This is a genomic window from Lysinibacillus sp. OL1, from assembly GCF_004332175.1.
In the GTDB taxonomy this organism is placed as follows: domain Bacteria; phylum Bacillota; class Bacilli; order Bacillales_A; family Planococcaceae; genus Lysinibacillus; species Lysinibacillus capsici.
Genome location: NZ_SJDS01000006.1, coordinates 230,687 through 273,708 on the forward strand (window position 1 = coordinate 230,687; position 43,022 = coordinate 273,708).

The following is a 43,022-nucleotide window of genomic DNA, read 5'->3' on the forward strand; positions in this document are numbered from 1 at the left end:
TATACAGAATACGATATTTATACACATGCTCGCTTTAAAGAAGAATATTGTATTGAACCTTCACAGTTTGCACAGGTGAAAGCCTTTATGGGTGATTCAAGTGATGGCTATCCAGGTGTGAAAGGGATTGGCCCTAAACAAGCGTTAGCGCTTATTCAAACATATGGCTCAATAGACAAAATACTGGCATCGATTGGTGAATTGAAGCCAGGCCAAAGAACAAAAATCCAAGATAATTTAGAAATGTTGCAGCTATCACATGAGCTTGCAACAATTCAAACCAATGTACCAATTGATGCTGATTTTACGAGTCTTGTGGTACCAACGTATGAACCACATATTTTTAAAGCAATAGAAGAGCATGGCTACACGCTAATTGCCAAGCATGCCCGTTCTTTATATTCGCTTATTTAATCAATCATCGCAGAGTATAGTCATATGCTCTGCTTTTTTTATTGTAAGGAAAAGAATAAAGATCAAATAGAAGGCTAATTGATCTTTGCTCTAGTAAGGAACCATTTTCACGAAGGATAATACCTTTTCGTTGTCTTTATAGAGAGCCTGACGAATTTGACTATCACGTTGTGGGCCACCATTATCATGAAATATTAGCCATAGCTCATCATTTTTTATCTCATACCCAATAAGCGGTACCCAATGATAAGCAAAGGTAGATTTTTTATCTCGCCACTGAAGGCTTAAATAACGATCAAAACGCATAGCAACTGGTCGACCTGCGTCAATTTCCTGTAGAGCTTCCTTTAATGAACAAGTTCGAATATCCCACGTTGGAAGCAATTGACGAAGATTGTGAATCAGTCTCCATTTGAATAAGCCAATTTTTGTACCACCAAGCAGTTTATATAGCTCATTAATGGAAGGAGTTGACTCATTTAAAAATTTTAAGATGACATGAATCGTAGTAGGTCCACAGGCAGAATTGCGATAGCTTGGTGCAATGGAAATCTCATATTGTGAAGCCCCTCGTAGTGCCAATTGTTGACGCATAATAAACTCCTTTCAAAAAGAGCTGCATTTCAAGAAGAAATGCAGCTCTCTCGCCATTATTGTTGAGCAGATAAAAATTCTGTTACTTGTTGAGGTGTTTTTGCATTTGCACTATGTAAGTGTGCAAGTTTTTCACCATTTTGGAAAATCAATAGACTTGGAATTCCCATAACATCGTACTTATCAGCGATTTCTGGAAGCTCGTCTCGGTTTAGCTCATACCAATCATATTGGTTGTACTCTTCAATGATTGGATCGATAAACATATTCATACGTGTGCAATCAGGGCACCAGCCAGCATAAAATTTCACTAAAACTTTTTGGTCGCCAGCGATTAATTCGTTAAATTGTTCTGCAGTAGTAATAGTTTTCATTAAGTATTCACTCTCCTTGCTTTCCATTCTACACATTTTTCTCGCAATCTGAAAGTTTTCTGTTTGGCCGTTTCAATCGCTACCTCTTGTCCTCTTTTAGCTCGTTAAAAACAAAAAAAGATGTATACTGCAAAAATAATTCTTGAAAAAAGATTGCTAAATTAGACAAAATAATCTACACTAAAAACAGAAAAGTAGTTTTATCTTCATTCATTGAGAAGTGTCATTTTGGAGCGAAGATAAACCTTAGTCGTGCTTGGTTGAGTGGAGGGAATTTCATTCAACAAAAGGACAAAAAATTCACTAAGGAACACTTGATATTTTTTTGGCCAAAAAATGAATGGCTATTCATTCAATGGGAGAATAAGGGGGAATTGCTTGTGACTTACAACATTAAAAAAGCAGCTGTTCTAGGTTCTGGGGTGATGGGCTCTGGAATTGCAGCACATTTAGCAAATATCGGTATACCAACATTACTATTGGATATAGCACCGAAGGAACTGACGCAAGAGGAAGAAGCAAAAGGCCTTTCTTTAGAGCATCCAGCTGTTAGAAATCGTATTGTAAACGGAGCTTTGCAAAAGTTATTAAAGCAAAAGCCAGCACCACTTACTTCTAAGAAAAATTTATCACTACTATCAGTTGGCAACTTTGAGGATGATTTAGGGAAACTAAAAGATGTAGATTGGATTATTGAGGTTGTTGTAGAAAATTTACCAATTAAACAAAGTCTTTATGAAAAAATTGATGCGGTTCGTTCACCAGGAACAATCATTAGTTCAAATACATCTGGTATTAGCATTAATGCGATGGCAGAGGGACGTTCAGATGATTTTCAAAAGCATTTTCTTGGCACACATTTTTTCAACCCACCTCGCTATTTAAAGTTATTAGAAGTGATTCCTGCCAATACAACTGCACCTGAAGTAGTTAGCTTCATGAAAATGTTTGGGGAAGATGTGCTTGGTAAAGGAGTTGTACTTGCAAAAGATACACCAAACTTTATTGCCAACCGCATCGGAACATATGGTTTACTTATCACTTTACAGGAAATGTTAAAAGGTGGTTACTCTGTTGGTGAGGTAGACTCTGTAACAGGTCCGCTTATCGGCCGTCCAAAGTCTGCAACTTTCCGTACGCTAGATGTAGTTGGTTTAGATACATTCATTCATGTAGCGAAAAATGTTTACGATCAAACAACAGGTGAGGAGCAGCAAGTATTTGCAGTACCTGAATTTTTACAAAAAATGGTCACAAACGGTTGGTTAGGAGCAAAATCGGGTCAAGGTTTCTTCTTAAAACAAGGAAAAGAGATACATGAGATTGATCCAGCAACCTTAACGTATAGTCCAGCCAAAAAATTAAAAACACCTTCTATCGAAATGGCAAAACAAACTCGTGGATTGGCCAATAAAGTGAAGGCGTTAACCTATGCAAAGGATCGTACAGGCGAGCTATTATGGGGGATTTTTGCACCAACGCTCCTTTATTCTGCACAGCTACATGGGGAGATTGCAGATGATATCGTAGCCATTGATAACGCGATGAAATGGGGATTCGGCTGGCAACAAGGGCCATTTGAGATTTGGGATGCTATAGGCGTAAAAGATTCTGTGGCGAAAATGGAGGCTGAGGGCCGAGAGGTACCTGCTTTTGTCAAAGAGATGTTAGCAAATGGCGTGGAGACATTCTATACAGAATTAGACGGAGATTTAGCTTACTATAATGGATCACAATATGTGAAAGTGCCAGTCAATGAAAAAGAGATTAATTTAAAAAGTTATAAGAAAAAGCATGGTGTGATTAAATCAAACACAGGTGCTAGTTTAATAGATTTAGGGGATGGAATTGCATTACTGGAGTTCCATTCGCAATCCAATGCAATCGGCTTGGATATTATTCAAATGATTAACTTTGCGGTAGATGAAGTAGAGGCTAACTATAAGGGCTTAGTCATCGGTAATCAGGGGAAAAACTTCTGTGTTGGGGCAAATCTAGGAATGATTTTGGTAGAAGCACAGGATGATAATATATTTGAGCTAGATTTCGTCATTAAAGCATTCCAAGATGCTATGCAGAAAATTAAATATTCACGTAAGCCTGTTGTAGCAGCACCGTTTGCCATGACATTAGGCGGGGGAGCAGAGGTTTGCTTACCAGCTGCACATATTCAAGCAACAATGGAAACATATATGGGCTTAGTGGAAGTAGGGGTTGGATTAATCCCAGGTGGTGGCGGAAATAAAGCGCTCTATCAGAAATTCCTAAAGGGCTTACCAAATGGCGTAGAGGTAGACTATCAACATATTGCTAATAAAGTATTTGAAACAATTGCGATGGCGAAGGTTTCAACATCTGGTGAGGAAGCACGTGAAAATAATTTCCTAAACTTTGCGGATGGTATTTCAGTTAATCCAGATCATCAATTGTATGATGCGAAGCAGGCGGCATTAGCACTTTATGAAGCGGGCTATCAACCACCTGTACCAACAAAAGTGCCAGTGGTCGGTGCATCAGGCTATGGTACATTACTCATCGGTGCGCAAGGAATGTTTGAGTCAGGCTTTATTAGCGAACATGATTTAAAAATTGCTAAAAAATTAGCTTATGTTATTGCAGGTGGAAAGGTTCCGTACGGCACATTAGTCGATGAGCAATATTTATTGAACTTAGAGCGTGAGGCATTCCTTAGCCTTGTTGCTGATCCGCTATCACAGCAGAGAATGCAACACATGCTGTTAAAAGGTAAACCACTTCGTAACTAATTGACGAAATAGATCAATCTTGCACATGAAACAAAGGGGGATTAATACGATGCGTGAAGCCGTTATTGTAGCAGGAGCACGAACTCCAATTGGAAAAGCAAAAAAAGGTTCTTTAGCAACAGTAAGACCAGATGATTTTGGTGCTGTTGTAGTCAAGGAAACATTGAAAAGAGCAGGCTATGAAGGGCCAATTGATGATTTAATTTTAGGCTGTGCAATGCCAGAAGCAGAGCAAGGAATGAATGTAGCACGTAGTATTGGGGCACTTGCTGGATTACCAGATACAACGCCTGCTTTGACAATCAATAGATTTTGCTCATCAGGTTTACAGGCAATTGCTTATGCAGCAGAGCGAATTATGCTAGGACACTCAAAGGCTATTCTTGCTGGTGGTGTAGAATCCATGAGTATGGTGCCGATGGTAGGGAATACACCACGTTTAAATCCGACTTTAGCAGAAACGGCTCCACAGTATTATATGGGCATGGGGCATACAGCTGAGGAAGTAGCTCGTCAATATAATGTTAGTCGTGAAGACCAAGATGCTTTTGCTGTTCGCTCGCATGAGCTTGCTGAAAAGGCAATTAAAGAAGGTAAATTCAATGATGAAATTGTACCAATTGAAGTGGAACAGCATTACGTAGACGATAACAATAAAGCACAAGTGAAAAAATTCACATTCAGTATGGATGAAGGTGTACGTCCAGGTACATCAGTTGAAGGTTTAGCCAAACTACGTCCAGCTTTCCACGTAAAAGGCAGTGTAACGGCGGGCAATGCCTCTCAAACTTCTGATGGTGCAGCAGCTGTACTAGTAATGGATCGTGAAGAGGCTGACAAGCAAGGACTGACACCAATGGCAAAATTCCTAGGCTTTGCAGTTGGCGGTGTACCTCCTGAAGTAATGGGTATCGGGCCTATCGTGGCAGTGCCAAAAGCGTTGGAAATTGCAGGTTTATCCATCGAAGATATTGATTTATGGGAAATCAATGAAGCATTTGCTTCACAGTCATTACAGGTGGTACGTCATTTAGGCATCGACCAAGAGAAAGTCAATGTGAATGGTGGAGCGATTGCATTAGGTCATCCTCTAGGCGCAACGGGAGCTATTTTAACATTAAAGCTAATTCATGAATTGAAGCGTCAAGGGAAGAAATATGGTGTAGTGACAATGTGTATTGGTGGCGGCATGGGTGCTGCTGGCGTATTTGAAATTCTATAATTTTTGCTAGATCAGCTTGAGGTGTACTGTTTACGGTTGCCTCCGAACATTGTATACGTCAAGCTTTTCTATACATGATCATTAGGGGAATCAACTAACAAAAAGATATATTGGGAGGAATTAATCATGACTGAAAAAACAACTGATTTCATTAAAGGCGGCGGATTTCTTATTGAAGATGTGGAATTAGATCGTGTATTTACACCGGAAGATTTCACTGACGAGCATAAAATGATTGCTAAAACAACAGAGGAATACGTTACAAATGAAGTTTTACCAGTAGTGGAAAATTTAGAGCACCATGAATTTGAGCATTCAGTGCGTCTCCTAAAAAGTGCAGGCGAATTAGGCTTACTTGGAGCAGATGTGCCTGAAGAATACGAAGGGCTAGGATTAGACAAAGTTTCTTCAGCTTTAATCGCTGAAAAAATGTCTGTTGCAGGTGGTTTCTCTATCACACATGGTGCTCACGTTGGTATTGGGTCATTACCAATTGTTCTATTCGGTAATGAAGATCAAAAGAGAAAATATTTACCTAAGCTTGCTTCAGGTGAATTAATCGCTGCCTATGCATTAACAGAGCCAGGTTCAGGTTCAGATGCTCTAGGTGCAAAAACGACTGCAAAATTAAATGAAGCTGGAACACATTATATTTTAAATGGTGAAAAACAGTGGATTACGAATGCAGGCTTTGCTGATGTATTTGTGGTCTACGCAAAAATTGATGGCGATAAATTCTCCGCCTTTATCGTAGAACGTGCCTACAATGGTGTTTCAGTTGGTCCTGAAGAAAAGAAAATGGGGATTAAATCATCATCAACGCGTACATTAGTATTGGAAGATGCGGAAGTACCTGTAGAAAATCTATTAGGTGAAATTGGTCGTGGTCATATTATTGCGTTCAATATTTTAAACATTGGTCGTTATAAACTAGGCGTGGGCACAATTGGCGGATCGAAACGTGCATTGGAGTTAGCTATTCAGTATACAAACCAACGTCAGCAATTTAAGACAAAGCTTTCTGATTTCAATCTGACAAAAGAGAAATTATCAACGATGGCTTCTCAATTGTATGCTTCAGAATCATTAAACTATCGTACTGTGGGTCTATTTGAGGATCGTTTAAGCCAATTAAGCCTAGAAGAGCAAAAGCAAGGTAAAGTAATTGCAGGAGCGATTGCTGAATATGCCATTGAATGCTCTATTGCTAAAGTATTCGGTTCAGAAACTTTAGACTATATTGCTGATGAAGCTGTCCAACTTCATGGCGGTTATGGCTTTATGGCTGAATATGAGGTAGAGCGTATTTACCGTGATTCTCGAATTAATCGAATTTTTGAAGGTACAAACGAAATTAACCGCATGATTGTACCTGGCACATTTATGAAAAAGGCGCTAAAAGGTGAGCTACCATTATTACAAGTTGCCCAAAATTTACAGCAAGAGCTGCTTATGCTAATGCCAGAAGATATCGGTACAGAGCCGTTAGCACAAGAAAAATATTTAGTGAAAAATGCCAAGAAGATTGCTGTATTAGCTGCAGGATTAGCAGCACAACGCTTTGGTGCAAAGCTTGATCAAGAGCAAGAAGTATTGGTAAACATTGCGAATATAGCTAACCAATTATTTGCAATGGAATCAGCTGTCTTACGTACAGAAAAAGCAATTGCTCGTGACGGTGCTGAAAAAGCACATCAAAAATTGCTATACACACAAATTTTCTGCCAAGAAGCATTCTCAGAAATCGAAAAAGAAGCAAAAGACACAATTCTTGCTTCAGCGGATGGCGATGCAGCCCGTATGACATTATCTGCACTGCGTAAGCTAACACGTAATAATCCATACAATTTAATTGCGAAGAAGCGTGAGGCTTCCGTTAAATTAATTGATGCTGAAAAATATATTGTATAATAGTGCAAATTTAACCTAGCTATCTGCAAAAGATAGCTAGGTTTTTTTATATGAGATGGATAATCGTAAAAGGAGCGGATAAATTTGCACAACTGGTGGATAAACTTACAAAAAAGAGTGAAGTTCACCATTGAAAACAACTATGATGGTATACTACAGAAAAAGACAGAAGAGGAGCATTGTAATGACGATTCAATTTTTCCATTATCCGAAATGTACAACATGTAAAAAGGCACAGAAGTGGTTAAATGAGCATGAGGTTGCCTATGAAGAGGTACATATCGCAGAGCAACCTCCCACTAAAGAAGAATTAACAGCTATTTGGCAAGCTAGTGGACAGCCTTTGAAGAAATTTTTTAATACCTCAGGCATGAAATATCGTGAGCTTGGCTTAAAGGACAAGTTAGCGGAAATGACGGAGGATGAGCAGCTTGAGCTACTTGCTTCAGATGGCATGTTAATGAAACGTCCCATCGTGACAGATGGAAAAAAAGTTACTTTAGGTTTTAAAGAAGTAGATTTTGAGCAAGCTTGGAAATAACCGTATTAAACCTTGTATTTATAGGAGAAGTATGGCACACTGAAAGTGAATATATTACATATTTATGGAGGGGTTTTTTGCATGAGCACACCTAAAGACTTACGATACTCTGAAGAACATGAATGGGTAAAAGTAGAAGATGGAAAAGTACGTATTGGTATTACTCACTTCGCACAATCTGAATTAGGAGATATCGTATTCGTTGAGCTTCCACAAGTTGGCGACGAAATCAAAACAGATGATCCATTCGGTAGCGTAGAATCAGTAAAAACTGTTTCTGAATTATATGCACCAATCTCAGGTACTGTAGTGGAAGTAAATGCAGATTTAGAAGATAGCCCAGAATTCGTTAATGAATCACCATATGAAAAAGCATGGATGATCGTTGTTGAGCCTGCTGACGCATCAGAAGTTGAGAAACTAATGACAGCAGAGCAATACGAAGAAATGATCGCTGAATAAGACAAGCTATAATCGAAAAACGTCGGAAACTACCGGCGTTTTTTGTTATATAATGACTTATAAGTGGGGATCTCTAAATGGAGGTGGCGTAATGTTCGAGGGAAAATGCTTGATAGTAGAAGGACGCTCAGATAAGCTACAAATTGAGCCTATTTTGAATGAGAATGTTACAATACTATGTACGAATGGTACAATTGGTGTGCATCAATTAGAAGAACTACTGGATCCCTATGAGGGCTGTGAGCTATTTACTTTTTTTGATGCAGATACTTCTGGCGATAAGCTACGTGCATTAATGGACAGACATTATCCAGAAGCTGAGCATCTGCGCACAATGCCAACATATAAGGAAGTAGAAACGACACCAAGAAAAGTGCTAGCGATGATTTTACTGCGAGCACATTTTTCAATCCATAATGAATATATTTTGTAAGGTTGCGTGAGTAAATGGAAGAATGGTCAACAGAGCAGTGGGAAGCGGCTAAACAGTCAGGAGAGAAAACTGCATTTTATTTATATACACCGATGTGTGGAACATGTGCAGTGGCATCTAAAATGATGTCCATTATTGAACAATTACTGCCACAGCTACAAATTGGTAAAGCAAATATCAACTTTTTGGAACACATTGCTTATGAGCATCAAATTGAAAGTGTTCCATGTCTACTCATCAGTGATGGCGGAAAAGTGACAGAAAAGATTTATGCTTTTCAATCCGTACCATTTTTATATGAATTGTTAAAAAAATCAATTGACTGAACTTTACTAGCGTGGTAAAGTATCAAATATATTACTAAAACATTAAATATATCGAACTCTTATGAAGAGTGGCGGAGGGAAGTGCCCTATGAAGCCCGGCAACCATCACAATGTGAAAAGGTGCCAAATCACCCAAAGATTTTTCTTTGAAAGATGAGAGAACGGTTTAACGTATTATACGTGACCCCTTCTACTTGTCTGTGAGTGAAGGGGTTTTCTATATGAGAAAAGGAGTATTCGCTATGATCCAGCTTCAAAATATTACAAAGAAATACAAAACAGCAAATGGCGAATTAACGGCAGTCAAAGACGTCAACCTTACTATTAATAAAGGTGAAATTTTTGGCATTATTGGCTATAGTGGTGCTGGTAAAAGTACCATGATTCGTTTATTAAACGGTTTAGAGAAACCGACAGCAGGAACAGTAACGGTGAACAATCAAGAATTTTCATCGATAAAAGGGCAAAAGCTTAGAGCGGCTAGACAAAAGGTAAGTATGATTTTCCAGCATTTCAATTTACTTTGGTCTAGAACAGTTGCCGAAAATATTGCATTCCCTTTAGAAATCGCAGGCTTCCCAAAGGCTCAACGTGAAGCACGTGTGAAGGAATTAATTGCCCTTGTAGGCTTAGAAGGGCGCGATAAGGCATATCCATCCCAGCTTTCTGGTGGACAAAAGCAGCGTGTAGGAATTGCACGTGCATTAGCGAATAATCCAGAGGTTTTACTATGTGATGAGGCGACATCGGCACTCGATCCTGAAACAACGGATGCTATTCTTGATTTACTCGTTGATATAAATGAACGCTTAGGCTTAACTATCGTCCTGATTACCCACGAAATGCATGTCATTCGCAAAATTTGTCATCGTGTAGCAGTGATGGAGGCAGGCGAAATTGTGGAACGTGGTGAGGTATTGCAAGTCTTCCAAGCCCCACAGGCGGCTATTACTAAGAAGTTTGTATCTCAAATTACAGACACTAAGGAAACACAGGATACGGTAGCACAAATTAAAACAAACTATCCAACTGGACAACTTGTCAAACTTATTTTTGTTGGTGAAAAAACAGAACAGCCAGTCATCTCACATCTTGTGAAACAATTTGATGTAGAAGTAAGTATTGTTCACGGAAATATTTCACAAACAAAAAATGGTGCATATGGTACATTGATTGTGCAAATTGATGGCTCTCAGAAAAACGTCACTGAAGCCCTTCGTTATTTAAATACAGTGGAAGTACAGACGGAGGTGATTGAAAATGCTAACTAATCTCTTTCCGAATGTAGACTGGGAAAATATGTGGCAAGCTACGTATGAAACTTTATACATGACAGCTATATCAACGGTTGTGACATTTATTCTTGGGTTAGTCATTGGTATTGTTCTATTTTTAACTAGTCCCAATCAGTTATGGGCAAATAAAATCGTTAACTTTTTAACGGGATCACTCGTTAATATTTTCCGTTCCATTCCATTTATCGTATTAATTATTTTATTAATTCCATTTACGAAGTTGTTACTAGGTACAATTCGTGGTGCCAATGCGGCGTTACCTGCTTTAATTATCGGTGCAGCACCGTTTTATGCTCGTATGGTATTAATTGCGTTACGTGAAATTGATAAAGGTGTCATTGAAGCGGCTCGTTCAATGGGAGCGAAAACTTCTACAATTATTTGGAAAGTATTGGTTCCTGAATCATTACCAGCTTTGATTTCTGGTATCACCGTAACGGCTGTTGCTCTTGTAGGTTATACAGCGATGGCAGGAATTATTGGTGCAGGTGGTCTTGGTAACTTAGCTTTCTTAGACGGCTTCCAGCGAAATCGCCAAGATGTGACATTAATGGCAACTATTTTGATCTTAGTAGTCGTATTTATTATTCAATGGATTGGTGATTTAATTACTGAGAAAATTGATAAACGCTAGCACGAAATTGAGGTTATTCCGGTTTTTACCGCTAACATATTTAAAACAAATAAAAGGGAGTGTCATAAATGAAAAAGTTATTAGCAGGATTATTTTTATCAATACTTGTACTAGCATTAGCAGCTTGCGGTACAGATAAAAAAGAAGATGAAAAATCAGCATCTGGCGATCAAACAGATAGTAAAGAAAACGTAACATTAAAAGTAGGTGCTTCTAATACACCACACGCAGTTATTTTAGACAAAGCAAAACCGATCTTAGCTAAAGAAGGTATTGATCTTGAAATTGAAACATATACAGATTATGTTTTACCAAACCAAGATTTAGAGTCAAAAGATATTGATGCAAACTATTTCCAGCATATTCCTTACTTAGAGCTACAAATTAAAGACAATGGCTATGATTTCGTTAATGCAGGTGGCGTTCACATTGAACCAATCGGTATTTACTCTAAAAAATATAAAACGTTAGAAGACCTGCCTGAAGGCGCAACAATTTTACTTTCTAACTCAGTATCTGACCATGGTCGTATGCTGTCATTGTTAGAGGCTAAAGGCTTAATTAAATTAAAAGAAGGCATTGATAAAACAGCAGCAGAATTAAAGGACATTGAAGAAAATCCTAAAAACTTTAAATTTGATGCAAATACTGCACCAGAAATGCTTGTACAAATGTACGAAAATGATGAAGGCGATGCAGTACTTATCAATTCTAACTTTGCCATCGATAACGGTTTAAACCCAATTGAAGATGCTATTTCTCTTGAAGATAAAGAATCTCCATATGTTAACATCATCGCTGTACGTGCAGGTGATGAAACAAAACCTGAAATTAAAAAATTATTAGAAGTATTAACATCTAAAGAAATCCAAGACTTCATTTTAGAAGAGTGGAAAGGTGCAGTAGTACCGGTAAAATAAGAATTAGAAATTTTATAAAAGGGTACATAAGTTTAACGACTTAGGTACTCTTTTTTATTTGTAGTTAAATTGATGAGAAACTATGTATTTTTTATGACGTCTATTTATGTTCAGATATTGTTTAGTCACATTTATTACTATAGTAATGTTGTTAATTTGCGAAATAAATGATAGAAAGTAATAATAAGAAAAAACTAGATGGAGTGATTCTAATGAATGATATAAAATTCACCCATGACATCATGCAAGAACATGAAGTAGAGCGCTACTTTAAAATATGGCGAGAAAGTGTGATTAGATCACGCCTTACTATAACAGCAGTCTTTTTAAAAACAGCTAATGCTACACAACTAAATGAAAATGTGAATGATCAAGTTACCTCGTTTTTACAATCAAAAATACGCAAGACAGACTTGCTTTTTCAATTATCCGATGGGGATCATTGGGGCATCTTCTTTTTACAAAGTAGTGATGTAGAAGCTAGGGCGTTTTTAAAACGAATATTTGCCATCTTAAAAGCAGAACGGAAGTTCCAACAGATTGCATTAAAGGCCTCTATAACAGAAATAAGAAATAATAACGTTATTTTTGAAGAGCTGTTAAATAAAAATAAACAGATGTTATCAGGGGATGAGCAATTAACATGGAGTATAGCAGAGGTAAAGGATTACTGTGAGCAACCAACTGAATTAGTGAAAGTTAGTATTATTGAGCAAAACGCCATTTTTAGACAAGTATTAGAGTCAACGCTTAACCAAATAAATATCCCTTATTTTTCTTTAGAGGTAAAGGTTTATGAGGATGGCTATAGCTTTTTGCAATCGGATGATTATAAATCGGGGCATATGCATCTAATTCTTATGAATGATATTTTACCGCTAAAAAATGGCTTAGAAATATTGCATATCTTACGACATATGCCAAATGAAAAGAAATTTATTATTTATATGATGTCAGAACGCAATTCTGAAGGGGCAGCGCTTAATGCTTATGAGGGCGGTGTGGATGAATATATTGTCAAACCATTTAATTTACGTTTGCTAGAAGCCAAAATTAAAAGAACGTTTGCGAGGTTTTGGTTATGATTAAGCTGACTATTTCGACGCTTTTAGCAATAGTTTCCTTCTTATTAGTTGTGCTCTTTATCTTTTTAATGTATTTACTTGTTCAGCGACAGCGTGAAAGCTATTTTGAAAAAGTTTGTGACCGTTATTTACAAAATTATTCTCAACTTTGGTATGATTACTTATTCAATAACGCATTTTTTAGTATCGTATTAGTACCTCGAGGAAGCCCCCAAGTAGAAGCTATTGAAAAAATTTTTTCATCCTATTTAAAGAATATAAGGAATGAACAGGTGGAATTAAAAATTAAACAATTCTCCAATCAATATTTAAAAGCATTCTACGAAAAAGATTTATCCAGTAGACGATGGAGTATTCGAATGAATGCCCTCTATCGAATTGCAGACTTACAAATAGATGAATTGCTAACGAAGTGCCAAGAATTCGAAAAAAATAACATTACAGATGAAGAACATTTCCAGTTATTAAAAATATACTCCCTTTTCCAACCAGATTTATTTATGGAGAAAATAAAAAATTCCAATGTAAATCACGCTGAAAGTGAATATAGAAGACTATTTGTATTATTAGATGATAATGTATTTACTCGATTTTTCCATGATTTTAATAGTTTGTCGGCTAATATGCAATTTGCAGTTATTGATACTGCTGCTGTAAAAAGAAATATGGAGTATTTGGATGAATTAAAAAAATTATTAGGCCATGATACACCAGAGATTAACATCAGAGCATTAAAAGGACTATATGAAATAGGAATTATTGATGAGGTGGATCCCTTTGTCCCTTTTGTGACTTCAGAAATGTGGGAAGCCAGGTTAATGGTTGCCAAAATTTTTAAGCATGTCCCACTTACTTACACTTATAGTTATTTAGAGCAGCTTCTTCAAGATGAGAATTGGTGGGTACGTTCCCAAGCGGCAAAAACGATTGTAGAAGATCGACATGGTATAGCTAAATTACAGCAATTCATTGAATCCTCAAATGACCAATATGCAGTTGAAATGGCCCAGGAAATTGCAGCTAGAAAAGAGGGGAAGTAAATGAAAATAATTGATTATTGCATGTTGTTTTTTGGAGGCATCATTTTATTTTATATGCTGTTCGTTATCGTTTCGTATTGTACAATGTTCATCATTGCAATGCTGGATTTAAGAAAACGCTATCGTCTTGATCTATCAGAGTATGATGATGCACATATAGATGCCCTTTATTCAAAACCGGTATCGTTACTTGTTCCTGCTTACAATGAAGAAGTAGGAGTTGTAGATACAGTTTATTCATTATTGAATTTACGTTATCCTCAAACTGAAATTATCATTATTAACGATGGGTCTACAGATCAAACCCTTCAAACGGTCATCGAACATTTTCAAATGAAGCCAATCAATAAAATTGTCCGAACTAATATCCCTACAAAAGACATTAAGCAAATATATGAATCTGAAATCTATAAAAATTGTATTTTAGTTGATAAAGAAAATGGTGGTAAGGCTGATGCACTAAATGTGGGTATTAATGTATCTCAATATCCGTATTTTTGCTCTATTGATGGGGACTCCATTTTAGATGAAAAATCCTTGCTGCGGGTGATGAAGCCTATCATTTTATCTGATGGTGAGGTCATTGCAGCAGGAGGTAATATTCGTATTGCAAATGGTGCAAAGATGCAGTTTGGCTCTATTTATGAGACTCAATTACCTAGTAATTACTTAGTAATCATGCAAGTAATCGAATATTTTCGGGCATTTTTAATGGGGCGAATAGCGTTAAGTAAATTCAATTTAGTCCTTATTATTTCCGGAGCATTTAGTGTTTTCTCTAAAAAATGGGCTGTTGAAGCAGGTGGATATTCAACCAATATTATTGGGGAAGATATGGAACTGGTGGTGAATATCCATCGACTTATAAAAGAAAAAAAAGAAAATAAGCGTATTGAATTTGTACCTGACCCAGTTTGCTGGACGGAAGCACCTCAAACATTAGGAGTACTACGCAATCAACGAAGAAGGTGGCATCAAGGGTTATTTGAAAGTCTATGGAAGCATAAAAAAATGACCTTGAATCCTAGATATGGAATGATTGGATTTCTTTCGTTCCCGTATTTTTGGCTAGTGGAATGTCTAGGGCCTCTTGTCGAGTTAGGAGGATATATTTATATTGTCATAGCCTTTTTCTTAGGGAAAATTTATTATGAGGTTGCACTCATGCTGCTACTACTATTCGTTATTTATGGTGTTATTTTTTCAATAGCGGCAATATTGTTTGAATCGTGGAGTATGAATACGTATCCGAAAAAAAGAGAGTTGTTACGCATGATTCTTTTAGCGTTTACAGAAATTTTTTGGTATCGCCCACTAACATTATTCTGGCGCTGTGAGGGATTACTTCGTTTTGTCTTAAGAAAAAGTGACTGGGGTAATATGAAACGTGTCGGCATTGCTGAAAAGGAGAAAAGTGTATGAAACGAATCTATATAGGGGTTATGGTCGTTCTAGTCCTCGTGATAATCCCTATTACATGGTGGTACTTAGAAGATGAAAAACAGCTTAATGTGGCCATTATAGATAAAACCGTTCCGAATGAGTCTTACCGAGAGCACTTAGGGGTGAATTGGTTTTTAAACCATTATAAATATAGATTAAATAATGAACCTTATGACGTAGAACGCGATTATTATGGTACGGTCCCAAACGATGAAACTAAAAGTGTTGTAGAAAAGAATTTACCAAAGGATTATAGGGACTATGATGTCATTTATTTGGCAGATACGTACGGAGTTTATAAAGATGATTTACAACAAACAAAACGTTTAGGTGAACGTTCTGAAAAAATTGTGGGGGGACTTGAACAAAAAGAATGGCAGGCAATCGTCGAACGCTTAGCCAGCAAAAAAAAGAGTATGTTAATAGCTGAGTATAACACGTTTGCTTCCCCAACATCAGGGGAAGTTCGTAAAGAATTACAGGATTATTTAGGAATCACATGGTCTGGCTGGATCGGGCGTTATTTCGATGAGCTTGATTATCATAAAAACATAGAGATACCGCAATGGGTGATCGATGAACATAGCGATAATTGGTCATATAAAGGTGGAGGCTTTTTACTATTTAACGAAATAACTGAGGAGCTCCTTGTTCTAGAAATGAACAAGCATGTTAAATCTGAAGGAATTCAAGTGCAGTTTACTGAAAATGGGAAAAAATTCTTTCATTCATCTGCACGGGCGCAATACGATTATTGGTTTGATATTATTACTCCAAAATATGCTGAAGATGCTCTTGCAAATTATAAATGGGATTTAACAAAAAAAGGAACAGAGCTGTTAAAGGATAATGGCATTCCAGAACAATTTGCAGCAATTGTAGGCCAAGATAAAAGCTACACATCTAGTTATTATTTTGCGGGAGATTTTAATGATATCGCACGGGTACCGAATATTTATAAAATAAAAGGGTTACCTACAATCTATAAATATGCTGAGAAGTATGCGGACAGTTCGTTTTATTGGTCCATTTACATCCCAGTAATGCATCAAATATTTGATGCATTTGAGCACAAAGAGGTTCAGGATACTGTAAATCATGAAAAATTAAACTATAATGCAAGGATTCAGGGACAATCTTTTGAGGTGCTAAGAGATGGCAAATGGGAACCAATCGTATTTAAGGGTGTCAATATCGGAATGGGGAAACCTGGCGCCTTTCCTGGAGAAGCAGCCATTACAGAAGAGGAATATTATCGATGGTTTAAACAAATAGCAGACATGAATGCTAATACGATACGAGTCTATACATTACATCCACCAGGCTTTTATAGAGCACTTGCTAAATATAATGAAGAACATCCAAAAAAACCATTATATGTTTTACATGGGGTTTGGATTAATGAAGAGGGCTTAGCAGGTTCATTGGACGCCTATGATAAAGATACGTTAGAAGATTTCCAATTAGAAATGAAACAAATGGTAGATGTCATTCATGGAAATATCTATGTGGAGCCTCGCCCAGGACATGCATCTGGCTTGTATGATATAGACGTATCAAAATATGTTATAGGATGGGTACTAGGAATTGAATGGTATCCACACATGGTTGTGGGAACAAATGAAAAACATGCAAATATTGGTCAATACAACGGTACTTTTTTTGAAACAAAGGGTGCCTCTCCGTTTGAGCATTGGCTAGCAGAACAAATGGATGTGGTGTCAGTTTATGAAAAGGAAAAATATAACTGGCTACGTCCAATGAGTTTCACGAACTGGGTCACAACTGACATTCTTGAACATCCGTCAGAGCCATCAGAGGAGGAAGATTTAGTAGGGGTCAATCCAAATGTTATTTATACAAAAGGAGAAATGACTGCGCCTGGACAATTTGCTTCCTATCATGTGTATCCTTACTACCCTGACTTCTTTAATTTCGATAAAGATTATTTAAATTATGTCGATTTCCGAGGGAATAAAAATAGCTATGCAGGTTATTTAAAAGAGCTCCATGAAGCTCATACTATGCCTGTTCTTATTGCGGAATTTGGTATCCCAGCATCACGTGGTAAAACACATGATAATGTATATGGTTGGAATCAGGGGCAAATGTCAGAACAAGCACAGGGAGAAACACTTCAACATTTATTTGAGGATATTATGCATGAAGGGCACCTGGGAGGACTTGTTTTTACATGGCAAGATGAGTGGTTTAAACGAACATGGAATACGATGGATTATGATGATCCGAATCGTCGACCATTTTGGTCCAATGCTCAAACAAATGAGCAACAGTTTGGATTATTAAGCTTTGATAGACTGAAGGTAAAAGTAGATGGAGAGACAACGGAATGGACGGGTAAACAGCTATATGATACTGCACCAAACAATCCAACAGATTTTGCAGTAGACTATGATGAGCGCTATTTGTACATTAAATTAAAAAGTGAGGAGTTAGCCAATACCTCCCCTCGCATTTTATTAGATGTTGTACCAGATCAAGGAAATACGTCTGCTACATCTATAAAAAATATGACGTTTTCAAATGGTGTTGATTTTATAGTTGAGCTCAATAAAAATGGTCAATCTAGGGTTGTTATTGATGAATACTACGATTTCTATGATTATTTATATGGCCACCGTTTAAATTTAATTGCTCCCCGAATGGCTAATACCATGAAAAATAGTGGAAAGTTCGCCCCTATTTACTATGTATTAAATAAACAACTATTTTTACCTGAGCAAAATAGAACGACTGATTTTAGTATCTACGAAACAGGAAAATTACTTCAAGGAAATGCTAATCCAGAAGCAAAAGATTATGATTCTTTAGTTGATTATTCTTGGACCGATGACAATGTTATCGAACTTCGCATCCCTTGGTTATTGATTCAAGCTAAAGATCCGAGTCAGCGTGAGTTTATAGGTAACCTGTATAAAGATGGCGATAAAGCGGCCGTTAAAGTAGACAATATTTATATTGGTGCTTTATTTGTAGATAAAGAAAACAACGTTGTTCAATCTATGCCAGCAGCTACTAATGGTATTTTACCATCACTGTCTGCTTATACATGGGAAACATGGCAAGTTCCAAAATATGAAGAGCGCTTAAAACAATCCTATTATATTTTACAAAAATTATTTAAATCATATTAAAGGAGCTAAGGGTTGATTCTTCTACCCTTAGCTCTTTTTTATTGAAATTGTGAAAGACGAGAAAAAAAGTTTTTCACAAAATCTAAGAAAATGACTTCTGATGGTGCAATTTCTCGATTTACGGGTGAAATAATACCAACAGTTCTAGGGATTGTAGGAGATTCAATAGGGACCTTGATGGTAAAGCGAGCTGCTGAATCATAAAGAGAGCTTTCTGGTAATAGACTAACACCTATGCCAGCAGCGACTAAGCCCTTTAATGCATCCAAATCTTCCCCCTCTGAAATGACATTAGGTAAAAAGCCTGCAGCTCGACAAGCATCCATCGCTACCTTATGCAAAATGTAACCATCTGGAAATAATACGAATAAATCATTTTTCAACTCTGCAAGCTGTATGCTTTCTCTTTTAGCTAATGGATGATTGGCTGGTAGGAGTGCGGCAATATTTTCAGTAAACAGAATGGTTGATTGAATGGATTCGTCCTTCGGGGGCAGGGGTCCCAAAAAGGCGAGGTTCAACTCCCGATTTTTGACTGCATCAATCAAAAATCGATAAGACCCTTGACGGAGTTGAAATTGTAAATCAGGATATTCTCGTTTAAAGGCTGAAATAACGGTTGGCAGAACATAGCTAGCTAAACTTGTTGGAAAGCCGATTTTAATTGAGCCCTTTGCAGGATCAAGATATTCTTCTACCTGCTTTGCTGCAAAATCGATGGCCTTTAATGCTGTAATGGTATGCTCAAGAAATGTCTTCCCTATTGGAGTTAATTTGACATTTCGTCCCACTCGTTCAAATAACGGAGTGCCTAACTCATCTTCAAGATTTGCGATTTGCCGACTAATGGCAGATTGGGCTACATGAAGATGCTCAGCAGCCTCGGAAATATGCTCACGTTCAGCAACCTCTACAAAATAGCGTAATTGACGTAACTCCACTACATTTCACCTCTATTAATCTAAAAATAAGATTGATTATACCTTAATTATATATTATTTAAGATGAAAAAGGACTGTTCATGTCAAAATAAAAATAATAAGCTGTTAGATGCATTTTTACTGGAAACAAAAGGATATTTATGGACATATCATCTAAATTAATGGAGAAATGGCAGAAACGTTGGATACAATCCATCAATTTTTATAGCAAAATTTCTTTCTTGCAATATGAACTTAAATTGATTCCATTTTCATGAAATAGGTTATAGTATAGATATGTTGTTTATGCTAATTTGTCACAAAACCGCTACAATTAGCACTTTTCTCGAGGTTTTCACTATGTAGCTAGATGAAATCAATTCTCAATTAGAGGGATTTTATTGAAAATGAAGAAAGTCTATTCTCATTGTTTAGGTGAAGTAGTAATAAACTGAAAATGCTTACAAAGTCTTTATTTTTAAAGATTTTATTTAAGGAATGGGAAAGTAATTGAAATGGTTTGCATAGAGAACGATTTTCAGTTAAGATTAGAATGATGATAATTAAGGAATGGTTGACCCATTCACTGAACACTATGGAGGTATTTTCATGTCAACTTTAGTTATTAAAGATCTTCACGTTGCTATCGACGGAAAAGAGATTTTAAAAGGCGTAAATCTTACAATTAATACAAACGAAATTCACGCAATTATGGGACCAAACGGAACTGGTAAATCAACACTAGCTTCTGCTATTATGGGTCATCCAAAATATGAAGTAACTTCAGGTACTGTTGAGTTAGATGGCGAAGATGTGCTTGAAATGGAAGTAGACGAGCGTGCTCAAGCTGGTTTATTCCTAGCTATGCAATATCCATCTGAAATTGCTGGTGTTACAAATGCTGATTTCTTACGTTCAGCAATTAACGCGCGTCGTGAAGAAGGCGATGAAATTTCATTAATGAAATTTATCCGCGAATTAGATAAAAACATGGAATTCCTTGAAATGAACGAAGATATGGCTCAACGTTATTTAAATGAAGGTTTCTCTGGCGGTGAGAAAAAACGTAATGAGATTCTTCAATTAATGATGATTAAACCAACATTTGCAATCTTAGATGAAATTGACTCTGGTCTTGATATCGATGCATTGAAAGTTGTCTCAAAAGGCATCAACGCAATGCGTGGTGAAGGCTTTGGCTGCTTAATGATTACACACTATCAACGCCTATTAAACTACATTACACCAGACCATGTACACGTAATGATGCAAGGACGTGTTGTTAAATCAGGTGGTGCAGAGCTTGCACAACGCTTAGAAGCAGAAGGTTATGACTGGATTAAAAAAGAATTAGGAATCGAAGAAGAAACAGAAGAACAAGAAGCATAAGAAGGAGGACGAACTAGCATGACAGTGGAACTTAACTTGCCTGTAACAGTACAGGACGTGCGCTCGTTCTCAGAAGCAAATGGTGAACCAACTTGGTTTACAGAACTTCGCGCGGCAGCACTAGACAAAGTAACTGGTTTAGATTTGCCAAAACCAGATAGAACGAATATTACAAAATGGGATTTCATGAACTTCCCAGCGTTGGCAGTTCATAGTGAGGCATTCCCTTCATTGGATGCTCTACCTGAAGAAGCAAAAGGTTTAATTGACCTTGAAGCACAAGAAAACCTATATATTCAACGTAATAATACACCAGCATATATTAAGGCATCACAAGAACTTGCGGATAAAGGTGTTATTTTTACTGATATTTTCACAGCAGTTCGTGAACATAGCGAACTTGTTCAAAAATACTTTATGACTGAAGCAGTTAAAGTAGATGAGCATAAATTAACAGCACTTCATGCAGCACTTGTTAATGGTGGTGTGTTTGTATACGTACCAAAAAACGTGATCATTGAGCAACCACTTCAAGTTGTTTTCCTTAATGACAATGCAGAAGCTTCATTATATAACCATGTTTTAGTAGTAGCAGAAGCGAATTCAGCTGTAACATATGTGGAAACATATGTTTCAACAGTTGAAGAGGCAAAAGGGCAAGCGAATATTATTGCAGAAGTTGTTGTTCAAGATAATGCACAGGTGACATATGGTGCAGTGGATGTCCTTGCAAAAGGCTTTACGACTTATGTAAATCGTCGTGCACGTTTAGCACGTGACGCGAAAGTTGACTGGGCTCTTGGTTTAATGAATGATTCAGACACAATCTCTGAAAACATTACACATTTGATTGGTGACGGTTCTCATGCAGATACAAAAACAGTCGTAGTTGGTCGTGGAGAACAAAAACTTAACTTCACTACTGAGGTTCGTCATTGGGGTAAAAACTCTAACGGGCATATCTTAAAGCATGGTGTCATGAAAGATGCAGCTCAATCAATCTTTAACGGTATTGGCTATATCGAGCATGGTGCAACAAAAGCCGATGCACAACAAGAATCACGTGTATTAATGCTGTCAGAAAAAGCTCGTGGGGATGCAAACCCAATTTTATTAATTGACGAAGATGATGTAACAGCAGGACACGCAGCATCTGTTGGTCGAGTAGATCCATTACAGCTTTACTATTTAATGAGCCGTGGTATCTCGAAAGCAGAAGCAGAGCGCCTTGTTATCCATGGATTCCTTGCGCCAGTTGTTACGCAATTACCAATTGAAGGCGTTCAAAAGCAACTGACGGAGGTTATTGAAAGGAAAGTTCGCTAATGATGAATAAAGACATTAAAAGCTATTTCCCAATTTTAAATCAGGATGTAAATGGTCATAGACTTGTATATCTTGATAGTGCAGCGACGTCTCAGAAGCCTGTTCAAGTGATTGAAGCGATTAAAGCTTATTATGAATTTGATAATTCCAATGTTCACCGTGGGGTGCATACACTAGGAAACCGTGCAACAGATAAATATGAAGGTGCTCGTGAAAAGGTTCGTAAGTTTATTAATGCACAATCAACACAGGAAATTATTTTTACGCGTGGGACAACAACCGCTTTAAATACAGTTGCGACAAGTTATGGACGTGCAAATGTTGTCGAGGGTGATGAAATAGTCATTACTCATATGGAGCATCATTCCAATATTATTCCTTGGCAACAATTAGCCAAAGAAAAAAATGCAACTTTAAAATACATTGAGCTTGAAGCAGATGGCACTCTTAGCCTAGAGAAAGTACGTGCGACAGTCACACCTAAAACAAAAATTGTTTCGGTGTCTATGGCATCAAACGTACTTGGAACAATAAATCCAATTAAAGAAATTGCTCAAATTGCACATGCTAATGGTGCTGTCATGGTAGCTGATGGTGCACAGGCTGCGCCACATATGAAAATTGATGTGCAAGATTTAGATGTAGATTTCTTAGGTTTCTCAGGGCATAAAATGTGCGGACCAACTGGAATAGGTGTACTATATGGTAAAAAGGAACACCTTGAAAAGATGGAGCCAATTGAGTTTGGTGGCGAAATGATTGATTTTGTTGGGCTTTATGAGTCAACGTGGAAGGAATTACCGTGGAAATTTGAAGGTGGAACGCCTATTATTGCAGGTGCAATAGGATTAGGAGCCGCTATCGATTTCTTAACTGATATCGGGTTAGATAACATTCTAGAGCATGAGCATAAGCTTGCAGGCTACGCAATGGATCAACTTGAAACAATTGACGGTTTGAAAATTTTCGGCCCACGTGACCCTATGAAGCGTTGTGGATTAGTAACATTTAATTTAGATGATGTACATCCACATGATGTGGCAACGGTGCTTGACATGAACGGGATTGCTGTTCGTGCAGGACATCATTGTGCACAGCCACTAATGAAATGTCTTCAGCAAGTAGCGACAGCGCGTGCAAGCTTCTATCTGTACAATACAGAGGAAGATATTGACCGTTTAGTTGCAGGGTTACGTTCTGCGAAGGAGTATTTTGGCGATGTCTTTTAATAATTTAGATCAACTATATCGTTCAGTCATTATGGATCACTATAAAAATCCTCGTAATAAAGGCTCTTTAGAAGAGGATGCTGTAACGATTGATATGAACAATCCTACATGTGGTGATCGTATTCATTTAACATTAAAAGTGACTGACGGTGTTGTAGAGGATGCGAAATTTGATGGTGAAGGCTGTTCTATTTCTATGTCTTCTGCATCAATGATGACACAGCTCATCAAAGGGAAAAAAGTAGAAGAAGCTATTGAGCTTTCTGATATTTTTTCTAAAATGATGATGGGTGAAGAGTACAGTGATAAATATGACCTAGAGGATGTGGAGGCACTGCAAGGTGTTTCACAATTCCCAGCACGAATTAAATGTGCAACATTGGCTTGGAAAGCAATGGAAAAAGGTGTGAAATAAATCTTACTTCCTTGTTCTTGAGTGAAAGCTACTATGGCTTCACTCAAAGCAAGGGATGATTACCTAGAAAATACATCTCAATGAACGGAGGAGAAACGATGGCTAAAAAAATGCCTGATATCGGCGATTACAAATACGGTTTCCATGACAAGGACGTATCAATTTTCCGTTCAAAACGCGGTTTAACTGAAGAAATCGTCCGTGAAATTTCAAATATGAAACAAGAGCCAGAATGGATGCTTGAATACCGTTTAAAAGCTCTTGAAACATTTTATACAAAACCGATGCCACAATGGGGTGGCGATCTTGGAGATTTAGATTTTGATGAAATTACGTACTATGTAAAACCATCAGAAGCTACTCAAAAATCATGGGATGAAGTACCTGATGAAATCAAAGCAACTTTTGATAAATTAGGTATCCCAGAAGCAGAACAAAAATATCTTGCAGGTGTATCTGCACAATATGAGTCTGAGGTAGTTTATCACAACATGAAAAAAGACCTTGAAGATCTTGGTATTGTGTTCAAAGATACTGACTCTGCTTTACGTGAAAACGAAGATATTTTCAAACAATATTGGGGCAAAGTGATTCCTTACACAGACAATAAATTTGCTGCTTTAAACTCAGCAGTATGGTCAGGTGGATCATTTATTTATGTGCCACCAGGTGTTAAAGTAGAAACACCATTACAAGCTTACTTCCGTATTAACTCAGAAAATATGGGTCAATTCGAACGTACACTTATTATTGTAGATGAAGGCGCTCACGTACACTATGTTGAAGGTTGTACAGCTCCTGTTTACACAACAAACTCCTTACACTCAGCAGTTGTAGAGATTGTTGTTCGTAAAGATGCATATTGCCGTTATACAACGATTCAAAACTGGGCGAACAATGTTTACAATCTTGTAACAAAACGTACAGTTGTAGAAGAAAACGGTACAATGGAATGGATTGATGGTAACATCGGTTCCAAATTAACAATGAAATACCCAGCATGTATCCTAAAAGGTGAAGGTGCTCGTGGTATGACATTATCGATTGCATTAGCAGGTAAAGGACAACACCAACATGCTGGCGCAAAAATGATCCATATGGCACCAAATACATCTTCAACAATCGTTTCTAAATCGATTGCTAAACAAGGTGGTAAGGTAACGTATATGGGACAAGTTCGTTTTGGTCCTAAAGCAAGTGGTGCACGTGCTAACATCGAATGTGATACGCTGATTATGGATAATCAATCGACTTCTGATACAATTCCTTATAACGAGATCTTTAATGATAATGTATCTTTAGAGCACGAAGCAAAAGTTTCAAAAGTATCTGAAGAACAATTATTCTATTTAATGTCTCGCGGAATTTCTGAAGAAGAAGCAACAGAAATGATCGTAATGGGCTTCATCGAGCCATTCACAAAAGAACTACCAATGGAATACGCAGTAGAAATGAACCGTCTGATTAAATTCGAGATGGAAGGTTCTATCGGTTAATTTATTAGCCACCCCTAGTCACAACATAAATTGTGACTAGGGGTTTTTTGTGTTTTTACGTTGAGAATAAAAATGGATATTTATAATATATCGAAATAGTACTGGATTTTTTAAAGATTACATACTAAAATGATAATGAGAATCAATATCAATTAAAGGGGGCTGATAAATCTAGAAGATGTTCAGTTCTTCAATAAACCAGATGAGATAGTTAATCATCCTAACAATCATCATTCAAAGGAGAATCGGTAAATGAAAAAGAAGTTTTTATTTATTAGTTTCATAGCATTATTTATACTCATTCTCGCCGCATGTGGGGAGAAGAAGGCAGTAGAAGAGGAATCCTCCACTGATACACGAAAAGAAGATGTGACACAAACAAAAGAAGAATCAACAAATGAAAATGGCACGAGAACGATTGAATATCTTGGTGAAAGCTATGAAGTGCCAGAAAAAGTGGAAAGAATTGTTGTAACAGGAGCTATGGAAGCAATGGAGGATATGGTTGTGCTGGATGTTCACCCAGTTGGAACTATTGCTATTGGCGGCAAATTCCCTGAGCTATATGCTTCGGTAACAGACAAAGCAGAATCTATTGGTGAGAAGATTAAACCAAATTTTGAAAAAATAGTAGAATTAAATCCAGATGTCATTTTAGGCTCCACAAAGTTTCCAGAAGAGGTACAAAGTAAATTAGAGAAAATTGCACCTACAATTTTGGTTTCACATATTTCGACGAACTGGGAATCTAATTTGAATTTACTAGCTGAACTAACTGGTAAGCAAGCAGATGCTGAGAAGATATTATCTACATATAAAGCTGATATTGAAGCTGTTAAATCCACGTTAACTGAAAAACTACAAGATCAAAAAGTGGCGGCTATTCGTATTCGTGGAGGACAAGCGTATGTTTATCCAAAAGAAGTATTTTTAAATGCAGTTCTTTATGGAGAGCTTGGTTTAGCAGTACCTGATGAAGTTGCTAAAGCTAAATCTCAAGAGGCTATTTCTGTTGAGCAGCTTGCAGATATGAATCCTGATTATTTATTTGTGCAGTTTTCAACAGATGAAAATGCGGACGCGCCGAATGCTTTAGAAGACTTTAAAAAGAATCCAATTATCCAAAATATTACTGCATTTAAAAATGATCAAGTATTTGTTAATGTACTAGATCCATTAATGGAGGGTGGCCCTGCATACAGCCGAATTAAGTTTTTAGAGGCTATTCAGCAAAATCTTGTGAAATAAACGTCGCCTGTTATAGTAGCATGAGTTCAATGGAATATGGACTCATGCTTTTTCTTTGGCATAATTAAGTGATAAAAGAAGGTAGATTTTTTACATGATGTTTATTTGTAGTGACATACTGTGTGCTATGATTATGTACATAGAGGAGGATGTCACATGATTGTAGTAGGATTAACTGGTTGGGGCGATCACCCTTCACTTTATAGTGAAGTGACTACTTCAAAGGATAAATTATTTGATTACACAGGTCATTTTTTAACGGTTGAAGTAGATACTTCTTTTTATGCCATACCAGCCAAAGAGCATATTCGGAAATGGTGTGAGGATACACCTGAAAACTTCCGTTTTGTTGTGAAAGCTTACCAAGGCATGACGGGTCATTTACGTGGAGAGATTCCCTTTGAATCAAAAAATGATATGTTCAATGCATTTATTGAGTGTGCCAATGAATTTAAACGTTATGGAAAGCTAGCCATGGTATTAGCACAATTTCCACCATGGTTTGATTGCCAGGGAAAAAATGTGCAATATTTATTGTATATCCGACAACAGCTAAAGGATTTTGAAGTAGCGATTGAATTTCGAAATCAAACATGGTATGCAGAAAATGTTGTCAAGCAAACGATAGATTTCTTACGAGAACATCAATTTATTCATACGATTTGTGATGAGCCACAGGCTGGTGTAGGATCTGTTCCTTTCTACCCTGTAGTGACTGCAAATAAAGCGTTGATTCGTCTTCATGGTCGCAATATACATGGATGGCGGAACACGGGAAATGCAGAAAATTGGCGTAAAGTTCGCTTCTTATATGATTATAATAAAGAAGAATTACTGCAGCTTGGGGATAGCATGAAAAAGCTTGAACCAGAGGTCAATGAACTCTTCGTTTTATTTAATAATAATTCTGGTAATCATGCAGCGAAAAACGCAAAGGAGCTACAAGGTATGTTAAATATTAACGATGTCGGGTTGGCACCTAAACAATTAAACATGTTTGAAGGGGAACTATAATGGAATTTATTTTATTAGTCATCATTGCCTTGCTTGCTGGTCTAATTGGCTCATTAGTTGGGCTAGGCGGTGGTGTAGTATTAGTACCAGCAACATTATACATCGGCTTAAATTTAGGAATGATTCCAGATATTACACCACAAAGAGTAGTCGGTTTATCAGTGGTGATGATGATTTTCACGGGACTTGCCTCCACGCTAAGCTATATGAAATCTAAAACGGTGGATTATAAAAGTGGTTTTATATTCTTTATTGGAAGTATTCCAGGAACAATCCTTGGCGCATGGGTCAATAAAGGGTTAGATTTACCATCCTTTAATTTGTATTTTGGTATTTTACTTATTATTTTATCGATTATTTTGCTTGTGCGGGACAAACTGAAGCCTGTAAAATGGTTTGTAAAAAATGGTATGCAACAAGAATTTACTGACTCTGAGGGAAAAAACTATGTATATGGCTATCCCATTTGGTTTGCTATTACATTAACATTTGGTATTGGCTTTGCTTCTGGTTTATTTGGAATAGGTGGCGGCTCCATGATCGTGCCAGCAATGATTATTTTATTCTTATTCCCACCACATGTCGCGGTGGCAACATCGATGTTTATGGTATTTTTAACGTCCATCGTTAATTCTGCAAGCCATGTTTATTTCGGTCATGTACCTTGGCTTTATACTATTCCAGTTATTCCTGGTGCTTATGTTGGAGCAAAGCTGGGTGCTGCGTTAAATAAAAGAATTAAATCCGATACACTTGTACTAGCTTTAAGGATTATTCTCTTATTACTAGGAATTCGGTCTATTATAGAAGGCATATTAGCTTAATTTGAAGTGAGGTGGCTTTAATGCTTGAAAAGATCCATATTTTTCACACAAATGATTTGCATAGTCATTTTAAGTATTGGCCACGAATGCAAAGCTATGTGAAAGAAATGCGCAATAAATTAGGGAGTATAGGGGAAACAAGCTATTTGTTTGATGTCGGAGATCATTTAGATCGTTCCAATATTTATACAGAAGCAACAGTTGGGAAAGGGAATGTGCGATTGTTAAATGAGGCGGGTTACGATGTGGTGACAATCGGCAACAATGAAGGCATTACATTATCCCATGAAGAGCTCTTCCACTTGTATGACAATGCTAATTTTGATGTTGTAGTTGCAAATGTATATGCCTCCCACGGGATGAAGCCAGCATGGATGAAGCCTTATGTAATCTTAACAACAGCAATGGGTACGAAAATTGGCGTCATTGCAGCCACGGCCATGTTTGAAGTATATTATGAAGAATTAAATTGGCATATGGACGATGCTCGAAGTACACTGCTACGTTTAGCGCATCAACTACGTGAAGAAGTAGACATTGTTGTATGCTTATCCCATTTAGGCATTACAGAGGATGAGCTCTTAGCGGATGAGTGTCCAGAAATTGATGTTATATTCGGCTCTCATACGCATCATGTCCTACCAGAGGGCAAAGTGATTAATGGGGTTTTACTGACAGGTGGAGGTAAGTTTGGTCAATATACTGGACATCTTATCATAGAATATGATAAAAAATTGAGGAAAATTGTTGAAAAAAAGGATACTTTAATTCATAATAAGGATTTGCCAATTGTTAAAAATGAACAGATGATGGTACAGTTTTTGGAGGATGAAGGAAACAGAATATTGGATACTCCAGTTTTTACAACAAAAAAAGCCTACAACAAGGAATGGTTCCATTATTCACAGCTGTCTGATTTATTTGCACATGCAATTTTGGAAAAAAGCGGAGCCGACTGTGCATTATTCAATGCAGGGATATTTTTAGATGGTCTTCCTAAGGGAATAGTGACTGCTTTAGATTTGCACCGAATTTTTCCACATCCCATTAATTTATGTACAATTGAATTATCCGTCGCTGAAATGAAAGAAATTTATATGCAATCCAAAAATGAAGAATGGCCCTATATCGAACTAAAAGGATTAGGGTTTCGAGGCGTTATTTTTGGAAAAATATTGACATATGGATTTTCCATGAATGAAAATCGACAATTATTAATTAATGGTAAGCTAGCAGATCAAAATCACACTTATAAACTGGTCACATTGGATCTGTTTACATTTGGTTATTTTTATCCAAGTTTTAAATATGCAAAAAAACAATATATTTTACCTGAATTTTTAAGAAACATTATGATAGATTATGGTCAAAGATTCTTTAAACAATAGAGAGAGTTTAAAGAATGGAATGGGGAAGAAGTCATGCGATTAATTTCAATCGATGTATTAAAAGAAGGAATGGTATTAGGAAGAACCATTTGGAATGAGGCAGGTCATCCGCTTTTAAAGAAAGATGTTGTCATTAATGACCGTATTATTCAAAGACTTCAACAGTTAAATACACATTATTTATATATTGACGATGAGATTTCTGAGGGTATCGAAGTAGAAGAGACCGTTCCACCTGCTATGCGAAATAAAGTCATCAAAACTATAAAGGATTCGTTCCAGTCCATTGATGGTTTGAATCCAGTAAATGCTTCTTATATATTAGATCAGCAATCAAAGACAATTGTTTCGATTGTAGATGAATTACTTTCTGCAGTTACTGGAAATAATGAAATTCTAACCATTTTAACAGATGCTTATTTATTTGATGAATATTTATATCAGCATTCTTTCCAAGTGACATTGTATTCTATTGCCATTGCCAAAGAACTTGGCTACTCTGCTGAGGATTTACGTTTGATCGGGATCGGTGCATTATTACACGATGTCGGTAAACTAATGGTACCAAAAGATATTTTAACAAAGCCAGGACGTTTAACGAATGATGAATTTGAAATGATGAAGATGCATGCTCGTTATGGTTTTGATTTATTGCGGAATTTACATTCAATCTCTCTGCTTGTGGCGCACTGTGCTTTCCAACACCATGAGCGTATTGATGGAAGTGGCTATCCAAGAGGACTTGTTGACTTTGAAATTCATCCATTTGCCAAGATAATTGGCGTTGCAGATGTTTTTGATGCGGTGACGACGAATCGTGTATACCGAGAGAAAATGCTCCCTTCACAAGGACTAGCTATTGTTGAAGCTGGCTCTGGTACTCTTTATGATGCTCGAATTGTAAAAGCTTTAAAAAGAGCTGTCGTTCATTATCCAAATGGTGTTATTTTAAAATTATCAGATGGACGCCGTGGGATTGTATCGAGACAAAACACGTTGGATGCGGCATTACCATGGATTCGTATTTTTGAAGAACAAGATCAATTGCTCACAGCTACATATGAAGTTAATTTAGTGGATTATCCTGATGTAACAATTGAAAATGTTGAGACGGATTATGTGGTTCCAGCAAAAGTAGAATAAATTCCTCCTCCTGTTCATACGTTATGGAACAGGAGGAGATTTTTTGTTTTTCCCTCGAAAAAGAATGAAATTACGCTCATATGGTAGAAGGGGAATGCGTCTTAATAAATTAACGATTTTAATTGTTAGTATGGTTGTTTGCCTTATATTATTTATTTATTATTTAAATGAACGGCTCATGCCAACCTATTTGCAATATGCGGAAGTGCAAACTACGAAGATTGCCTCATATGTTGTGAGTAAAGCCATTAATTCACGTACCTCTAATGTATTAGATGTCAATGATATCATTGAAGATATTCCTCCAGGTACGTCTGAAATGATGACGACTAAGTTTAATACAGAAATCATTAATCGTGTTCGGGCAGAGACATTAGAGCTTGTTAAAATGTATTTGGAGCAAGCTGAACAAGGAGAGCTATCCCATTTACCTGAATTAGATAATGTGGAATATGATATTAACAGGATCCAAGATGGTGATGGCATTGTCTTTTTTGTACCGCTTGGTCAAGCAGCTAATATCCCATTACTTGGAAATTTAGGGCCGAAGATCCCAATCCGTTTCCATGTGATTGGGAATGTTCATAGTAATGTGACATCCTCTATTCAAGAATTTGGTATCAATAGTGCTTATGTGGAGGTAGGTATTCATTTAGAGGTAAATGTTCAGATTATTGTTCCTTTCGCTAGTAAGTCTTCTACCGTTGCGCAGGATATACCTGTAGCGATGGGCCTAACAAGGGGACCTGTTCCAAACATTTATACCAATAGTAGTGACGCGCCACAACCGTCCATAGAAATACCTGTCCCTTATAAATAGAAATGTTTGTTGTGATAGTTGTTGGAGTGCCTTTAATATGTTACATTGACAACAGTGAAGATAGTTAATATTAAAAAATGTATATTTTTGATAGGGGCGATACTCGTATGACATCTTGTAAACCTACAAGTAAAGAAGAACATGTAAGAAAACCAGACTGGCTAAAAATAAAACTAAACACGAATGATGAATATAAAGGGCTTAAAAAGCTGATGCGTGAGAAAAATCTGCATACAGTATGTGAAGAAGCTCGTTGTCCAAACATCCACGAATGCTGGGGAGAGAGACGTACTGCTACCATGATGATTCTTGGTTCCGTTTGTACACGTGCTTGTCGTTTCTGTGCAGTGAAAACAGGTTTACCAAATGAACTAGATTTGGCGGAACCTGAGCGCGTTGCAGATTCAGTAGCCATTATGAATTTAAAGCATGTTGTTATTACAATGGTAGCACGTGACGATTTAAAGGATGGCGGAGCGCAAGTTTTAGCAGAAACAGTACGTGCAATTCGTCGTAAAAGTCCTTTCACATCTGTTGAGGTATTGCCATCAGATTTAGGTGGGATGAAGGAGAACCTTCAAATGTTAATGGATGCAAAACCAGATATTTTAAATCATAATATTGAAACAGTACGCCGTTTAACACCTAGAGTGCGCGCTCGTGCAAAATACGAACGCTCTTTAGAGTTCCTGCGTTTAGCTAAAGAGATGCAGCCTGAAATTCCAACGAAATCATCACTAATGATTGGATTAGGCGAGACACATGAAGAAATTTTAGAAGTCATGGACGATTTACGTGCAAATAATGTAGATATTATGACGATCGGTCAGTATTTACAGCCAACGAAAAAGCATTTACCAGTTAAAAAATACTATTCACCAATAGAATTTGGTAAACTGCGTAAGATTGCCATGGAGAAAGGCTTTAAGCATTGTGAGGCTGGCCCACTTGTACGTAGTAGTTATCATGCAGACGAACAAGTAAATGCTGCAACGAAAGAACGTCAATTACAAGCGGAAGTGTAAACGTCAAGGCTGAACGAAAAGGGTGGTGTCACTTTGATTATAGTTGAAGGATTAGAATATGAACTAATAGAAGATTATCGCGAGGCCTTTCAGGAGGAAGTTTTTCAGGAAAGATACTCAGATATCTTAGCCAGATACGATTATATTGTAGGTGATTGGGGCTATAACCAGTTACGTTTAAAGGGGTTTTTTGATGATAAAAATCAAAAATCCACTTTTGATACAAAAATAAGTACGCTTCAAGATTATCTATACGAATACTGTAATTTTGGCTGTGCTTATTTTGTATTACGTAAACTGGGGAAAGTTATGAAACAGCCAGAAGTAGTGGATATGAGTGAAGTAACAAAGCCTACAGACCATGAACCTTTAGCAGAATAAATTCTTATACAAAAACCTGATGTGATAGGCATCAGGTTTTTTTATCATTGTTAGCTTTTGTGTAATTGGGGAAAACTAAAGCACAAAACAGCTTATCGAAGGTGTGTTGCAAATGAAAAGAGCCGTATTTTTAGATCGTGATGGTGTTATCAATGAAGTGCTAACAAATCGTGTGAAGTTTGTGAATAAGCCTAAGGATTTGTACTTTTTACCGCAAGTGCCTGAAGCAATCAGAAAGCTAAATAAGCATTTTGATTATGTGTTTGTCGTGACAAATCAAGGTGGGGTTGGTTTAGGCTTTATGAAGGAAAGTGGTTTACAGAAAATACATGAACATATGGTGAAGGAGCTAAAGAAAAAAGGGGCAACGATCCATGAAGTCGTTTATTGTCCACACAAACCTAAGTCAGGTTGTGCCTGCCGCAAGCCCAATAGCAAATTAATTGTGGATTTAGGAAAGAAATATAACATTGATTTATCAAAATCCTATATGGTAGGCGATACAGATACGGATATTATTGCAGGAAAACGGGCAGGAACAAAGGGTGTTTTCCTAGGAGAACAAGATTCATTAGCAGATGCTGTCTTTCCAGATTTAATAAGTGCTGCCCAGTGGATTATTAAGGATGTCACAGCTTAAACGTATTGAGAAAAAGGGCGTATAAATCATTAAAAAAGGGATAATTTATGAATGGAGGTGATGATGTTGGCAAAAGAAAAACGCAATAAAAAGCCATTAGATCGAGAGGAATATGGGTATGGTTATGATATTAGTGTAGACGATTTAGCTGTGATTGGTCAAAATCAGCAAGCGAAAAAGCAAAATGATAATGAAAATAAAGACAAGCCCCATAATAAAGATAATCCATCCACTTTAAATAAATAACAATACGTAAAAAGATTTCGCAATCGCTCAGGGTTAGCGAAATTTTTTTATGTTATATAAAAAAACACCCAATAAAATGGGTGTTAGTTCAATAATTCACGCAAGTATTCCCGTAATTCGATTGTTTCTTCCTCTGTGCGATTGTACACATGTTCTAAGTAACCAGGCTCTTCTACATCATCAGGACCAATAATAGCAAAGCGACCGAACTGGATATCCATGACAAGCACTTTTCCAAAGAAGCGGCCAGATTGTAATATAGCTAAATCATAACGTAGCTTTTGTCCAGCAAAACTAACAAATCTTGTTTTCGTATCTTCTACATCATCATATAAAAAAAAACGTTCCATCTTTTAATCTCCTTCCAATCCTATAGTTATGGTACTATAGAAGAGAAAAGACTATCAACTTTTAATGATTTGAATGGGGGCTTTCCTTGTGTATTTTGTAGATCGTAATAAAATCACAAAAAATTTACAGTACTTAGATGGGCTATTAACTATTTTGGAGACAGAGGATAACTGGCTTCAGAATGATATAAAGAAATTAGCTATCGAGCGAATTGGACACAACATTATGGAGTCAATGATGGATGTAGGAAATTTAATGATTGACGGTTTCATTATGCGCGATCCAGGAAGCTACGAGGATATTATTGATATTTTAGTCGATGAAAAAGTTGTAGCTGCTGATTTGGAAGCACCATACAAAGCAGTTGTTGGCTTACGTAAAATGCTAGTGCGTGAGTTTATAGAGGTAGATATCCAAGAGGTTATCCATGTACTAACAGCCAATCTAACGGCTTTAAAGCAGTTCTCGCCAGCAGTTCATAATTATTTAACAAATGAATTAGGACCTGTTTCAGCATTTTTGCCAGAGGATCATCAATGAAACAATATAAGGCCTATTGCTTTGATTTAGATGGTACTGTCTACCGTGGGAAGGAAGGTATTCCTTCTGCGGTAGCTTTTATTCATCGTTTACAGCAAGCAGGAATTGAGCCATTCTATGTAACGAATAATTCTTCCAAGACGCGAGAACAACTGCAAGAAGCTTTACTATCTATTGGTGTGAACGCGCCATTAGAGCATATTTATTCAAGTGCATTGGTCACAGCAAAGTATGTGGCCCTACATTTTTCAGGCAAAAAAGTAGCGATGATGGGTACAGATGGTATTCGTCAAGCACTACTCAATGAAAATATTGTGCCTGTTGAGCATGAACCCGATGTATTTGTTATGGGGATTGATCGTACGCTTGATTATATGGCACTTGCTAGAGCAACGGTTTTTGTTCAGCAAGGAGCGACCTTTATTGCCACGAATCAGGATATTAAATTTCCAACAGAATACGGGTTCTTACCAGGCAATGGTTCTTTTGCACGCTTGGTAGGAGAAGTTGCAGATGTTGAACCAATCTATATTGGTAAGCCATCGCCAGCCATGCTTGAAGTAATTACTACCGAACATGGAATTGCGAAAGAAGACATGGTAATGATCGGTGATAATTATGATACGGACATTATGTGTGGCATTCGCTTTGGCTGTGACACCATTCATGTGAATACTGGTGTGACGCCTACAGAGACTGTCCTCAAAAAAGAATGCCAACCTACATATGTAGTGGACGTACTAAAGTAATAAAAGGATGTTTATGCTAATTTTCAGCATAACATCCTTTTTATTTGTTCAAATTTATTCATATAGGTATTTTAGAAAACTACCATAAAGGATTTTCTTCAATAAATTGATAAATGGCTTTCGTTAATTCATCAGGAGAATCTGCTTCTACTAATTCACCGTTTACTATTGCATAAAAGGATTCTGAGCACTTTGTACAATAACTGAGGCAGCCATATTCCAAAACGTCGATGTTTGGATCGCGTTCGAGTACTTCATAAGTTGCTTGAGAGCCATTTGCTAAATTACTTATACAAAATTCAACCATTGGATTCATCCATGTCACCTCACCAAAGTAATGCTACTCGGTTTTACGATTTTCGTCAATTATTTATGTTTAAGAGAAAAGAAACGTTTTTTAATAAAAGATAAAGGGAATTTGTTATTAATGGCTTAAAAATCAATAGAAATGAACAGGTTCTCGTTTATTTTGTGAAATCTTTCACAAAATTTCATTCTGATATTGTGAAACTTCTCACAATCGGTTATACTCGTTTGTGGATACTTTGTGAACAATTATTAAAAGAGATATAAAAGGAGACTATTATGGGAAAATTAGTACTTTTAGGTGGCGGCTACGGCAATATGCGTGTCATGCTTCGTCTATTAAACAGCCTACCATTAGACAGAGAGGTAGTTATAGTAGATAGAGCCCCTTTCCATAGTTTAAAAACAGAGTTTTATGCATTGGCGGCAGGGACAGCAACAGATAAAGAAATTCGTGTAAGCTTCCCAGAGCATGAACGTTTAACAGCCGTATATGGAGAAGTCGTTGAAATTAATCGTGCGGAAAAAGTAGTCATTCTTGAAGACGGACAACGTATAGAATATGATGATTTAGTCATTGGGCTTGGCTGTGAAGATAAATATCATGGTGTACCAGGTGCGGAAGAGTATACGTACAGCATTCAAACAATGGGTAAATCACGTGCAACATTCCAAGCACTTTGTGGGTTACCAGCTGGGTCTACAGTTGGAATTATAGGGGCTGGCCTAAGTGGAATTGAGCTTGCAAGTGAGCTACGTGAAAGTCGCTCAGATTTAAAAATCAAGCTATTTGACCGTGGTCAACGTATATTGAAAGATTTTCCAGAAAAACTAAGTAAGTATGTAAAGGATTGGTTTGTAAAGCATAATGTTGATGTGGTTGCCAATTCAAATATTACAAGAGTAGAGCCAGGTAAAATTTTTAATCATGATGATGAAATTTTACTCGATGCAGTGGTTTGGACTGCAGGTGTCCAGCCAGTCAAAATTGTGCGTGATATGGATGTTGAGAAAGATAAACATGACCGTCCACTTGTCACACAGTATTTTAATTTACTCGATGATGAACATGTCTATGTTGTAGGAGATTGTGCTTCATCAGATTTAGCCCCAACAGCACAATTAGCAGAGGAACAAGCGGAGCAAATTGTGAAAGTACTTCGTATGCGTTGGAAAGGTGAACATTTACCAGAGAAGATGCCAGATATTAAATTAAAAGGCTTTATGGGAGCTCTTGGTAAAAAACAAGGCTTTGTATACTTAGCTGATACAACAGTAACTGGGCGTATCGCTCGCTTAATGAAATCAGGATTATTATGGTATTACAAACGTCAAAATGATTAATTAGCTGAAAGGGATTGTTTCAAAAATCATTTTGAAACAATCCCTTTATTTTTATTAAACCGTTTCGTCTGGGACAAACCCTAAATTTTCAAGGGCCGTAAATACAGGCTTTAATTGGACATAGCCCTCTCCAACTACCTCATTGTTAATGAGGACAAGGGGGTAGAAAAATTCATCGTCTTGAATACGTGACGCATACTCTTGGTCGCGTTCATTCTCAATTGGACCTTCAATATCGATATAGCGAATATCATATGCTTGATCTGGATATTTGCGATTGATGGCTGCTTGTAGCCACTCATATGTATCCTTGGAAGATGGGGCATTGACACAACTAGCACAGATGACAGCTGTTCCATAAATTTCAATCATAGGTTTTGTTGATGGCATAGTATTTTCTCTCCTTGTGATTCAATATTGGATTTTTTCTGTTGCTAACATTATAATCATTATAAGGAAAGGAGTCGAGATAAATGGCAGAAGCAACAATTAACGACCAAGTTCAAGAGGTATTAGATAAATTACGTCCATTCTTACTACGTGACGGTGGAGACTGTGAATTAGTAGATGTTGAGGATGGCGTTGTGAAATTACGTTTATTAGGTGCTTGTGGCAGTTGCCCAAGTTCTACGATTACATTAAAAGCTGGTATTGAACGAGCATTATTAGAAGAAGTACCAGGTATCGTGGAAGTAGAGCAAGTATTCTAAGCCTTTTTAAAAAGTTCTAGCTGTTTGCAAGCTAGAACTTTTTTATTTACCTATTTATGACGCGCATGTTCTTTTTCTTCACGAATAATGGCCCACTGTTCTTTCGCCATATCTATAATTTTTGCCTCACCACCGACACTTTGTTTTTCAATGACTCTAGAAAAGAAGCGTGTCGCATTTTCAATATCTCCAATACGTCTAGATAATTCAGCAATCATATACATAATTCGGACAGCTGACATTTGTGTAGAGCTGTAGTCCTCGGTAGAATAAGATTCCATATAATAATCACGTGCTAATTTCATAAAGCGCTCTTCTTGTCCACTATTGTTTAAGGAACGATAAAGCCATGCAAGACGTAAAGTTAGTCCAGCAATCGCTACATTTTTTTCTTTTTTAATCGTGCCACAAAGAAACGCTAACTTATAGGCTTGAATGGCTTGAAATACGGTACGTTCACCCTTGAAATCATGATGCACCCATTTTTCTGTAATTTGTGTACGTATATCATCTTGGATACCCGGTGCAAAATATTTTGTAAAGTCTTCTGTAAAGGAAAAGCCACAATGCTCACATACAAAAACATTATAATAGAGAGCATTCACTTCATCTGCATAAATAGGTTGAAAATCTGTTTCCGTATGATCTACTTTAATAAATTTTGAACGCACTTTTAATGTTGGAAATTCTTTTTTGCAATTTAAACATTGAATTTTTTTCTCATAATATGGTGAAATCTCCATATATATTACCCCCTGCCAAGAATTCGTTGTAACTATTATACCAATGATGTTTTTATTAACATGAATAAAAAATACTATTAATGTGAAAAATATGAGAATGATAACTTATAATCGACTTGAAGCTGAATGTTTGTCATACAATGGTCAAAATTGTTATGATAATACGTAAGAAGGAAGGTGATTGGGATGACAAGTACAAAGCAAATTATAGAAGTGACACAGGCTGCTGGCTTTCATATTAATGAAATGATGGAGCATAATGAAGAACAAGGTTCTTTTTTACGTGTAGTGGTGAATGGTGGCGGCTGTAGCGGGCTATCCTATGGCATGCATTTTGATAAAGAGAAAAAAGATGATGATTTTGAAGATGTACAGCATGGTTTAACAATTCTTGTTTCCCGTGAAGATGCGCCGATTTTGATGGGAACAAAAATTGACTATAAACAATCGCTAATGGGCGGTGGCTTCACCATCGATAATCCAAATGCCATCGCATCATGTGGTTGCGGTACTTCATTTAGAACAGCAAAGCGTGAAGGTACGCCTGAGGTTTGTGAGTAACGAATTGAACGGACAGTAGGACGTCATGCTTACGTATTTATACCGACTAGTTGTTAGTTGGTTTCTATCGGATATATGAATATTAACGCTAAATTGCGCTTTCTTACGTATTGAAAATCGATACGGAAGGGAGCGTTTTTTTATGTCTGAAAATCGTTCAATTAAACGACGTAGAGCAAGAGTAGAGGCGCGTGAAAATGAATCGATTAGGACCGTACATAAAATCGGTCTGTCTGACGGATGGAATTATTTCATTACCGCTAAGATTGGCGAAGGTATTCGGAGAAGGACGCAAGAGGATTATTCGAACACTTGGCGTTATTTTACCGAATGGTTATTCGAAGCTGATTATAAGGTTCGATATGTTAACGATGTTACATCTTCAATGTGCCGTGAATACATTCGTTATTTAACAGAAGAAGCACCGCGTTTTAAGAATCACAAGTACATGAGCGGTGACTATGGCAAAGGATTATCATCTGCCACTATTAATATGCGAATTAGAGCTTTAAAGGTGGCCTTCAACTTTTGGAAGGCGGAGAACATGGTGCGTATAAGTCCGATGGATAATATCAGATGCCAAAAAGATGATGTAGATAAAATAGAATCGTTTACAGATGAACAAATTGAAGCATTAATAAACGCCTGCGATCAACGTACTTACGTAGGGTTCCGCGATTATGTTTTTCAAATTTGTCTATTGGATACGGGAATGCGAATGAATGAATTGCTTTCGATAACACCCGAATCAATCGACATTAAGACTCGTTGTATTCATTTAGGTGCGGAGTTTAATAAAAATCGTCGATATAGAGTCGTACCGATTTCGCAGGATACATTGAAACTTCTATTTGAGTTAGTAGACGAGAATAAGCAACATTTCCCTGAAGCGAAACGTATTTTCTTATCTTGTTACGGTGAAGAAGTGCGCGATACGCAGATGAATAAACGATTGAAATATTACGGAGACGTTACCGGAGTAGGTAAAGAAATTCGAAGCACCGCTCATACATGGAGACATACATTTGCGCGCAATTTTATTTTAAATGGCGGTGACCCCTATACGCTAATGCGAATTTTAGGTCATTCCAGTATTACGATGACTCGCAGATATGTGCAGATGACTGACGGTGATATACAGGTCAAGCACTTAGAGTATTCACCTTTGCGGAAATTGAGAACGAAACTCCGTAAATAAAAAAGAAAAAGCCTAGCGTTGGAGCGCCAGACCTTTCTTATTCCGATTTAACACAAATATGCCCGCCAGCATAAGTGTTTCACTCACAACTGAATATGAGCGATGATATGCCTTCATTTTACTTGAAAAAAAGATAAAATGCAAAGGTCTAGTTTCCTATTGTCTTTTTAGGAACGCTCACTGACGAGAAGCCGTTAAGCGTCATTAAAAAACACGTCAGGTTATGCTGAGCCAACGCAATAAATTCAGCTATATCGCAGATACACGTTTCCCTGTTAACGTAGCGACGAATAGCGAGCACGGCTTTACGGTGCGGTAGGTTTACTGGCTCTTTACGGAGAGGGTAACTATAATCAGGCGTATTTTACGCACATGCAGGACAGTAATTGCATGAGATGATAGCGGAAGAAATTCCGATACGAACAGGGCAACGAGAAACATCAGACGTCACATGACGCTAGTTATTGCGTATTTACTTTATGTCTATTACTCTTTTTTGAGTTTTAGATATAAGGTAACTACGTTTCAGCCGATTTCATAGAGCGAGCGCCATTCTGCTAGTTATTGGGTGCGTTTGTCAAGCTATAAAATATACAATTATCTCGTAATTGGGGGATAATGGTTTCCGTAGAAGATAGTGTTATAATTTAATTATTAGGGGGTGAAATTATGCATATATATAGTGATGATATTATTGATGGAAGAGCCGTACCGCCACTTGTTATCAGAGAAAATTACACTTTAACTGGAACCCATCGAGGTACTGTACACGTTGAAACAGAAGAGTTTATTCTCTTAGGTAGCTTACGTGGAACTTTAGTAGTGCACAGTGGGAGTACCGTATTAATACAAGGAAAACAACGTGGGACGGTATTCATCGAAAGTGGGGCAATTGTAAAAGTAAGTGGTGAAGTGAATGGAACTACTTCTATAGAAAAAAATAGTACATTAATTATTGAAGAGAGTGGGAAGTTAGCAGGAACTTCTAAAATTGATGGTTCATTAATTATACGTGGTATTTTTGGAGGTGCTACGTCTGGTTGTGGACAAGCTATTGTTGAAGGTAATGGAATAATTAAAAAACCAACAATCAAGAATGGTGTTAATTATTATGAATGGTAATACTTAATAAAGTGTCTAATTGAGTATGCTTTATTTTAACTAGAATAGTGATTGTAAGCAAAAGAGCGCTGCCAATTAGTCGGCTTGCGCTTTTTCTAGTAAGCATAAATTTATTCCAATAAAAATTCTATTAATAATTGACTTATTTTTCATAAAGCGTTATTCTATATATAGAATAAAATAACATATTTGATGTTTTGGTACTACTATATGTAGTTTAAAAGGGAAGTTCGGTAAATTCCGGCGCTGTTCCCACAACTGTGAAAGCTGACAATGATTAATATTCACTGTACTTTGAGTATACTTTGAGTACGGGAAGGTAATCAGCGGAAGAAGCTAAGCCAGGAGACCTGCCTAAACACTAATTTTCTCTAATAAAGACTTTTAGTGTTTAGCTAGTTTCGAGGTTTACTTTTTTCGCTTTTTTCTTTGTTCTCGAAGTCTAGCTTGCTGATTTTATTAGAGGGTTTATTCTTAAACTTTTATAAATGGCAGGTGAAAAACAGTGGAATTAGCAACATTAATTGTCAGCGTTGTAACTTGTGTTTGTATGATTATTTTTGAGATACTAAAGATTTGTTTAAAAAATAATGACTAATAAAAAACTTGAAGCAAAACAATCAGAGCGAGAGATGCATAGTTCTATCACGATAGTGAAAATAAGAAAAAGACGATAGCCGTTATTGGCCGTCGTCTTTTTTGTCTTCTAATGCTAAGATGTCGGAAATACTTACATTCAATATTTTACATAATGTACCTAAAGTATCTCGTTGATATTGCATTGTAGTGTCGTTGTACATGCGTCGAACAGTCTCTTTTGGTAAGCTACACATTTCAGCACACTTTGAAATAGATAGATTTCGTTCGTCCAATACTTGCTTTAAAGTTGATTTCACGCGCATAAGATTATCCCACTCTCCCTTTGAATTGATTATATAAAAATTATGTAATTTTGACAACGGAATGTAGTTGACAACGGAACGTAGTCGATGTATTATGTGTTTATCGACTACAATTCGTAGTCATAAATATATTTATGGGAGGTTGTTTTTATGAATACTCAAATGCAGATTGTAGAGGTTGAACCGGGCTATAGTTACGTAGTTGAACGAACACAGTTACTTGATGGGGTACATTTAGAGGTTTTCAGACAGCCAGGATACCCAGACGATGCGATCCTGTTTATTGGTGAAAACGAGATACTATTCGCTTGGACAGATGAAGCAGCAGCATTATTTGACGAACTAGACACGTGCGAACCTATCGAACTGCTAGCGATT

General features: G+C 37.0%; 46 protein-coding genes, 1 pseudogene and 2 riboswitches (1 of these 49 cut by a window edge). Of the genes and pseudogenes, 39 read left to right on the forward strand and 8 right to left on the reverse strand.

Annotated features, from left to right (window positions below):
• A protein-coding gene (locus EW028_RS13245; RefSeq protein WP_193767380.1) for a 5'-3' exonuclease crosses the window boundary here: on the forward strand, positions 1 to 414 show its 3' end. Its footprint begins 474 nt before the window's first position; the window shows 414 of its 888 coding nt (coding positions 475-888); its start codon lies beyond the left edge, outside the window; the stop codon is at positions 412 to 414.
• Between the two features lie 90 nt (positions 415 to 504).
• Here EW028_RS13245 and EW028_RS13250 read toward each other — a convergent pair whose 3' ends face one another.
• On the reverse strand, positions 505 to 1,008 hold the full coding sequence (locus tag EW028_RS13250) for a C39 family peptidase (protein ID WP_131521207.1): 504 nt from the start codon (positions 1,006 to 1,008) through the stop codon (positions 505 to 507).
• Between the two features lie 56 nt (positions 1,009 to 1,064).
• Positions 1,065 to 1,409 carry a thioredoxin family protein gene (locus tag EW028_RS13255; RefSeq protein WP_081010969.1) on the reverse strand — a complete coding sequence of 115 codons (345 nt, stop codon included), beginning with the start codon at positions 1,407 to 1,409 and terminating at the stop codon, positions 1,065 to 1,067.
• A gap of 353 nt (positions 1,410 to 1,762) precedes the next feature.
• Here EW028_RS13255 and EW028_RS13260 point away from each other — a divergent pair, with 353 nt between their 5' ends.
• From EW028_RS13260 to EW028_RS13325, 14 genes are all read left to right on the forward strand, one after another.
• The gene (locus EW028_RS13260; protein ID WP_131521208.1) at positions 1,763 to 4,147 is read left to right on the forward strand and encodes a 3-hydroxyacyl-CoA dehydrogenase/enoyl-CoA hydratase family protein; all 2,385 of its coding nucleotides are present in this window, start codon (positions 1,763 to 1,765) and stop codon (positions 4,145 to 4,147) included.
• A 49-nt stretch (positions 4,148 to 4,196) separates the two neighbouring features.
• Positions 4,197 to 5,369: an acetyl-CoA C-acetyltransferase gene (locus tag EW028_RS13265; protein ID WP_131521209.1), complete on the forward strand. Its 1,173-nt coding sequence runs from the start codon at positions 4,197 to 4,199 to the stop codon at positions 5,367 to 5,369.
• Positions 5,370 to 5,495: 126 nt separating this feature from the next.
• On the forward strand, positions 5,496 to 7,280 hold the full coding sequence (locus EW028_RS13270; RefSeq protein WP_131521210.1) for an acyl-CoA dehydrogenase family protein: 1,785 nt from the start codon (positions 5,496 to 5,498) through the stop codon (positions 7,278 to 7,280).
• Between the two features lie 184 nt (positions 7,281 to 7,464).
• Complete coding sequence (locus tag EW028_RS13275; RefSeq protein WP_131521211.1) at positions 7,465 to 7,821, forward strand: arsenate reductase family protein; 357 nt, start codon at positions 7,465 to 7,467, stop codon at positions 7,819 to 7,821.
• Positions 7,822 to 7,902: 81 nt separating this feature from the next.
• Positions 7,903 to 8,283 (forward strand): glycine cleavage system protein GcvH, encoded by a 381-nt coding sequence (gcvH, locus tag EW028_RS13280; protein ID WP_004228227.1) that lies wholly within the window; start codon positions 7,903 to 7,905, stop codon positions 8,281 to 8,283.
• A 91-nt stretch (positions 8,284 to 8,374) separates the two neighbouring features.
• Positions 8,375 to 8,716, forward strand: coding sequence for a toprim domain-containing protein (locus EW028_RS13285; RefSeq protein ID WP_004228229.1), 342 nt, complete (start codon positions 8,375 to 8,377; stop codon positions 8,714 to 8,716).
• A gap of 14 nt (positions 8,717 to 8,730) precedes the next feature.
• Positions 8,731 to 9,042 carry a thioredoxin family protein gene (locus EW028_RS13290; protein ID WP_036078640.1) on the forward strand — a complete coding sequence of 104 codons (312 nt, stop codon included), beginning with the start codon at positions 8,731 to 8,733 and terminating at the stop codon, positions 9,040 to 9,042.
• 56 nt (positions 9,043 to 9,098) lie between these two features.
• A riboswitch (SAM riboswitch) is annotated at positions 9,099 to 9,202 on the forward strand.
• An 82-nt stretch (positions 9,203 to 9,284) separates the two neighbouring features.
• A complete protein-coding gene (locus EW028_RS13295; protein ID WP_131521246.1) occupies positions 9,285 to 10,313 on the forward strand; it encodes a methionine ABC transporter ATP-binding protein in 1,029 nt (342 codons plus the stop codon).
• Positions 10,303 to 10,971: a methionine ABC transporter permease gene (locus EW028_RS13300; RefSeq protein ID WP_131521212.1), complete on the forward strand. Its 669-nt coding sequence runs from the start codon at positions 10,303 to 10,305 to the stop codon at positions 10,969 to 10,971. The genes EW028_RS13295 and EW028_RS13300 overlap by 11 nt, the downstream gene beginning before the upstream one ends.
• A gap of 68 nt (positions 10,972 to 11,039) precedes the next feature.
• On the forward strand, positions 11,040 to 11,891 hold the full coding sequence (locus EW028_RS13305) for a MetQ/NlpA family ABC transporter substrate-binding protein (protein WP_131521213.1): 852 nt from the start codon (positions 11,040 to 11,042) through the stop codon (positions 11,889 to 11,891).
• Between the two features lie 212 nt (positions 11,892 to 12,103).
• Positions 12,104 to 12,976, forward strand: a complete 873-nt coding sequence (locus EW028_RS13310) for a response regulator (RefSeq protein ID WP_131521214.1) — start codon at positions 12,104 to 12,106, stop codon at positions 12,974 to 12,976.
• Positions 12,973 to 14,016 (forward strand): HEAT repeat domain-containing protein, encoded by a 1,044-nt coding sequence (locus tag EW028_RS13315; protein WP_131521215.1) that lies wholly within the window; start codon positions 12,973 to 12,975, stop codon positions 14,014 to 14,016. The genes EW028_RS13310 and EW028_RS13315 overlap by 4 nt, the downstream gene beginning before the upstream one ends.
• Positions 14,017 to 15,438: a glycosyltransferase family 2 protein gene (locus tag EW028_RS13320; protein ID WP_131521216.1), complete on the forward strand. Its 1,422-nt coding sequence runs from the start codon at positions 14,017 to 14,019 to the stop codon at positions 15,436 to 15,438.
• Positions 15,435 to 18,614: a hypothetical protein gene (locus EW028_RS13325; RefSeq protein WP_131521217.1), complete on the forward strand. Its 3,180-nt coding sequence runs from the start codon at positions 15,435 to 15,437 to the stop codon at positions 18,612 to 18,614. The genes EW028_RS13320 and EW028_RS13325 overlap by 4 nt, the downstream gene beginning before the upstream one ends.
• Before the next feature lie 38 nt (positions 18,615 to 18,652).
• Here the strand turns inward: EW028_RS13325 and gltC are convergent, their stop codons facing one another.
• Positions 18,653 to 19,555: a glutamate biosynthesis transcriptional regulator GltC gene (gene gltC, locus EW028_RS13330; protein WP_131521218.1), complete on the reverse strand. Its 903-nt coding sequence runs from the start codon at positions 19,553 to 19,555 to the stop codon at positions 18,653 to 18,655.
• Between the two features lie 588 nt (positions 19,556 to 20,143).
• Between gltC and sufC the strand changes: the two genes are divergently transcribed.
• From sufC to EW028_RS13405, 15 genes are all read left to right on the forward strand, one after another.
• A complete protein-coding gene (gene sufC / locus EW028_RS13335; protein ID WP_016994918.1) occupies positions 20,144 to 20,923 on the forward strand; it encodes a Fe-S cluster assembly ATPase SufC in 780 nt (259 codons plus the stop codon).
• A gap of 18 nt (positions 20,924 to 20,941) precedes the next feature.
• Positions 20,942 to 22,249, forward strand: a complete 1,308-nt coding sequence (gene sufD, locus EW028_RS13340) for a Fe-S cluster assembly protein SufD (protein WP_131521219.1) — start codon at positions 20,942 to 20,944, stop codon at positions 22,247 to 22,249.
• Entirely contained in the window at positions 22,249 to 23,478 is a 1,230-nt protein-coding gene (locus EW028_RS13345) for a cysteine desulfurase (protein ID WP_048394396.1), read from the forward strand. Before sufD ends, EW028_RS13345 begins: the two co-directional genes overlap by 1 nt.
• Entirely contained in the window at positions 23,468 to 23,893 is a 426-nt protein-coding gene (gene sufU, locus EW028_RS13350) for a Fe-S cluster assembly sulfur transfer protein SufU (protein WP_036078619.1), read from the forward strand. Before EW028_RS13345 ends, sufU begins: the two co-directional genes overlap by 11 nt.
• Before the next feature lie 98 nt (positions 23,894 to 23,991).
• Positions 23,992 to 25,389 (forward strand): Fe-S cluster assembly protein SufB, encoded by a 1,398-nt coding sequence (gene sufB / locus EW028_RS13355; RefSeq protein WP_016993620.1) that lies wholly within the window; start codon positions 23,992 to 23,994, stop codon positions 25,387 to 25,389.
• Between the two features lie 252 nt (positions 25,390 to 25,641).
• Positions 25,642 to 26,637, forward strand: a complete 996-nt coding sequence (locus EW028_RS13360; protein WP_131521220.1) for an ABC transporter substrate-binding protein — start codon at positions 25,642 to 25,644, stop codon at positions 26,635 to 26,637.
• Positions 26,638 to 26,793: 156 nt separating this feature from the next.
• Positions 26,794 to 27,651, forward strand: coding sequence for a DUF72 domain-containing protein (locus EW028_RS13365; RefSeq protein ID WP_131521221.1), 858 nt, complete (start codon positions 26,794 to 26,796; stop codon positions 27,649 to 27,651).
• Positions 27,651 to 28,475 carry a sulfite exporter TauE/SafE family protein gene (locus EW028_RS13370; RefSeq protein ID WP_131521222.1) on the forward strand — a complete coding sequence of 275 codons (825 nt, stop codon included), beginning with the start codon at positions 27,651 to 27,653 and terminating at the stop codon, positions 28,473 to 28,475. Before EW028_RS13365 ends, EW028_RS13370 begins: the two co-directional genes overlap by 1 nt.
• Positions 28,476 to 28,495: 20 nt before the next feature.
• Positions 28,496 to 29,863: a bifunctional metallophosphatase/5'-nucleotidase gene (locus EW028_RS13375; RefSeq protein WP_131521223.1), complete on the forward strand. Its 1,368-nt coding sequence runs from the start codon at positions 28,496 to 28,498 to the stop codon at positions 29,861 to 29,863.
• A 33-nt stretch (positions 29,864 to 29,896) separates the two neighbouring features.
• The gene (locus EW028_RS13380; RefSeq protein WP_131521224.1) at positions 29,897 to 31,006 is read left to right on the forward strand and encodes an HD-GYP domain-containing protein; all 1,110 of its coding nucleotides are present in this window, start codon (positions 29,897 to 29,899) and stop codon (positions 31,004 to 31,006) included.
• A gap of 64 nt (positions 31,007 to 31,070) precedes the next feature.
• Positions 31,071 to 31,826 carry a sporulation protein YunB gene (yunB, locus tag EW028_RS13385; protein ID WP_193767381.1) on the forward strand — a complete coding sequence of 252 codons (756 nt, stop codon included), beginning with the start codon at positions 31,071 to 31,073 and terminating at the stop codon, positions 31,824 to 31,826.
• A 107-nt stretch (positions 31,827 to 31,933) separates the two neighbouring features.
• Entirely contained in the window at positions 31,934 to 32,851 is a 918-nt protein-coding gene (gene lipA, locus EW028_RS13390; protein WP_004228269.1) for a lipoyl synthase, read from the forward strand.
• 33 nt (positions 32,852 to 32,884) lie between these two features.
• Positions 32,885 to 33,232: a YutD family protein gene (locus EW028_RS13395; protein WP_004228271.1), complete on the forward strand. Its 348-nt coding sequence runs from the start codon at positions 32,885 to 32,887 to the stop codon at positions 33,230 to 33,232.
• A 112-nt stretch (positions 33,233 to 33,344) separates the two neighbouring features.
• Entirely contained in the window at positions 33,345 to 33,872 is a 528-nt protein-coding gene (locus EW028_RS13400; protein WP_131521226.1) for a D-glycero-alpha-D-manno-heptose-1,7-bisphosphate 7-phosphatase, read from the forward strand.
• Positions 33,873 to 33,923: 51 nt separating this feature from the next.
• Positions 33,924 to 34,118 (forward strand): hypothetical protein, encoded by a 195-nt coding sequence (locus tag EW028_RS13405; RefSeq protein ID WP_193767382.1) that lies wholly within the window; start codon positions 33,924 to 33,926, stop codon positions 34,116 to 34,118.
• A gap of 83 nt (positions 34,119 to 34,201) precedes the next feature.
• On the opposite strand, the gene EW028_RS13410 is transcribed toward EW028_RS13405, so the two are convergent.
• Positions 34,202 to 34,468, reverse strand: coding sequence for a DUF3055 domain-containing protein (locus EW028_RS13410; protein ID WP_009371988.1), 267 nt, complete (start codon positions 34,466 to 34,468; stop codon positions 34,202 to 34,204).
• An 88-nt stretch (positions 34,469 to 34,556) separates the two neighbouring features.
• On the opposite strand from EW028_RS13410, the gene EW028_RS13415 reads away from it, so the two are divergent.
• A complete protein-coding gene (locus EW028_RS13415; protein WP_009371987.1) occupies positions 34,557 to 35,009 on the forward strand; it encodes a DUF86 domain-containing protein in 453 nt (150 codons plus the stop codon).
• Positions 35,006 to 35,758, forward strand: coding sequence for a TIGR01457 family HAD-type hydrolase (locus tag EW028_RS13420; RefSeq protein ID WP_131521228.1), 753 nt, complete (start codon positions 35,006 to 35,008; stop codon positions 35,756 to 35,758). Before EW028_RS13415 ends, EW028_RS13420 begins: the two co-directional genes overlap by 4 nt.
• Positions 35,759 to 35,837: 79 nt before the next feature.
• Here EW028_RS13420 and EW028_RS13425 read toward each other — a convergent pair whose 3' ends face one another.
• On the reverse strand, positions 35,838 to 36,074 hold the full coding sequence (locus EW028_RS13425; RefSeq protein WP_004228286.1) for a YuzB family protein: 237 nt from the start codon (positions 36,072 to 36,074) through the stop codon (positions 35,838 to 35,840).
• A gap of 269 nt (positions 36,075 to 36,343) precedes the next feature.
• Between EW028_RS13425 and EW028_RS13430 the strand changes: the two genes are divergently transcribed.
• Positions 36,344 to 37,408, forward strand: a complete 1,065-nt coding sequence (locus EW028_RS13430; protein ID WP_004228288.1) for an NAD(P)/FAD-dependent oxidoreductase — start codon at positions 36,344 to 36,346, stop codon at positions 37,406 to 37,408.
• A 54-nt stretch (positions 37,409 to 37,462) separates the two neighbouring features.
• On the opposite strand, the gene EW028_RS13435 is transcribed toward EW028_RS13430, so the two are convergent.
• A complete protein-coding gene (locus tag EW028_RS13435) occupies positions 37,463 to 37,798 on the reverse strand; it encodes a YuzD family protein (protein WP_054549443.1) in 336 nt (111 codons plus the stop codon).
• 83 nt (positions 37,799 to 37,881) lie between these two features.
• Between EW028_RS13435 and EW028_RS13440 the strand changes: the two genes are divergently transcribed.
• Positions 37,882 to 38,118 carry a NifU family protein gene (locus tag EW028_RS13440; protein ID WP_004228295.1) on the forward strand — a complete coding sequence of 79 codons (237 nt, stop codon included), beginning with the start codon at positions 37,882 to 37,884 and terminating at the stop codon, positions 38,116 to 38,118.
• A gap of 50 nt (positions 38,119 to 38,168) precedes the next feature.
• Here EW028_RS13440 and EW028_RS13445 read toward each other — a convergent pair whose 3' ends face one another.
• On the reverse strand, positions 38,169 to 38,861 hold the full coding sequence (locus tag EW028_RS13445) for a DUF2225 domain-containing protein (RefSeq protein WP_048394419.1): 693 nt from the start codon (positions 38,859 to 38,861) through the stop codon (positions 38,169 to 38,171).
• Between the two features lie 186 nt (positions 38,862 to 39,047).
• On the opposite strand from EW028_RS13445, the gene EW028_RS13450 reads away from it, so the two are divergent.
• From EW028_RS13450 to EW028_RS13460, 4 genes and pseudogenes are all read left to right on the forward strand, one after another.
• Positions 39,048 to 39,422, forward strand: coding sequence for a HesB/IscA family protein (locus tag EW028_RS13450; protein WP_048394421.1), 375 nt, complete (start codon positions 39,048 to 39,050; stop codon positions 39,420 to 39,422).
• Positions 39,423 to 39,564: 142 nt separating this feature from the next.
• Positions 39,565 to 39,927, forward strand: a pseudogene (locus EW028_RS26080) (hypothetical protein); the annotation flags it as partial.
• Between the two features lie 57 nt (positions 39,928 to 39,984).
• Complete coding sequence (locus EW028_RS25890; protein WP_255501643.1) at positions 39,985 to 40,620, forward strand: tyrosine-type recombinase/integrase; 636 nt, start codon at positions 39,985 to 39,987, stop codon at positions 40,618 to 40,620.
• 669 nt (positions 40,621 to 41,289) lie between these two features.
• The gene (locus tag EW028_RS13460; protein WP_131521230.1) at positions 41,290 to 41,742 is read left to right on the forward strand and encodes a hypothetical protein; all 453 of its coding nucleotides are present in this window, start codon (positions 41,290 to 41,292) and stop codon (positions 41,740 to 41,742) included.
• Between the two features lie 181 nt (positions 41,743 to 41,923).
• Positions 41,924 to 42,114: riboswitch (cobalamin riboswitch) on the forward strand.
• 308 nt (positions 42,115 to 42,422) lie between these two features.
• Here the strand turns inward: EW028_RS13460 and EW028_RS13465 are convergent.
• The gene (locus EW028_RS13465; protein WP_131521231.1) at positions 42,423 to 42,644 is read right to left on the reverse strand and encodes a helix-turn-helix domain-containing protein; all 222 of its coding nucleotides are present in this window, start codon (positions 42,642 to 42,644) and stop codon (positions 42,423 to 42,425) included.
• Between the two features lie 150 nt (positions 42,645 to 42,794).
• Here EW028_RS13465 and EW028_RS13470 point away from each other — a divergent pair.
• A partial coding sequence (locus EW028_RS13470; protein WP_131521232.1) for a hypothetical protein occupies positions 42,795 to 43,022 on the forward strand: 228 nt, incomplete at its 3' end.

What these genes read in the sequence shown, in the direction of transcription:
- EW028_RS13250 (WP_131521207.1), bottom strand. Translation starts at nt 1,008, where the DNA reads ATGCGTCAACAATTGGCACTACGAGGGGCTTCACAATATGAGATTTCC.
- EW028_RS13255 (WP_081010969.1), bottom strand. Translation starts at nt 1,409, where the DNA reads ATGGAAAGCAAGGAGAGTGAATACTTAATGAAAACTATTACTACTGCA.
- EW028_RS13265 (WP_131521209.1), top strand. Translation starts at nt 4,197, where the DNA reads ATGCGTGAAGCCGTTATTGTAGCAGGAGCACGAACTCCAATTGGAAAA.
- EW028_RS13270 (WP_131521210.1), top strand. Translation starts at nt 5,496, where the DNA reads ATGACTGAAAAAACAACTGATTTCATTAAAGGCGGCGGATTTCTTATT.
- EW028_RS13275 (WP_131521211.1), top strand. Translation starts at nt 7,465, where the DNA reads ATGACGATTCAATTTTTCCATTATCCGAAATGTACAACATGTAAAAAG.
- gcvH (WP_004228227.1), top strand. Translation starts at nt 7,903, where the DNA reads ATGAGCACACCTAAAGACTTACGATACTCTGAAGAACATGAATGGGTA.
- EW028_RS13285 (WP_004228229.1), top strand. Translation starts at nt 8,375, where the DNA reads ATGTTCGAGGGAAAATGCTTGATAGTAGAAGGACGCTCAGATAAGCTA.
- EW028_RS13290 (WP_036078640.1), top strand. Translation starts at nt 8,731, where the DNA reads ATGGAAGAATGGTCAACAGAGCAGTGGGAAGCGGCTAAACAGTCAGGA.
- EW028_RS13295 (WP_131521246.1), top strand. Translation starts at nt 9,285, where the DNA reads ATGATCCAGCTTCAAAATATTACAAAGAAATACAAAACAGCAAATGGC.
- EW028_RS13300 (WP_131521212.1), top strand. Translation starts at nt 10,303, where the DNA reads ATGCTAACTAATCTCTTTCCGAATGTAGACTGGGAAAATATGTGGCAA.
- EW028_RS13305 (WP_131521213.1), top strand. Translation starts at nt 11,040, where the DNA reads ATGAAAAAGTTATTAGCAGGATTATTTTTATCAATACTTGTACTAGCA.
- EW028_RS13310 (WP_131521214.1), top strand. Translation starts at nt 12,104, where the DNA reads ATGAATGATATAAAATTCACCCATGACATCATGCAAGAACATGAAGTA.
- EW028_RS13315 (WP_131521215.1), top strand. Translation starts at nt 12,973, where the DNA reads ATGATTAAGCTGACTATTTCGACGCTTTTAGCAATAGTTTCCTTCTTA.
- EW028_RS13320 (WP_131521216.1), top strand. Translation starts at nt 14,017, where the DNA reads ATGAAAATAATTGATTATTGCATGTTGTTTTTTGGAGGCATCATTTTA.
- EW028_RS13325 (WP_131521217.1), top strand. Translation starts at nt 15,435, where the DNA reads ATGAAACGAATCTATATAGGGGTTATGGTCGTTCTAGTCCTCGTGATA.
- sufC (WP_016994918.1), top strand. Translation starts at nt 20,144, where the DNA reads ATGTCAACTTTAGTTATTAAAGATCTTCACGTTGCTATCGACGGAAAA.
- sufD (WP_131521219.1), top strand. Translation starts at nt 20,942, where the DNA reads ATGACAGTGGAACTTAACTTGCCTGTAACAGTACAGGACGTGCGCTCG.
- EW028_RS13345 (WP_048394396.1), top strand. Translation starts at nt 22,249, where the DNA reads ATGATGAATAAAGACATTAAAAGCTATTTCCCAATTTTAAATCAGGAT.
- sufU (WP_036078619.1), top strand. Translation starts at nt 23,468, where the DNA reads ATGTCTTTTAATAATTTAGATCAACTATATCGTTCAGTCATTATGGAT.
- sufB (WP_016993620.1), top strand. Translation starts at nt 23,992, where the DNA reads ATGGCTAAAAAAATGCCTGATATCGGCGATTACAAATACGGTTTCCAT.
- EW028_RS13360 (WP_131521220.1), top strand. Translation starts at nt 25,642, where the DNA reads ATGAAAAAGAAGTTTTTATTTATTAGTTTCATAGCATTATTTATACTC.
- EW028_RS13365 (WP_131521221.1), top strand. Translation starts at nt 26,794, where the DNA reads ATGATTGTAGTAGGATTAACTGGTTGGGGCGATCACCCTTCACTTTAT.
- EW028_RS13370 (WP_131521222.1), top strand. Translation starts at nt 27,651, where the DNA reads ATGGAATTTATTTTATTAGTCATCATTGCCTTGCTTGCTGGTCTAATT.
- EW028_RS13375 (WP_131521223.1), top strand. Translation starts at nt 28,496, where the DNA reads ATGCTTGAAAAGATCCATATTTTTCACACAAATGATTTGCATAGTCAT.
- EW028_RS13380 (WP_131521224.1), top strand. Translation starts at nt 29,897, where the DNA reads ATGCGATTAATTTCAATCGATGTATTAAAAGAAGGAATGGTATTAGGA.
- yunB (WP_193767381.1), top strand. Translation starts at nt 31,071, where the DNA reads ATGAAATTACGCTCATATGGTAGAAGGGGAATGCGTCTTAATAAATTA.
- lipA (WP_004228269.1), top strand. Translation starts at nt 31,934, where the DNA reads ATGACATCTTGTAAACCTACAAGTAAAGAAGAACATGTAAGAAAACCA.
- EW028_RS13400 (WP_131521226.1), top strand. Translation starts at nt 33,345, where the DNA reads ATGAAAAGAGCCGTATTTTTAGATCGTGATGGTGTTATCAATGAAGTG.
- EW028_RS13405 (WP_193767382.1), top strand. Translation starts at nt 33,924, where the DNA reads ATGGAGGTGATGATGTTGGCAAAAGAAAAACGCAATAAAAAGCCATTA.
- EW028_RS13410 (WP_009371988.1), bottom strand. Translation starts at nt 34,468, where the DNA reads ATGGAACGTTTTTTTTTATATGATGATGTAGAAGATACGAAAACAAGA.
- EW028_RS13420 (WP_131521228.1), top strand. Translation starts at nt 35,006, where the DNA reads ATGAAACAATATAAGGCCTATTGCTTTGATTTAGATGGTACTGTCTAC.
- EW028_RS13425 (WP_004228286.1), bottom strand. Translation starts at nt 36,074, where the DNA reads ATGAATCCAATGGTTGAATTTTGTATAAGTAATTTAGCAAATGGCTCT.
- EW028_RS13430 (WP_004228288.1), top strand. Translation starts at nt 36,344, where the DNA reads ATGGGAAAATTAGTACTTTTAGGTGGCGGCTACGGCAATATGCGTGTC.
- EW028_RS13435 (WP_054549443.1), bottom strand. Translation starts at nt 37,798, where the DNA reads ATGCCATCAACAAAACCTATGATTGAAATTTATGGAACAGCTGTCATC.
- EW028_RS13440 (WP_004228295.1), top strand. Translation starts at nt 37,882, where the DNA reads ATGGCAGAAGCAACAATTAACGACCAAGTTCAAGAGGTATTAGATAAA.
- EW028_RS13445 (WP_048394419.1), bottom strand. Translation starts at nt 38,861, where the DNA reads ATGGAGATTTCACCATATTATGAGAAAAAAATTCAATGTTTAAATTGC.
- EW028_RS13450 (WP_048394421.1), top strand. Translation starts at nt 39,048, where the DNA reads ATGACAAGTACAAAGCAAATTATAGAAGTGACACAGGCTGCTGGCTTT.
- EW028_RS25890 (WP_255501643.1), top strand. Translation starts at nt 39,985, where the DNA reads ATGGATAATATCAGATGCCAAAAAGATGATGTAGATAAAATAGAATCG.
- EW028_RS13460 (WP_131521230.1), top strand. Translation starts at nt 41,290, where the DNA reads ATGCATATATATAGTGATGATATTATTGATGGAAGAGCCGTACCGCCA.
- EW028_RS13465 (WP_131521231.1), bottom strand. Translation starts at nt 42,644, where the DNA reads ATGCGCGTGAAATCAACTTTAAAGCAAGTATTGGACGAACGAAATCTA.